This is a genomic window from Nonomuraea sp. 3-1Str (genome assembly GCF_031570565.1).
Lineage (GTDB): Bacteria > Actinomycetota > Actinomycetes > Streptosporangiales > Streptosporangiaceae > Nonomuraea.
The window spans coordinates 225,039-280,409 of the sequence record NZ_JALHBK010000009.1 but is presented as its reverse complement, the minus strand read 5'-3'; the positions used below and the strand labels follow the sequence as shown (position 1 = coordinate 280,409).

At 70.3% G+C, this 55,371-nt stretch carries 51 protein-coding genes and 1 pseudogene (1 of these 52 cut by a window edge); 22 read left to right on the top strand and 30 right to left on the bottom strand.

The window, feature by feature from the left end; all coding sequences use genetic code 11:
* A partial coding sequence (locus MTP10_RS17600; RefSeq protein WP_310710537.1) for a GntR family transcriptional regulator occupies positions 1 to 576 on the bottom strand: 576 nt, incomplete at its 3' end.
* On the opposite strand from MTP10_RS17600, the gene MTP10_RS17595 reads away from it, so the two are divergent.
* From MTP10_RS17595 to MTP10_RS17575, 5 genes are all read left to right on the top strand, one after another.
* A complete protein-coding gene (locus MTP10_RS17595; RefSeq protein WP_310710536.1) occupies positions 575 to 1,498 on the top strand; it encodes a DMT family transporter in 924 nt (307 codons plus the stop codon). The two genes, MTP10_RS17600 and MTP10_RS17595, sit on opposite strands and share 2 nt — an antisense overlap.
* 74 nt (positions 1,499 to 1,572) lie before the next feature.
* Positions 1,573 to 2,595: a hypothetical protein gene (locus tag MTP10_RS17590; RefSeq protein WP_310710535.1), complete on the top strand. Its 1,023-nt coding sequence runs from the start codon at positions 1,573 to 1,575 to the stop codon at positions 2,593 to 2,595.
* A 74-nt stretch (positions 2,596 to 2,669) separates the two neighbouring features.
* Positions 2,670 to 3,002 carry a metalloregulator ArsR/SmtB family transcription factor gene (locus MTP10_RS17585; protein ID WP_310710534.1) on the top strand — a complete coding sequence of 111 codons (333 nt, stop codon included), beginning with the start codon at positions 2,670 to 2,672 and terminating at the stop codon, positions 3,000 to 3,002.
* Between the two features lie 105 nt (positions 3,003 to 3,107).
* On the top strand, positions 3,108 to 3,986 hold the full coding sequence (locus tag MTP10_RS17580; RefSeq protein ID WP_310710533.1) for a TIGR03620 family F420-dependent LLM class oxidoreductase: 879 nt from the start codon (positions 3,108 to 3,110) through the stop codon (positions 3,984 to 3,986).
* 132 nt (positions 3,987 to 4,118) lie between these two features.
* Entirely contained in the window at positions 4,119 to 4,523 is a 405-nt protein-coding gene (locus tag MTP10_RS17575) for a hypothetical protein (RefSeq protein WP_310710532.1), read from the top strand.
* Here the strand turns inward: MTP10_RS17575 and MTP10_RS17570 are convergent.
* The 3 genes from MTP10_RS17570 to MTP10_RS17560 all read right to left on the bottom strand — a co-directional run bounded on the left by MTP10_RS17570 (position 4,520) and on the right by MTP10_RS17560 (position 6,352).
* Complete coding sequence (locus MTP10_RS17570; protein WP_310710531.1) at positions 4,520 to 4,975, bottom strand: GNAT family N-acetyltransferase; 456 nt, start codon at positions 4,973 to 4,975, stop codon at positions 4,520 to 4,522. The genes MTP10_RS17575 and MTP10_RS17570 overlap by 4 nt on opposite strands.
* A gap of 316 nt (positions 4,976 to 5,291) precedes the next feature.
* Complete coding sequence (locus MTP10_RS17565) at positions 5,292 to 5,825, bottom strand: GntR family transcriptional regulator (protein ID WP_310710530.1); 534 nt, start codon at positions 5,823 to 5,825, stop codon at positions 5,292 to 5,294.
* Between the two features lie 38 nt (positions 5,826 to 5,863).
* Positions 5,864 to 6,352, bottom strand: a complete 489-nt coding sequence (locus MTP10_RS17560; RefSeq protein WP_310710529.1) for a GntR family transcriptional regulator — start codon at positions 6,350 to 6,352, stop codon at positions 5,864 to 5,866.
* Between the two features lie 106 nt (positions 6,353 to 6,458).
* Here MTP10_RS17560 and MTP10_RS17555 point away from each other — a divergent pair, with 106 nt between their 5' ends.
* Positions 6,459 to 6,743: a hypothetical protein gene (locus tag MTP10_RS17555; protein WP_310710528.1), complete on the top strand. Its 285-nt coding sequence runs from the start codon at positions 6,459 to 6,461 to the stop codon at positions 6,741 to 6,743.
* Positions 6,744 to 7,906: 1,163 nt separating this feature from the next.
* On the opposite strand, the gene MTP10_RS17550 is transcribed toward MTP10_RS17555, so the two are convergent.
* The 3 genes from MTP10_RS17550 to MTP10_RS17540 form a co-directional block, all read right to left on the bottom strand.
* Positions 7,907 to 8,308 (bottom strand): hypothetical protein, encoded by a 402-nt coding sequence (locus MTP10_RS17550; protein ID WP_310710527.1) that lies wholly within the window; start codon positions 8,306 to 8,308, stop codon positions 7,907 to 7,909.
* Between the two features lie 142 nt (positions 8,309 to 8,450).
* The gene (gene radC, locus MTP10_RS17545; RefSeq protein ID WP_310710526.1) at positions 8,451 to 9,110 is read right to left on the bottom strand and encodes a DNA repair protein RadC; all 660 of its coding nucleotides are present in this window, start codon (positions 9,108 to 9,110) and stop codon (positions 8,451 to 8,453) included.
* Between the two features lie 204 nt (positions 9,111 to 9,314).
* Positions 9,315 to 10,034 carry a GntR family transcriptional regulator gene (locus tag MTP10_RS17540; RefSeq protein WP_310710525.1) on the bottom strand — a complete coding sequence of 240 codons (720 nt, stop codon included), beginning with the start codon at positions 10,032 to 10,034 and terminating at the stop codon, positions 9,315 to 9,317.
* Positions 10,035 to 10,582: 548 nt separating this feature from the next.
* Here MTP10_RS17540 and dapA point away from each other — a divergent pair.
* From dapA to MTP10_RS17515, 5 genes are all read left to right on the top strand, one after another.
* Positions 10,583 to 11,500, top strand: coding sequence for a 4-hydroxy-tetrahydrodipicolinate synthase (gene dapA / locus MTP10_RS17535; protein WP_310710524.1), 918 nt, complete (start codon positions 10,583 to 10,585; stop codon positions 11,498 to 11,500).
* Between the two features lie 53 nt (positions 11,501 to 11,553).
* Entirely contained in the window at positions 11,554 to 13,239 is a 1,686-nt protein-coding gene (locus MTP10_RS17530) for a ribonuclease J (RefSeq protein ID WP_310710523.1), read from the top strand.
* 201 nt (positions 13,240 to 13,440) lie between these two features.
* Positions 13,441 to 13,947, top strand: coding sequence for a GNAT family N-acetyltransferase (locus tag MTP10_RS17525; RefSeq protein ID WP_310710522.1), 507 nt, complete (start codon positions 13,441 to 13,443; stop codon positions 13,945 to 13,947).
* A gap of 443 nt (positions 13,948 to 14,390) precedes the next feature.
* Positions 14,391 to 15,518 (top strand): NADH:flavin oxidoreductase, encoded by a 1,128-nt coding sequence (locus MTP10_RS17520; RefSeq protein ID WP_310710521.1) that lies wholly within the window; start codon positions 14,391 to 14,393, stop codon positions 15,516 to 15,518.
* 28 nt (positions 15,519 to 15,546) lie between these two features.
* Positions 15,547 to 16,413: a polysaccharide deacetylase gene (locus tag MTP10_RS17515; protein WP_310710520.1), complete on the top strand. Its 867-nt coding sequence runs from the start codon at positions 15,547 to 15,549 to the stop codon at positions 16,411 to 16,413.
* A gap of 16 nt (positions 16,414 to 16,429) precedes the next feature.
* Here the strand turns inward: MTP10_RS17515 and MTP10_RS17510 are convergent, their stop codons facing one another.
* Positions 16,430 to 17,983, bottom strand: a complete 1,554-nt coding sequence (locus MTP10_RS17510; protein ID WP_310710519.1) for a PucR family transcriptional regulator ligand-binding domain-containing protein — start codon at positions 17,981 to 17,983, stop codon at positions 16,430 to 16,432.
* A gap of 104 nt (positions 17,984 to 18,087) precedes the next feature.
* Between MTP10_RS17510 and MTP10_RS17505 the strand changes: the two genes are divergently transcribed.
* Positions 18,088 to 19,599: a cytosine permease gene (locus MTP10_RS17505; RefSeq protein ID WP_310710518.1), complete on the top strand. Its 1,512-nt coding sequence runs from the start codon at positions 18,088 to 18,090 to the stop codon at positions 19,597 to 19,599.
* A 170-nt stretch (positions 19,600 to 19,769) separates the two neighbouring features.
* On the opposite strand, the gene MTP10_RS17500 is transcribed toward MTP10_RS17505, so the two are convergent.
* From MTP10_RS17500 to MTP10_RS17485, 4 genes are all read right to left on the bottom strand, one after another.
* Positions 19,770 to 20,453 (bottom strand): IS5 family transposase, encoded by a 684-nt coding sequence (locus MTP10_RS17500; RefSeq protein ID WP_310710545.1) that lies wholly within the window; start codon positions 20,451 to 20,453, stop codon positions 19,770 to 19,772.
* Positions 20,454 to 20,552: 99 nt separating this feature from the next.
* A complete protein-coding gene (locus MTP10_RS17495) occupies positions 20,553 to 21,158 on the bottom strand; it encodes an MBL fold metallo-hydrolase (protein ID WP_310710517.1) in 606 nt (201 codons plus the stop codon).
* Positions 21,155 to 21,304 (bottom strand): hypothetical protein, encoded by a 150-nt coding sequence (locus MTP10_RS17490; protein ID WP_310710516.1) that lies wholly within the window; start codon positions 21,302 to 21,304, stop codon positions 21,155 to 21,157. The genes MTP10_RS17495 and MTP10_RS17490 overlap by 4 nt, the downstream gene beginning before the upstream one ends.
* A gap of 308 nt (positions 21,305 to 21,612) precedes the next feature.
* Positions 21,613 to 22,389, bottom strand: a complete 777-nt coding sequence (locus tag MTP10_RS17485; protein ID WP_310710515.1) for an alpha/beta hydrolase — start codon at positions 22,387 to 22,389, stop codon at positions 21,613 to 21,615.
* A 111-nt stretch (positions 22,390 to 22,500) separates the two neighbouring features.
* On the opposite strand from MTP10_RS17485, the gene MTP10_RS17480 reads away from it, so the two are divergent.
* Entirely contained in the window at positions 22,501 to 23,328 is an 828-nt protein-coding gene (locus tag MTP10_RS17480; RefSeq protein WP_310710514.1) for a helix-turn-helix transcriptional regulator, read from the top strand.
* Positions 23,329 to 23,706: 378 nt separating this feature from the next.
* Here the strand turns inward: MTP10_RS17480 and MTP10_RS17475 are convergent, their stop codons facing one another.
* From MTP10_RS17475 to MTP10_RS17465, 3 genes and pseudogenes are all read right to left on the bottom strand, one after another.
* Positions 23,707 to 24,483, bottom strand: a complete 777-nt coding sequence (locus MTP10_RS17475) for an ABC transporter permease (RefSeq protein WP_310710513.1) — start codon at positions 24,481 to 24,483, stop codon at positions 23,707 to 23,709.
* Between the two features lie 72 nt (positions 24,484 to 24,555).
* Positions 24,556 to 25,320, bottom strand: coding sequence for an ABC transporter permease subunit (locus tag MTP10_RS17470; RefSeq protein ID WP_310710512.1), 765 nt, complete (start codon positions 25,318 to 25,320; stop codon positions 24,556 to 24,558).
* 26 nt (positions 25,321 to 25,346) lie between these two features.
* A pseudogene (locus MTP10_RS17465) lies at positions 25,347 to 26,036 on the bottom strand (ABC transporter ATP-binding protein); the annotation flags it as partial.
* A gap of 112 nt (positions 26,037 to 26,148) precedes the next feature.
* On the opposite strand from MTP10_RS17465, the gene MTP10_RS17460 reads away from it, so the two are divergent.
* Positions 26,149 to 27,684, top strand: coding sequence for a histidine kinase (locus MTP10_RS17460; protein ID WP_310710511.1), 1,536 nt, complete (start codon positions 26,149 to 26,151; stop codon positions 27,682 to 27,684).
* The gene (locus tag MTP10_RS17455; protein ID WP_310710510.1) at positions 27,681 to 28,322 is read left to right on the top strand and encodes a response regulator transcription factor; all 642 of its coding nucleotides are present in this window, start codon (positions 27,681 to 27,683) and stop codon (positions 28,320 to 28,322) included. Before MTP10_RS17460 ends, MTP10_RS17455 begins: the two co-directional genes overlap by 4 nt.
* A gap of 302 nt (positions 28,323 to 28,624) precedes the next feature.
* Here MTP10_RS17455 and MTP10_RS17450 read toward each other — a convergent pair whose 3' ends face one another.
* Complete coding sequence (locus tag MTP10_RS17450) at positions 28,625 to 29,923, bottom strand: hypothetical protein (RefSeq protein ID WP_310710509.1); 1,299 nt, start codon at positions 29,921 to 29,923, stop codon at positions 28,625 to 28,627.
* A 105-nt stretch (positions 29,924 to 30,028) separates the two neighbouring features.
* Positions 30,029 to 31,285: a glucarate dehydratase family protein gene (locus MTP10_RS17445; protein WP_310710508.1), complete on the bottom strand. Its 1,257-nt coding sequence runs from the start codon at positions 31,283 to 31,285 to the stop codon at positions 30,029 to 30,031.
* 104 nt (positions 31,286 to 31,389) lie between these two features.
* Between MTP10_RS17445 and MTP10_RS17440 the strand changes: the two genes are divergently transcribed.
* A complete protein-coding gene (locus MTP10_RS17440) occupies positions 31,390 to 32,862 on the top strand; it encodes an aldehyde dehydrogenase (NADP(+)) (protein ID WP_310710507.1) in 1,473 nt (490 codons plus the stop codon).
* 141 nt (positions 32,863 to 33,003) lie between these two features.
* On the opposite strand, the gene MTP10_RS17435 is transcribed toward MTP10_RS17440, so the two are convergent.
* The 12 genes from MTP10_RS17435 to MTP10_RS17380 all read right to left on the bottom strand — a co-directional run bounded on the left by MTP10_RS17435 (position 33,004) and on the right by MTP10_RS17380 (position 48,075).
* Positions 33,004 to 34,413 (bottom strand): GH1 family beta-glucosidase, encoded by a 1,410-nt coding sequence (locus tag MTP10_RS17435; RefSeq protein WP_310710506.1) that lies wholly within the window; start codon positions 34,411 to 34,413, stop codon positions 33,004 to 33,006.
* A gap of 8 nt (positions 34,414 to 34,421) precedes the next feature.
* Positions 34,422 to 36,719 (bottom strand): alpha-xylosidase, encoded by a 2,298-nt coding sequence (yicI, locus tag MTP10_RS17430; protein WP_310710505.1) that lies wholly within the window; start codon positions 36,717 to 36,719, stop codon positions 34,422 to 34,424.
* Positions 36,720 to 36,770: 51 nt separating this feature from the next.
* Positions 36,771 to 37,646: a carbohydrate ABC transporter permease gene (locus MTP10_RS17425; RefSeq protein WP_310710504.1), complete on the bottom strand. Its 876-nt coding sequence runs from the start codon at positions 37,644 to 37,646 to the stop codon at positions 36,771 to 36,773.
* A complete protein-coding gene (locus MTP10_RS17420) occupies positions 37,643 to 38,581 on the bottom strand; it encodes a sugar ABC transporter permease (RefSeq protein WP_310710503.1) in 939 nt (312 codons plus the stop codon). Before MTP10_RS17420 ends, MTP10_RS17425 begins: the two co-directional genes overlap by 4 nt.
* A gap of 8 nt (positions 38,582 to 38,589) precedes the next feature.
* On the bottom strand, positions 38,590 to 39,918 hold the full coding sequence (locus MTP10_RS17415) for a sugar ABC transporter substrate-binding protein (protein ID WP_310710502.1): 1,329 nt from the start codon (positions 39,916 to 39,918) through the stop codon (positions 38,590 to 38,592).
* A gap of 48 nt (positions 39,919 to 39,966) precedes the next feature.
* Positions 39,967 to 41,976 carry a beta-galactosidase gene (locus tag MTP10_RS17410; RefSeq protein WP_310710501.1) on the bottom strand — a complete coding sequence of 670 codons (2,010 nt, stop codon included), beginning with the start codon at positions 41,974 to 41,976 and terminating at the stop codon, positions 39,967 to 39,969.
* A 2-nt stretch (positions 41,977 to 41,978) separates the two neighbouring features.
* Positions 41,979 to 43,028: a LacI family DNA-binding transcriptional regulator gene (locus MTP10_RS17405; RefSeq protein ID WP_310710500.1), complete on the bottom strand. Its 1,050-nt coding sequence runs from the start codon at positions 43,026 to 43,028 to the stop codon at positions 41,979 to 41,981.
* Positions 43,029 to 43,214: 186 nt separating this feature from the next.
* On the bottom strand, positions 43,215 to 44,120 hold the full coding sequence (locus tag MTP10_RS17400; protein ID WP_310710499.1) for a 5-dehydro-4-deoxyglucarate dehydratase: 906 nt from the start codon (positions 44,118 to 44,120) through the stop codon (positions 43,215 to 43,217).
* A gap of 12 nt (positions 44,121 to 44,132) precedes the next feature.
* Entirely contained in the window at positions 44,133 to 44,894 is a 762-nt protein-coding gene (locus tag MTP10_RS17395; RefSeq protein ID WP_310710498.1) for an IclR family transcriptional regulator, read from the bottom strand.
* 67 nt (positions 44,895 to 44,961) lie between these two features.
* Positions 44,962 to 45,825: a carbohydrate ABC transporter permease gene (locus MTP10_RS17390; RefSeq protein WP_310710497.1), complete on the bottom strand. Its 864-nt coding sequence runs from the start codon at positions 45,823 to 45,825 to the stop codon at positions 44,962 to 44,964.
* The gene (locus MTP10_RS17385) at positions 45,822 to 46,763 is read right to left on the bottom strand and encodes a sugar ABC transporter permease (protein WP_310710496.1); all 942 of its coding nucleotides are present in this window, start codon (positions 46,761 to 46,763) and stop codon (positions 45,822 to 45,824) included. Before MTP10_RS17385 ends, MTP10_RS17390 begins: the two co-directional genes overlap by 4 nt.
* A 1-nt stretch (position 46,764) precedes the next feature.
* The gene (locus MTP10_RS17380) at positions 46,765 to 48,075 is read right to left on the bottom strand and encodes a sugar ABC transporter substrate-binding protein (RefSeq protein ID WP_310710495.1); all 1,311 of its coding nucleotides are present in this window, start codon (positions 48,073 to 48,075) and stop codon (positions 46,765 to 46,767) included.
* A 134-nt stretch (positions 48,076 to 48,209) separates the two neighbouring features.
* Between MTP10_RS17380 and MTP10_RS17375 the strand changes: the two genes are divergently transcribed.
* The 6 genes from MTP10_RS17375 to MTP10_RS17350 all read left to right on the top strand — a co-directional run bounded on the left by MTP10_RS17375 (position 48,210) and on the right by MTP10_RS17350 (position 54,963).
* Positions 48,210 to 49,010: an NAD(P)-dependent oxidoreductase gene (locus MTP10_RS17375; protein ID WP_310710494.1), complete on the top strand. Its 801-nt coding sequence runs from the start codon at positions 48,210 to 48,212 to the stop codon at positions 49,008 to 49,010.
* 305 nt (positions 49,011 to 49,315) lie between these two features.
* Complete coding sequence (locus tag MTP10_RS17370; RefSeq protein WP_310710493.1) at positions 49,316 to 50,290, top strand: sugar ABC transporter permease; 975 nt, start codon at positions 49,316 to 49,318, stop codon at positions 50,288 to 50,290.
* The gene (locus tag MTP10_RS17365) at positions 50,274 to 51,140 is read left to right on the top strand and encodes a carbohydrate ABC transporter permease (protein ID WP_310710492.1); all 867 of its coding nucleotides are present in this window, start codon (positions 50,274 to 50,276) and stop codon (positions 51,138 to 51,140) included. The genes MTP10_RS17370 and MTP10_RS17365 overlap by 17 nt, the downstream gene beginning before the upstream one ends.
* An 81-nt stretch (positions 51,141 to 51,221) precedes the next feature.
* Entirely contained in the window at positions 51,222 to 52,469 is a 1,248-nt protein-coding gene (locus MTP10_RS17360) for an extracellular solute-binding protein (RefSeq protein ID WP_310710491.1), read from the top strand.
* A 99-nt stretch (positions 52,470 to 52,568) separates the two neighbouring features.
* Positions 52,569 to 53,849, top strand: a complete 1,281-nt coding sequence (locus MTP10_RS17355) for a Gfo/Idh/MocA family oxidoreductase (protein WP_310710490.1) — start codon at positions 52,569 to 52,571, stop codon at positions 53,847 to 53,849.
* Complete coding sequence (locus tag MTP10_RS17350) at positions 53,842 to 54,963, top strand: hypothetical protein (protein WP_310710489.1); 1,122 nt, start codon at positions 53,842 to 53,844, stop codon at positions 54,961 to 54,963. The genes MTP10_RS17355 and MTP10_RS17350 overlap by 8 nt, the downstream gene beginning before the upstream one ends.
* Positions 54,964 to 54,987: 24 nt before the next feature.
* Here MTP10_RS17350 and MTP10_RS17345 read toward each other — a convergent pair whose 3' ends face one another.
* Positions 54,988 to 55,371 carry the 3' portion of a DUF6807 family protein gene (locus tag MTP10_RS17345; RefSeq protein ID WP_310710488.1) on the bottom strand. 1,518 nt of this gene lie beyond the right edge of the window, so the window shows 384 of its 1,902 coding nt (coding positions 1,519-1,902); its start codon lies off the right edge, out of view; it ends in the stop codon at positions 54,988 to 54,990.

Below are 55,371 nucleotides of genomic sequence, written 5' to 3'. Positions count from 1 at the left end.
CCGGGGGGGCGCGGGCGGGGAGGGCCGGCGGGCGGCGGGTGCGGCGCCCCCTGGGCCCCCGCCCGGCCCCGCGGCCGGGGCGCCGTCCACCGCGCGCCCCGCCGCGGCCGCGAGCCAGCGGCGCGGCCCGGCCAGCCCGTTCGGCGGCGGCATCGCCCAGGCGTCCGGCCGGCGGACCGCCCGCGCCGCCGCGGCCGCGAGCTGCCGGTCCGGCCGCAGCCCCGGGTGCGGGTAGCCGCCGGTCAGCGGCACCACGCCCTCGGGCGGCCCGCTCAGCAGGGCCACCACGGCCGACTCGTCCACCACCCGATCGCCCAGCGCGACCGTCTGCCATGACAGGTCCGGCGCGGCGGCGGGCCGCTCGGTGCGGTGCGCCACGAACGCGCCGCTGCCCGGCCGCGTGACCACCACACCCTCGGCGGCGAGCCGGCCGAGGGCCCTGGAGACGGTCACCGGGCTGACGTTGTGGCGCCGCATGATCTCCCGGCTGGACGGCAGGCGGTCGCCGGGCCGGAGCCGGCCGGCCTCCTCACGCAGTATCGCGGCGATCTGGGCGATACTGCTATCGTTGTCCATGAAAGAGCAGAATAGCGCTATCGTCGCGGACGAGATAGCGGTCCGCCCGCCCCAGGTCACGAGGCAGGGCGGGACGGGGCTCGCCTTCCTCGGCGTGCTGGCCTTCTCGGGCTCGATGCCGGCCACCGTGTTCGCGATGCGGGGCTTCGACCCGTGGCTCGTCGCCGTCGGCCGGGCCGTCGTGGCCGCCGTCATCGCGCTCGCCTGCCTCCGGGCCGCCCGGCTCCCGCTCCTGCCGCCCCGCCGCCAGTGGGGCTCGTACGCGCTGATCTCGCTCGGCGTCGTGTTCGGGTTCCCGGTCTTCAGCGGCCTGGCGCTGCATCTCGGGGCGACGACCGCCCACTCGGCCGTCGTGATCGGCCTCCTCCCCGCCGCCACCGCCGCCTGCGCCGTGCTGCGCGCCGGCGAGCGCCCCCGGCCGCTGTTCTGGGTCGCCTGCGCGGCCGGCGCCCTCGCGATCACCGCCTTCACGCTCACCCGCTCCGGCGTGACGGGCACATGGGCCGACCTGCTGCTCGTCGGCGCGCTCCTGTCGGCGGCCGTCGGCTACACCGAGGGCGGCCGGCTCGCCCGTGACACACCCGGCTGGCAGGTCATCTCGTACGCGCTCGTCGTGTCCCTCCCGTTCACCGCGCCCGTGACCGCCGTGCTGGCCGTGACGACGCCGGTCCATCCGTCGGCCGAGGCGCTCGCCGGCTTCGCGTACGTGGCGGTGGTGTCGATGTTCGTCGGCTTCATCCCCTGGTACGCCGGCCTGGCCAGGGGCGGGATCGCCCGCGCGGGCCAGACGCAGCTCGCGCAGCCGGTGCTCACGCTGGTGTGGGCGTGGTTCCTGCTGGGGGAGCGGTTCGGGGCGGTGACGGTGGCGGGGGCGCTGGCCGTGCTGGCCTGTGTGGCGATCACCCAGCGCACCCGTACGTGAACCCGCCGCGTCGTGCGGCTCAGACGCTTGCCAGGCATGACGGCTCCGCGCAGGATGGGGGGTGGAGGTGTCACATGGCGGACCTCACGATCCCGGAGGGCGGCTTCTGGCCGGCCCCGGAGATCCCGCAGCCGAACATTTACCCGATGGAGTGGCGGGTCGAGACCGCCAAGCTCGCGGCCATCTACGAGAAGTCCAAGCGCACGGTCTGGAACCCCGCCGACCTGCCCTGGGACGGCCTCGACCCGGCCGACTTCACCCGCGAGCAGCGGCTCGGCATCATGTACTGGTTCGCCGTGCTGGCGAACTTCGACGCCTCGGGGCCGGCGGTCTTCGCCCGGGCCACCATCCAGGCGTTCGAGAAGCACGAGGAGGACCCGGTCCGCAAGTGCTTCTTCTCCATCACCCGCGACGAGATGAACCACGAGGAGTGCTGCCAGCGCGCGATCGCCAAGCTCTGGCCCGGCGGCCCCCTCGACTGGACGCCGTCCGACGACCTGGAGCGGGCGGCGCACAACAACATCGGCTGGCTGTACCACAACGGCGGCCGCTACTGGAACGGCTACAACACCGCCGTCGGCAAGTACAGCCTGCCCGTGCTGTTCACCAGCTTCATGATGGGGGAGATGGCCGCGTCCACCCTGTTCAGGGGGATGGCGTCGGGCACCACGCACCCGGTGTTCGGGGAGATGTTCCACCGCATCGGCCGCGACGAGTCGCGGCACCTCCAGATCTGCATGACCATCTTGGAGAACGAGTGGCCGGGCCTCACCGACGACACCCGCGTCCTCATCACCCGCCAGCTCCGGGCCGGGTTCGTGTTCCTGTCCATGATCCTCTGGGAGCCGCCCGGTGGCTTCTGGGAGCTGCCGCCGTACTTCCTGGCCAACCACCGCGTCCTCATGGACCACGCCCGCGACGCGGGGCTCGGAGTGCTGTCGTACGAGGATCAGGCGGAGAACTGGCGGGTGGCCATGGCCCGCGTCCGCGCCATCGTCGAGCGCTGGGGGATCGACTTCCCCGCCATCCCGGAGCTCGACCTCGAAGGCGTGCCGGTGGACTTCATCGACCCGGAGGACATCATCCCGGTGTTCTGAGGGCGTGGGCCACCCCCATGTCCCTTCATATCGGAATCGTTCGAAACGTTCGTAGTGCCCTATATCCTGGGCCTATGGCGGAGGCTGCGGATTCACCGGATCCCGACGTGGTCCGCGCGTTGCGGGCGCTGTCGAACCCGATGCGCCTGCAACTGCTGTCGTGGCTGCGCGAGCCGGAGCGCCACTTCCCGCCCGAGCAGGCCATCGCCGACCCGGCCGAGGTCGGGGTGTGCGTGAGCCACATCCAGGCCAAGGCGGGGCTGGCCCAGTCGACGGTGTCGGCGTACATGGCCGAACTGGAGCGGGCCGGCCTGGTGCGATCCACCCGCGTGGGCAAGTGGACCCACTACAAGCGCGACGAGCAGCGCATCGCCCAGCTCGTCACCGTCCTCGGAGAGACCCTCTAGGGGTTCGCGGACACTTTCTGTCGCCGCCCGGGTTGCCTGTCATATCGAGATTCTGCGATAGTCCGATATGTTGGCAAATGTGGCACGTGGACAAGGAGGCGTTCGATGGGCAGCCTGGATGGCCTGGAACTGGGGACGTACGGCGTCTGGACCTTCGACTTCGAGGGTCAGCCCGCCGCGCGGATGCGCGACGAGATCCAGGAGCTGGAGGAGCGGGGATGGCCGACGTTCTGGATCCCCGAGCTGATGGGGCGCGAGGCGCTCACCCACGCCGGCTACCTGCTCTCCTGCACCCAGCGGATGCACGTCGTCAACGGCATCGCGCAGATCTGGTCGCGCGATGCCCGGTGGACGCAGGGCGCCGCGCTCCTCCTGGCCGACGCCTACCCTGACCGGCACGTGCTCGGCCTGGGGTTCGGCGGCCTCGCGCGACCGGGGGTCAAGCCCCTGGCGGCCATGGCCGAGTACCTCGACGAGATGGACGCGGTCGACACGCCCAACCCCAGGCCGGCGGCCCCGATGCGCCGCATCCTGGCCGCGTACGGGCCGAAGATGCTCGAACTCGCCCGCGACCGCACCGCCGGCGCCCACGCCTACCACGTCAACGTGGCCCACACCGCGCAGTCGCGGGAGATCCTCGGGCCGGACGCGTTCCTCGGCGTCGAGCACCCGGTGCTGCTGGAGTCCGACCCGGCCAAGGCCCGCGCCGTCGCGCGGGAGCACCTGCACCCCTACCTGACCAGCCCGTACAACATCGCGAAGTTCCGCCGGCTGGGCTACACGGAGGAGGAGCTCGCCGACGGCGGCAGCGACCGCCTCGTCGACGACCTGGTGTTCTGGGGCGACCTGGACGCCGTCGTCGACAAGCTCCACGGCCACGTCGAGGCCGGCGCTGACCACGTCGGCGTCCAGGTGATCGGCATCGAGCCGGGCCGGACCGCGATGCCGCACTGGCGCCTGCTCGGCGACGCCCTCCTGTCGTAGGGCGCCAAGGCGTGTCGCGCATGGCAGGATCGGGACAACGTGCGGCCTCCGGAGGAGTTCGGCTATGTCGATGGAGCCAGTAACCACCTTCGACCATCGCGCCGGCGTGGAACCGTTCTGCGAGGAGGACGCGTGACAGCGGCACGAGTGCTGGTGCTCGGCCTTGATCCCGCCAAGATCCAGGGCTGGGACCCCGAGCCTGTCCAGGCGGCGATAGCACGCGGTCGGGACCGTTTCGACGACTACGGCGTCGAGGCCGACTGGTGCCTGGTGGCACTGGAGGAGAACCCTGAAGGAGCGATCGAGGAGGCGCTGACCCGCGAGGACTACGCCTGCGTGGTGATCGGTGGCGGCATCCGCACGCACGAGCCGTTGCTCGAACTCTTCGAGAAGGTGGTCAACCTGGTCCGCCGGCACGCGCCCGACGCGGCCATCGCCTTCAACAGCAGCCCCGAGAACTGCGCCGACGCGGCTCTGCGATGGCTGCCCCAGCGCATGCCGCGTGACCCCGGCACAGGGTCGCGGGACAGAGCCTAGGAGATCCGGTCCAGGGGGTAGTCGTACCGGACGAACCCGTTGAACCGCGCCACCTTGTCATACAGGGCGCGGGCGGAGGCGTTGTCCTGCTTGGTCGTCCAGTACAGCCGAGCGGCGCCCCGCCTGCGCGACTCCTCGGCCACCCGCTCGATCAGCCCCCGAGCCGCCCCCTGCCCACGCGCCGCCTCGCCGACGAACAGGTCCTGCAGATAGCAGGACTCGGCGGACCAGAAGGTCACGTGGAACAGGTAGTGCGCGATGCCGACCAACCGCCCGTCCAGCCACGCCCCGACCCCGTGCACCTCCCGGCCGTCCATCAGCCGCCGCCAGGTCTCCTCGTACCCCTCGTCGGGGACGTCGGTGCGGTAGAACGACTTGTACCCACGCGCCAGCACTTCCCAGGCGGCACGATCCTCAGCACGCAGCGGGCCTATGTCGATCACGCTGGTCATCCTCGCACACCCCGTACCACTTGCTCGAGGCGAGAACCGCACGGAGCAATCCGTCCCGAAACCCCTGATGATCCTCATGCCCTGATCGAGTCACTCTGCGCCGTCGTAGCCGACCGCCGCATGTCCGCCGGTGTAGCCGTTGGCGAAGAGGCGGAAGTCCACTAGGCCGGCCTCCGCCTCAAGGGCCCTCAGATAAGGCGCGCACGTCGGCGGCCTAGGCGTCGGCGACCTCTCGGTCGGCGGCCCGCCGCTTGAAAGAAGGCGCGCGGGACCGCGGGGTGAGGCCATGTGGCCCTCCCATGTCCGCCTCGCACCCTCAGAGCGGTGTCGAGTGCATGGGCGGCTCCTCCGACTCGGCATCGCCCCCGTCCGCCGCGACGGGCCACGAGTCCTTGGGGCAGACGTAGCTCCCCCGCTGCGGGACCGTGTAGATCCACCCTTGCTCACGAAGCAGCGCCATCGCCCGTCGCACGGTCTCCCGCGCGACACCGTACTGTCCCACCAGCACGCTCTCCGCCGGAATGGGTCGCCTCGGCGGCAGCTCACCGGCCATGATGCGACCGCGGAGCTCCTGCGCTATCTGCTGATAGAGCGGCATCTTCTGAGCATCGCGGGATGTGTCTCTTCGGGGGCCCACGAACGTGCCCTCGCCCTGGACCGTGTGAACGAGGCCTTCGGCGCGGAGAACACCGATCGCGCGCCGCGCGGTCGTGCGGGCCACGCCGAAATCCCGCTGGATCTCCGCCTCGCTGGGCACCGGCCAGCCGGGCCGGAGCTCGTTGACGATCCGGGTGCGAAGGATGGAGCTGATCTGAAGGTAGAGATGAGTGTCACCCTCGGGATCGACCATGGGGCTCAGCGTACGAGGGTTGCCGTGACCTTGGAGGACTACTGCTGGTGTTCGTCCGGCCACTTGTCGGGGGTGCTCACGAACGTGCCCCGGTAGGCGACGGTGAACACCCAGCCGAGGTCCCTCAGGTGAGCCACCGCCTGCCGGGCGGTGACCTTGGCGATGCCGTACTCGCTCATCATGGACTTCTCGCCGGGGATCGCCCGGTTCGGCGGGAACTCACCTTGCCTGATCCGCTCGGCGATCTCTTCCGCGATCTTCTGGTACAGCGGCACCTTCCGCGCCGCCCGCGGTCCACCCGGCTGCCCGACGAACGTGCCCTCGCCCTGGATGGTGTACGCCATCCCCTGCTCGCGCAGCTCGCGCGCGACTCTCCGGGCGGTGGTGCGGGCGATCTCGTAGTCCCGCTCCAGCTTCGCCTCGCTGGGGACGGGGTCGCCCGCTTTCAGTTCTCCGCGTTCGATCTGCTCGCGGATCAGATCGGCGACCTGCTTGTAGATCGGCACGGGACCCTCACGATCAAGCACCCAGGGAGTATAGACCAAACCGTACATCAAAGTACAAAGCAGACGCACGTGCGAACCAGTGGATACGAGCTAGACCTATGAATACGTATGCGGTACGATACTGAGCATGTCCTCGGAACTGGAGTTCTGCCGCAGGTGTCAGGTGGCGTTGCTCGTCGGGGCGGCAATGGATATCGACTGGGAGCCGGAAGTGGATTGGAGTGAACGGGTGCGGGTGTGTGACTACGCCCCGGTCTGCCGGCACGTGCTGTACGAGCTCTGTCAGGCCGGCGGCCTCAGGTTCATCCGGAAGGTCAACAAGCGAGGTAGGCGAAGAATGATGCTGGCATCACCCCGCATGATCGCGGCCAGGGCCAATGCTGTGTGGCGACGGGTGGGGATACCTGCTTGAGCTGGATGACGGTGTGCGAGGACGCTTCGCTGGAGTCATGGGCATCACCTGCGGGTTGTCGCGTAGCCCTTGTGTCGTCTTGGCCTCTGTGGGCTCTGGCTGGTGCCCGGCCCGACCATGTGTTGGGTGACCGTCGGCGTGCAGATCATGCACTCACTCGCAACGGGCGCCACCTGTGGGCTGCCGGCCCTCACGGGCCTGGGCGCGACGGTTCGATCGTGTCGCGTCAGTCATGTGGGGCACCCAGGTGTGATTCCTACGGCTCACCCCCCTCTTTCCGGCGCCCAAGGGTGTGGGGCCTGGGGTAGCCGTCTCCGTGAACGCCTGACGCCATGCTTGCCGATCGCGACTCTCGCGATGACAAGTGCCCGATCATAAGCCGCAGGCCCGCCCGCAGATCATTCGCGGGGACACCGGTCCGGCACCGGCCAGGCTCACCGTGCGCCACTTGTGCACCAAAATCGCGCCGACATCCGCCAAGCGTTCGCCCGGCCGCCTACGGCTCATCTGCCGGCGACGACCTGCCTCATCGCGTTCGGAGTCATGAGTCGTGCCTTGTTCGGCCGTCTGCTGCATGTCGCCGCTTGTACGAGATCGCGTAGCCGCACGGGGAGACCGCACGTCTCCATGCCGGCGGGGATGCCGCCAGCGATCTGTTGGTTCCGATTCTTCGCAGGCCCTGTCACGGCCTGCGACACCAAGCCCTCCATCGGACGCGTGTCGCTCGCATCTGATGGAAGTGGGTCTTGCCGAGTGTGTGAACGCCCACTCACCACGCCCGCAAGGCCCCGGGTATCCCGGCCGCCCAGCTGCCGCAAGAGGTGGCCGGGGCTGTCCCTCTCGCAGGCCCTGGTTCGCTCCCTGGGGCTGCGAGAGGGACACCTTCCTTGGAGGAGGGACGCGGTCCCGCGCTTTCCGGGTGTCGCGGGACCGCGTCGCGGCGGGTACCGGCCTGGAATCTCCGCCACGGCCGTCCCGCGCGAAAAGGATGGCATGCGGTCTCGTGCCGTCACTGGGGTTCCGCGCTATCGGCGGGATCATGGCTTTTGGGCGGCCTGCGGGCTGAGGGCGCGGTATCGAGGCTTCCGGGGCAGTGCTCTGGGTAGCCGGCGCGGCGCGGAGATCGGCCGGGCGGTTCATGGGGTGGTGGGCAGGAGTACGTCTCAGTAGGTGTCGATGACGATGGTGTTGTCGGAGTAGTTCCGCTCAGGCGCCGAGGTGGTGGCGGCGGCTCGCAGGTGAAAAGGGCCGCCTGCGGATTCCTGGCGCTTGACCTTCACCTCGAAGTGCTGCGGGAAGGGGCCGTACCCCAGGTCGCAGGTCGCCCCGAAGTGACCCAACTGGCATAGGGCGGTGCCGTTTCGTACCCCGGTGATGACCTGGCCCTGGGAGACATAAAGGTCGAGCTTCACCCGCCCCGCCTGGTTGTCCGCGCCGACGCTCACGATGTAGGTGGCATAGCCGGGTTCCGTGCCGTTCACCCAGACATTTCCGATCGTCTCGGCATGGGCAGGGGCAGCAAGCATGGTGCCGGCGGCAAGAGCGCCAAGGGCGTATCGCTTCATGAGCATTCCTTGTCAACAGATGTGACAGGACCAACACTTGAAGGTTGCCGCGGCGCAGTCAGGGAGCTCAATTACCCATCGGGTAATGCGATCTTGCTTCGAAGGCCGCGCCGGCAGATCCGGGTTCGGGCGCGTGACACGGTCAGGGGACCGGGACGCGTTTCCAGGCCGTGTCCGTGATGATCAGATGGTCGAGGAGGCGGAGGCCGACCGTGTGCGCGGCCGCCGCCAGTCGAGCCGTGGCCGTGAGGTCGTCGTTGCTGGGGTCGAGCGAGCCGCTGGGATGGTTGTGGGCCACAGCGAAGGCGGCCCCGCCGGAGGTCAGGACCGTCGCGATGATCTCCCGTACCGGCACGGCCGTGTGGTCGGCGCCGCCCTCCGTGAGGACCGTGCGCCGCAGGACCGCCCCTCGTGGGTCGCACACCACCACGACCAGCCGCTCGCGCGAAAGCCCCTGGAGCAGCGGGGCCGCGACCGTGGCCAGGTCGGACGTGCTCGTGATCCTCGGCCGCTCAGGATCGGCCTGCGCTCGGCGTACGAGATGGAAGGCAGCCGCCACCCGCGCCGCCTTGGCCGGACCCACGCCCCGCACGGCCAGCAGGCGGTGCGGCTCGGCGCGGGCCAGGCCGTCGAGATCGCCGCAGTGCTCGATCACCTGGGAGGCCAGGTCCATCGCGCTCGTCCCGCGGAAGCCGGAGCCCAGCAGCACGGCCAGCAGCTCACGGTCGGCGAGCGCGGCCGGCCCGCTCGTCATGAGTCGCTCTCGGGGCCGCTCCCGGGAGGGCAGGTCTTTGACTCGCACAGAATGGTTGTATCAACGAGGACCGACAAGCTTGGGCGGCGAGCTTCTGACTCGGTCACGCCGGTCCTCGGATGGCGAAGGTGCTCCGGCCGGCCCGTGTAGAGGAGGGAGCGGCGGGTCTGTGCGCTCGCGCGGTGGTCCGCCTGCACAGGGGAGGAGGCGTTCTGGGTGAACGGCCTGTGCGGGGCGTCTTCCGTGGGCGGATCAGTTGACGGGCATGCTGTACATGACCCGGAAGCGGTCGCCGGGGAGCACGATGTCGCTGGTCTCGACCGGGCGCTCGCCGGCCCAGTGGGTACGTTCCACGTGCAGGACGTGCGTGCCCGCCGCAAGTTGCAAGGCATCCGCCTCGCCCGGGCGCGGCACCCGCGTGTGCACGGCCTCCCGGATCTCCGTGATCTTGACGCCGTGCGCGTACATCCTGGCCACCACGCTGCGCCGCTCCTCGTCCAGATGGGCCGCGAACTCCACGGACTCGTACGAGGTCGCGAGCTGGAGCGGTCTCCCGTCGCCGCGGTACAGGTAACGCGTTCTCGTCAACTTGGCCGACAGCGGCACCCGCAGCCGTCTTGAGATCTCGGGAGTGGCCTCGGCGGAGTCGCTCTGCCATTCCCACGTCACACGCCGGCCCTGCGTCTGGAGATCGGCGGCGAACGGGGTGGGGTGGTCCGGGAAGCGCCATCTGTGCAGGGGCCACAAAATGGGACGCTCCCTGACGTAATGGCCCGATCCCACGCGGCCGATGATGAGGCCCTCGGCGACCAGCACACGGAGTGCATGACGAGCCGCGGTCTCACCGACCTGGTATTTCCGGGTCAACTGCGCCCGTGAGGGGATGGGCGCGCCCGGGGAAAGGGTGCCGTCGTTGATCTGCCGCCGAATGTCCTCTACGACGCGCAGGTAGACCGGATCTGAGGTGGCCACTAATTCATCCCTGGGGGGTTCGGGTGAGGCGTTGCCCTATGTTGCCGTATTCGGCAGGTAACCGACCGTCATCGACGACCCTTGGAGCCCCAACTTTGCGGCAGCGCAAAATTATCGGAGAAACCTTGTAACGCCGATGTAAGACGGCGCGATTGTCCGGTAGAGGTCGTCGATGTGTGTACCCCCGAGCACATATCGGCGACCTCTACCAATGAGGGGTGGTAGGGGGCCTGTGCCGTAGGCCCCGCCGATCTTCCCCGCCCCGCTCTCCTTCCTGGGCCGCTCATGCAGGAGCCACCCCGCACCGGCCGCCGGCGAACGACCGTCGCTCGCCGCCTGGCGTATGACGGCGCCGGTTCTCGAACGGCGATGCCAGGGGCCGCGATCCGGGGTCCGCCACGCCCCGACCTGGGCGGGGGCGGTGACCGTTGGTGCGAGCCGTGGATGTCCGGGATGTCATGGGAAGTGGTGCCCTGGATGGCCTGTGAGGTGGGCGAAGCGGGGTGGCGGCGTCCAAGCGTTTTGGGAATCCAGGTAGCGTTCGCACTATGGCATCGCCAACTGGAACCACGGAAGCGCCCTTCGGCCGCATGCTGACCGCCATGGTCACGCCGTTCACCGCCGACGGCGCGGTCGACTATCCGGCCGTTCGGCGGCTCGCCGTCTATCTGGTGGACGAGCAGCGCAACGACGGCCTGATCGTGAGCGGTACGACGGGCGAGTCGCCCACCACCTCCGACGAGGAGAAGCAGCGTATCCTCAGTACGGTCCTCGAAGCGGTCGGGGATCGGGCTACCGTGGTTGCAGGGGCGGGTACGAACGATACGCGGCACAGTGTCGAGTTGGCGAGGGCGGCGGCGCGCGCCGGTGCGCACGGCCTGCTCGTGGTCACGCCGTACTACAGCAAGCCCCCGCAGGAGGGCCTCTACCGGCATTTCGCCACGGTGGCCGATTCGACGGACCTGCCGGTGATGCTCTATGACATTCCTGGACGCAGTGGCGTGCCGATCCAGACCGCGACTCTGATCCGGCTGGCGCAGCACGAACGCATCGTCGCCGTGAAGGATGCCAAGGGCGACCTGTTCGCCGGCAGCCAGGTGATGACGATGACCGATCTCGCCTACTACTCCGGCGACGACGTGCTCAACCTGCCGTGGCTGTCGGTCGGCGCGGCCGGTTTCGTGAGCGTCGTGGGTCACGTGGTCGGGGCGCAACTGGCCCGCATGATCGAGCTGTACCGCGACGGAGACGTCGCCGAGGCGCTCGCCGTGCACCGCCAGCTGGCCCCCGTGGTCGAAGGGATCATGATGAGCGCGGGCGGCGCGATCATGGCCAAGGCCGCGCTGGCCATGGTGGGCATGCCTGTGGGTCCCGTACGGTCGCCGCTGGTAGCCGAGACGGAGAGACAGAACGCTGAGCTGCGCGCTTGCCTGGTGGCAGGCGGAGTGAAGTTGACAGATACCTAAAACGGGGAGGAACCGGGAGTTTTGAGAACACGATTCAACAAGGGGACACGAGCATGAGTCATCCACATCCGGAGCTCGGGCCCCCACCGGCGCTGCCTGAGGGTGGTCTGCGCATCGTCGCGTTGGGCGGGCTCGGTGAGATCGGCAGGAACATGGCGGTCTTCGAGTACGAGGGCCGTCTGCTGATCGTCGACTGCGGGGTGCTCTTCCCCGAGCCGGACCAGCCGGGCGTCGACTTGATCCTGCCCGACTTCGAGTACATCAGGGACCGGCTCGACGACGTCGAGGCCGTGGTGCTGACGCACGCCCACGAGGATCACATCGGGGCGGTTCCCTACCTTCTGCGCGAGCGGCGCAACATCCCGCTCATCGGATCGAGGCTGACCCTGGCCCTCATCGAGGCCAAGCTCACCGAGCACCGCATCCAGCCGACCAAGCTCGAGGTGATCGAGGGCGAGCGGCACAGGTTCGGGCCGTTCGAATGTGAGTTCCTCGCGGTCAACCACTCGATTCCCGACGCCCTGGCCGTCGCCATCCGGACGCCCGCGGGCATCGTCCTGCACACCGGCGACTTCCGGATGGACCAGTTGCCGAGCGACGGCCGGCTCACCGACCTGGGCGGGTTCGCCCGGCTCGGATCCGAGGGCGTCGACCTGCTGATGTCCGACTCGACCAACGCCGAGGTGCCGGGGTTCGTCACCAGCGAGCGGGAGATCGGGCCGGTCATCGACGAGGTCATCCGCACCTCCGAGCAGCGGGTCATCGTCGCCAGCTTCGCCTCCCACGTGCACCGCATCCAGCAGGTCATGGACGCGGCCGCCCGGCACGGTCGCAAGGTGGCGCTCGTCGGCCGCTCCATGGTGCGCAACATGGGGGTGGCCCGTGATCTCGGCTACCTCAAGGTGCCGCCGGAGCTGATCGTCGACTCCCGCGACATCGAGGCGTACCCGCCGGAGGACGTGGTGCTCGTCTGCACCGGCTCCCAGGGCGAGCCCATGGCCGCGCTGTCGCGGATGGCCAACCGCGACCACCCGATCCGGGTCACCGAGGGCGACACCGTGCTGCTCGCCTCGTCGCTGGTACCCGGCAACGAGACCGCGGTCAACAAGGTGATCAACGGGCTGACCCGGTGGGGGGCTCGCGTCGTCCACAAGGGCAACGCCAAGGTGCACGTCTCGGGGCACGCCGCCGCCGGCGAGCTGCTGTACGTCCTCAACCTGACGCGTCCGTCCAACTTCATGCCCGTCCATGGAGAGTGGCGGCATCTGCGCGCGCACGCGAGACTCGCGGAGCTCACCGGGGTGCCGGAGGACCACATCGTGATCGCCGAGGACGGCGTCGTGGTGGACCTGGTCGACGGCCGAGCGAAGATCGTCGGCGCGGTCCACGCGGGTTATGTGTACGTCGACGGCTCCTCGGTCGGTGAGATCACCGACACCTCGTTGAAGGATCGCAGGATCCTCGGCGACGAGGGGTTCATCTCGGTGGTGATCGTGGTCGACTCGAACACCGGGAAGCTCACGGCGGGGCCGGAGATCCACGCCCGAGGCTCGGGCATCGATCCCGCGCAGTTCGACCAGTTCATCCCGCAGATCGAGAAGGCCCTGGAGGCCAAGGCCGCCGACGGGGTGGTCGACATGCAGGAGATTCGGCGCGTGGTCCGGCGTACGGTCGGCCGCTGGGTGAGCGACACCTACCGTCGCCGCCCGATGATCATCCCTGTGGTGGTCGAGGTCTGACGCCTGCCTCAGCGAGGCTCGCGGTCCGGCGCAGTGCTTTCGCGCTGCGCCGGATGCGCACGCGCACGCCGGCCGGTGGCGCATGACCGCTCGGCCTCCGTGGCCGGGCGCGGGCGTCGAGTGGTGAGGTGCGAAGTCGCCTTCCCACGCCCCCGAAAGTCGCTTGCCCGGACGAACGGGCCGTGAGTAGCGTCGTCGGCTGTGACGCCGACTCTGTACACGAAACGGCTGGTTCTGGAGCCGTACGTCCCGGAGGACGAGGAAAGCTTCGTCGCTCTGTTCCAGGACGAGAGGGTGTCGCGGTGGATGGGGGACGGTCCTTCTCCTGAGGAGGAGGACCGGGCGCTGTTCGGACGCGTCTTCACGAAGGTCTACGCGCGAGACCTGTTCGACGTCTGGGCGGTCCGGCGGGACGGGGTGCATGTCGGGCATGCCGAGATCAAGCCGACCGATGCCGTCGGAGGGCACGAGATCATCTACGCGCTGGCGCCGGCGGCCTGGGGGTCCGGCCTGGGAACCGAGCTGGCGGAGGCGATCGTCGCGTACGGCTTCGAGACCCTCGGGCTGACGGAGGTCTTCGCCACCGTGGCCGCCGAGAACCTGGTGTCTCTGGCCGTCCTGGAGAAGATCGGTTTCCGGCACGTCCGGGACATCGAGGAGGACGACGGCGGCACGACCCGCGTGCTGATCCGGACCCCCGCCCTCTAGGGGGCTTGGAGGAGACGGTCGCCGATCGGCAGAGGCGCCAACACGGGAGGCGTGTCCCGTGCGGCCGGGAAGACGAGAGGCCCGTCATCGGGTGCAGCGAGAGCGCGGCGCGCAGCGCGCCGGGATCGACGCGGTCGCCGCTCCTGCGCGAGCGGTCTCAGAGGTGAGCGAGGCGGAGTCTCTCGCGATGGCGTCGCATGCGGACCGGGTGAAGACGCCGATTCCCATGCCTTCCGTGGAGATTCCTCCAGCTACTGCGCTGATTGCTGTGCGAGTGTCCATGGCGTGGCCCTGTCGGTGGATGGTTGTCTTGTCGGCGTGGAAACCATGACCTCCGAAGGGCGGACCATCGTGCCGCCCCCACGGGGCGTGCGGTGCGGGTGGCCGCCGGTCAGCGTGACCGATCTTGACGGCGGCCAAGCCACCTCAGAAGGGAATCTGACATGACCATCGAACATCCTGCGTCCCTGCCCGTACGGCTCGGCGGCCTCGACCTGGCCAACCGGTTCGCGGTCGCCCCGATGACCAGGGTCTCCGCCGCTCCCGACGGCACGCCGACCGCCGAGATGGCCGACTACTACGCCGCGTACGCCGAGGGCGGCTTCGGCCTGGTGATCACCGAGGGAACCTACACCGACACCGTCTACAGCCAGGGCTACCTCAACCAGCCCGGCATAGCGTCGGACGTCCACGCCGGGGCCTGGCGTGCCGTCACCGAGCGCGTGCACGCCGCCGGGTCACGTGCCGTGCTGCAGCTCATGCACGCCGGCGCGCTGTCCCAGGGCAACCGGCACCGCGACGACACCGCGGGCCCCTCCGAGGTGCCGCCCCTGGGCGAGAAGATGCCCGAGTACGGCGGGCACGGGCCGTGGCCGACGCCCAAGGCGATGACCCAGGACGACATCGACGTGGCGGTACGCGGCTTCGCCGACTCCGCCGTACGGGCCCTCGACGCCGGATTCGACGGCGTCGAGGTCCACGGGGCCAACGGCTACCTGCTGGACCAGTTCCTCACCGCGTACACCAACACCCGCGACGACTCCTACGGCGGTCCGGTCGCCAACCGGGTGCGGCTGGCCGCGGAGGTGGTCGCCGCCATCCGCGCCGAGGTCGGCCCGGAGTTCTGCGTGGGGGTGCGCCTGTCGCAGACCAAGGTCAACGACTTCGTCTACCGCTGGCCCGGTGGCGCGTACGACGCTCGGATCATCTTCACGGCGCTCGCCGAGGCCGGTGCGACGTACCTGCACATCGCCAGCGAGGGACGCGACTGGATCGAGACGGCGCGGCTGGACGGCGACACGACGATCACCGGGCTCGCCCGCCTGGCGACGGGACTGCCCGTCATCGCCAACGGCGGCATGCACGAGCTGTCACAGGCCGCGCAGGTGTTGCGGGACGGTCACGCCGACCTGGTGTCCATCGGCCGGGGCGCGCTGGCCAACTCCGACCTGCCGCGACGCGTGACCGGGGATCGGCCGCTGGAGGCGTTCGACCATATGATGCTGCAGCCGATGGCCACGCTGGCCAACGCCGCCCAATGGCGGCAGGCCGCCGCACGCGTCGCCGTCTGACACCCACCGGAACACCTGGAACGGCATCATGAGCGAGAACTGGCACGGCGGCGCCGCGGCCGTCGTCACGCTGACCTTCGACGTCGACGCGGAGACGCCGATCCTCGCCGGGGGACGCGACTATGCCCGGCATGCCAGCACCATGTCACACCAGGCGTACGGTCCGGATGTCGGGCTGCCGCGCATCCTCGGCATGCTGGACGAGCTGGGAGTGCCGGCCACCTTCTTCGTGCCGGGATGGGTGGCCGAGCACCGTCCGGCGCTGGCACAGTCGATCGCCGAACGCGGGCACGAGGTGGCGCACCACTCCTACAGCCACCGGCCGCCCACCTCGATGACGCCGGAGGAGGAACGCGCCGACTTCGAACGCGGCCTGGAGGTCTTCGCCGACCAGGGCATCGAGATCGCCGGGCACCGGGCCGCGCTGTGGGAGGCCACCTGGCAGACCGCCGAGCTGGTCGCCGAGTACGGCCTGCGCTACGACTCCTCGCTCATGGGCGACGACCGTCCCTACCGCGTCCCCACGATGTCGGGTGACGTCGTGGAGCTGCCCGTCCACTGGTCGCTCGACGACTGGGAGCAGTACGCGTTCCTGCCCGCGCCGCACGTCGGCTCGGTCATCGAGTCGCCGCAGAAGGTGCTGGAGCTGTGGCGGGCGGAGCTCGACGGGATGCGCCACTACCGGTGCCTGTTCAACCTCTGCGTGCACCCGTTCCTGTCGGGCCGCCCGGGCCGGGCGATGGCTCTGCGCCGGCTCATCGAGTACGCGCTGGAATGCGGCGACGTGCGCTTCGCCCGATGCCGTGACGTGGCCGCCGCCGCGCTGACCGACCCGGACCTGCCCACCCGCCGGTCACAGGCCCCCGTCGTGGACCCCGACGTCTATCCCCTCTGAGGCTGTCACGCGCCACTCATTCCATCGCGTCGATGGTCAGGGCGAGGAACAGGTCCACGAGGTCCTCGATGCGTCCGACGTCCCTGCCGGTCAGCTCGGTGACGCGGGCCAGCCGGTTGCGCAAGGTGTTGACGTGGACGTGGAGGGCGGCGGCCGTGGCCGCCCACTGCCCGTCATGGTCGAGGAACGCCCGCAGCGTCGGCTCCAGGTCGCTGCGGCGCTGCGCGTCGTACGCGCGGACCGGTGCGAGCAGGTCGTGCGCGGAGGCGCTCAGCGTGGCCGGATCGACCAGGCCGAGCAGCAGCCGGTGTGTGCCCAGCTCGCTGAATCTCCGCACGGCCGGGCCGCCGGACGTGCGGCGCAGCACCCGGCAGGCCTCGCGCGACTGGAGCAGCGTCCGCCGCAGGTCGCCCGCATACGCGGCGACGCTGCCGAGACCGGCCACGGGACGCCGCCCGGGAAATCGCTGCGCCGTGCTCTCGACCAGGCGTTCTGCCAGGACGGGCAGCTCGTCTTCGGGCTGCCGCCAGGTGAGCAGGGCCACCACGTCGTTCGTGCCGCCGGCGACGACGGCGGGAACGCCCTGGGCCGCGAAGAACTCGCCGACCACTTCGGCCAGGCCGTGCTCGGTGGCGGCGTCGTCGGCGAAGGCCAGCGTGCAGACCGCCAGCGCTCCTGTGGGGTCCACCCCGAAGGCTCGCAACCGGCTCGCCACCTCCGGCGCCCGGTGCCCCCCGGACAGCACCATCTCCAGCAACTCGCCGGCGAAGCGCATCTCGATCGCCTGTACCGCCTGCTGTCTGGCCACCTCCAGACTGAGGAACCTGGCGGCCTGCTCCAGCGCGTCGCGCTCGGCGGCGGACAGCTCGGCCAGCGGCCGCAGGCAGATGAGCGCCGCATCGGCATCGCCGAGCGCGCCTACGGGAAACAGCGCGGCGTGCCCGCCGCCCAGGTCCAGCTCCAGCGCGGGCGGGCGGCGGGCGAGCCCCGCCGCCACGATCTGCAACTGCGCGGTGTCCAGCTCGGTGCCGGACGCCGCCAGCGGCCGGCCCATCCGGTCCACCACCGCCAGCGGCAGATCATGGTCGCGAGTGAGCACGCGCAGCACTCCCGACGCGCCCGCGCCGCGGGAGATGGCCGTGGCCAGCGCGTCGCCCCGGCGCACCATGCCGATCACTTCCTGCTGACGCTGGTCGGCGTACGTCGCGGAGACCGCCTGGGAGATCGCGGTGAACGGAACCGCCTGCGAGATCTCCAGCAGAGGCAGGTCCGCTGCCCGGCACGCGGCTATGAGCTCAGGCGGGGTGTGCGGCTGCTGGGCACGCAGCCCGAACACGATCCCGGCCGCCTTGGCGCGCTTGACGTTCGCCACGAACTCACCCGGGCTCACCTGTCCGTCCCACAGGCCGTTGGTCAGCACCAGCTCCTTTTCCCGGATGTACGGGGACGGGTCGGGCAGTTCGGTGTTGTGCACCCACGTCACCGGATTCTGCAGGGCGCCGGGCGGGCCGGGCTCCAAGATCCGCAGCTCCAGCGCCGCATTGCTGACGAGTGCTTCCAGGGTGAGCATCCTGTGAATATAGACAGTGATCTTGGATATTGCTAGAGATTCGTCCACTACTCCTCTGTGTTGAGTGAGTGGTTGTGTGGGGCCAGTCACACAAGGAGAAGCCCATGACGACCATCGATCAATCAGAGGCGGTCCGCTTCGACGCCCACGGCATCGAGCCGATCCCCGCGGCGGCACGCGACTCGACCCCGTGGCAACAGTTCTGGATCTGGTCGGGGGCCAACATCGCCCCGATCAACTGGGTGCTCGGCGCCCTCGGGATCAGTCTGGGCCTCACCCTGCTGGAGACCGTGGCCGTGATCGCCCTCGGCAACCTCGTCGGCTGCGCCGTGTTCGGCCTGTTCAACGTGATGGGGCACCGTACCGGCGTGAACCAGATGGTGTTGGGGCGAGCGGTCTTCGGCCGGCGCGGAGCGATCATCCCGGGGCTGGTCCAGGGCCTGCTGGCGATGGGCTGGGTCGGGGTCAACACCTGGGTCGTGCTCGACCTGGTGATGGCGATCCTGGCTCAGATGGGTGTGCACGGCGGGACCACGTTGAAGTACCTGGTGGCCGGTCTCATCATGGTGGTGCAGCTCGGCCTGGCGCTCTTCGGCTTCTACGCCATCCGCACCTTCGAGAAGTACACCGTTCCCGCGACCGTGCTGCTCATGGCGGTCATGACCGTGCTCGCGGTGGCGCAGGTCCATCCCCAGTGGGGGGCCGGCACCGCGGCGGCGGGCGGCTCCAAGCTCACCGCCGTGACTCAACTCCTCACCGCGATCGGCATCGGCTGGGGGATCAGCTGGCTGCCCTACTCCGCCGACTACAGCAGGTTCATCCGGGTCGGTGTGTCCGACCGTAAGGTGTTCTGGTCCACGGCCCTCGGCATGTACGTGCCGACCGTGTGGCTGGCAGCCCTCGGCGCCTACCGGGCCGGCGGAGGTGGCGGCGCCGACCCGTCCAGCCTGGTGACGAGCGCCTTCGGGGTGATGGCCGTCCCTGTACTTCTGCTGATCATGCATGGCCCGGTGGCCACCAACATCCTCAATCTCTACTCGTGCTCGCTGGCGGCGCTGTCGGTCGGCATCAGGATCGCCCGGTGGAAGATCACTCTCATCGCGGGGCTCGTCGCATCGGTGGTGTTGGCCGTGTTCGTCCAGGCCGACAGCTTCGCCCACGCCTTCGACCAGTGGATGGCGTCGATCCTGGTCTGGATCAGCCCGTGGGCCAGCATCGTGCTCATCGACTTCTTCGTGCTGCGCAGGGGCCGGGTGGACGTGCCCGCGCTCTACGACGGCGAGTCGTCTGATTCCTCGCTCCGCGGCTCCTCACCGTCGTTGTACGGGTTGGTCAACCGGAACGCTCTGATCAGCCTGGGCATCGGTCTGGTCGCGGCGTGGAGCTGGCAGTACGGCCTGACCCCTGCTACGCAGGGCCCCATAGCACTGGCCACGAACGGCACGGACTTCTCATGGCTGTCGGGCAGCCTGGTGGCGGGTGGGCTCTACTGGCTCCTGAGCACCCGGACGGCCCGTGCTTCCGCCGCCGGCCAGGCCACCGGCCAGGCCACCGGGCGCGCCGCCGGCCGGGCCACCGGGCGGACGCCGCAGAGGGCCCGCAAGCGAATCGGCTGACCCACCACGCAGGTTGGGCCGGTCACCGGCCTGGCCCTACAGGTGCCTACCTGGTCCTGCACCTTCCTCGCCCTGCCCGGCATCCGCGCTTCACGCTGACCGGGCAGTTGGCATGGTGCGGAGATGGGTGCGTGGGTTCGAGTAAGAACTCGCGCAGATAGGGCGTCTGCTCATGGGCACAGGTGAGGGCGTGCCTTCCAGCGGTGAGTCCTCCATGCTTGACGGATTAGACTACGTACCGTGATGACGGCGTCGGCGAGGTCGAAGAAGGCGTCAATCACGGTGAGCCGACGCTCGTAACATAGCGCGAGGCGGTGAAAGGCGTTTTGCCAGGCGTGGGTGCGCTCCACGTGCCACCGTCGACTCGCCTGAATCGGCCCTTTCTCTCCTTTGCGTGCAATCCGGCCGCGCAAGTTGCGGTCGTCGAGCAGGGCACGGGTTGTGTCGGAGTCGTAGCCAGCGTCCAGATGGATAGTGATGTCGTCGGGTAACGGCCCAAGTTCGTTCAGGCGATCCAGGGTCGGGGCGAGCAACGGAGAGTCGCGGCGGTTGGCTCCAGCCAGGACACGACCCAGTGGGATTCCGTAACCGTCTGTCATGCCGGAGCGTTTCATGCCTTGTTTGCCGCGGTCGACCGGGGGGCGCCCGGCCGCCTCGCCGCCGCCGGGAGCTTTGATGATCGATCCATCGACGGCGATCTGGTCGAGAAGCAGGCCAACGATTCGGTCGTAGGACCCCAGCGCAATCTGCTTCAATCGAGCGAAGACTCCGAGACGGATCCACTCGTTGCGACGTAGCGGTTCGGTCAGCCACGCAGGCAGCACGGGCACAGGTTCCCCATGAGTGGTGAGCATCGTGAAATTGCTGGTCATGGCTCAGGTATGTGAGACAGGAGGACTACTCGCACGGATCGTCGTCCGGTGCCCACGACGACCGGATCAAAGTTCCCGTGGTTATGCCCCGGGTTCGCTCTTGGTCCGCAGACGCCCCCGGACTGCGAGGCGATCGAGCCGTCGTTGCTCCGCGGAAGCCCAGCGACTTACCTGCTCGGGGTTGAGGGGTGCGCCATGGCCGACGTGGAGCTTGGTGGGGCCCAGGGCCAGCATCTCGCGCAGGATGGCGAGGTTGCCGAGCCGGTCGTCGTGGAAGGGCGGATTGGCGGGTCGCTTGCCGAGACCCAGGAACGGGGAGGCCACGAGGTCTCCGGCCACCAGGTCGCCGTGGTTGGTGAGGACGGAGGCGGAGCCGGCGGTGTGACCCGGGGTCGGCATGATGCGGGCCTCGACACCAAGATCCGACAGGTGGGTCTCACCCCTGATGAGGAGGTCCGGCTCGAATGGCTCGGTGGTCTCGCGCACTCTCGCGGAGCGGATGAAGAGGCGTCCGAACAGCCCGATCGGCAGGTACGGGTCACTGACTCCGCCTGCTCGGTAGATGCTGAGATCGGCGATGTGGCCGGCGATTGGTGCGCCGGTGAGCCGGCTGAGTTCCGCGGCGGAGTCGAAGTGGTCGACGTGCCCGTGGGTGACAACGATCAGGCGGACGTCTTGGGGGTTCACGCCGTGGGAGGCGATCTGGTGTGGATCAGCTGGGCGCTGCCGGGTGTTCCGGCGTCGACGTCGATCGGTTGTCTGCCCAGCAGCAGGTAGGCATTGACGGAATGCCTGCCGAGCACAGGAATGGCGATGACCTTGGTCTGGGGCATTGAGGTGGGGGCTTCCTTCGATGGGGCATTGAGGTGAGGGCTTCCTTCGAGAAGTCACGAGGGGGCATCGCTGGGCCCGTCGGGGGAGAGAAGGAAAGGCAACTGGTTTGTGACGGGCGCCGCTCACCGCGTTGTCCCGGAACCCCGGGCGGCCGGCTCGGGGAACAAGTCGTCCACGATGCGGTGCCGGCCGCTGTGCGGCCGGCGTACAAGCAGATCTGTCGGGTGCGGTGCAACGCGGCTGCGCCTGTCTTGGCCTCGTGGTCGGCTGCTCAGGGGCGCAGCCCGTCGTCGGGCCGCGGGGATGGTCAGGCTGCCGGCGCGAATGCGGTGATGGTGTCGACGAGGTCGGCCGGGGCTTCCAGCGGGATCAGGTGACCGGTGTGGGGCACCACCACGAAGTCGGCTTGGGAGAGGTAGGGCACCAGGTTGTCGCGGAGCACGTCGATGGGTTCCACCTGGTCGTGTTCTCCGGCGACGACGAGAGCGGGAACGCTGACCATGCGCGTGTGCTCGGTGATGTCCTGTGCGATGCCGCGCAGCGGCCACTCAGTGCGGGCGGCGTCGGTGACGGTCCGCGAATCGGTCACGATCTGCGCCTTGACTGGAGCGGGCAGCTCGGTCGCGGTGAGGATGTGATCCCGTGCCCCGGCCACGGACTCGGCGGAGTCGTAGGCATGCGACAGGGCTTCCTGGTACTCGGGGGTGATCTGTGCGGCGGGCTTTGCCGGGCCGGAGCCGACGAGGACGATGCCGCGCAGGCCGGCGGGCCGGGTGGCCGCGACCAGCTGTGCGACCTTGCCCCCCATCGAATGCCCTACCAGGACGTAGTCGGTGACCCCCGCATCGGCGAGCACGGCGAGCGTGTCGTCGGCGAGCTGACCGAGCGTGTAGGGACCGGGCAGAGCGCTCGACCGGCTCCACCCGCGGAAGTCGACCGTGAGCACGTCACGGCCCGCCAGGCGGTCGACGACGAGGTCCCAGGTGCGGGCGGAACCACCCCAGTAGTGCAGGAACACCAGGGTCGGACCGGTCCCCGGCCGATGGTCGTAAGCGGGCAGATGCGCATGCTGCGTCGTGTTCATGATGGCTCTTCCGGACGGTGCTCTGGGCGATTGCCCTGTGTATTCATTGAAACTTCTGCACCCGGACGGGGCATCGGCGTGACTGGTCGCCCGATGGTGAAAACTGGACACGTGAGCGTGATCCGGCAGATGACCTACCGGCCCGCGGGGCGCCGCGCCGCCTCGGTCGAGACGATGACGTTCGGCCGCCTTCGCGAGCTGAACGACGGCGGCACGCAGCGCGCCGACTTCCACGTCCTTGCCGTCATCGACGCCGGACCCGGCTCAGTCACGGTCGATTTCCACCTCCACCCGCTCAAGGAGCGGTCCGCGGTGTGGATTCCACCCGGTGCGGTGCACCGGTGGGACGACATCGCCGAAGTGGTAGGGCACCTCGTGCTGTTCGTGCCGACCGCGCCGGTCACCCACGCCACCCGAGAACTCGTCGCCTCCCCGGACCTGGCCGCGCACTGGAGCATCCCCGACGCCAACTGGCCCTTCGTCGACACGGCGCGCAGCCATCTCCTCCTCGAAGCATCCGCCCCACCCAGTGACTCCCGGCCGGAGCTGCCCGAAATCCTGCTCTCCGCGCTCATTACCCGGCTGCACCCACCACACGCCGAAACACGGCTCACACATCCGGTGTTCCAGTTGTTTCGCTCCAGCGTCGAAGCGCACTTCCGGCAACACCACGACGCCGGCTACTACGCCCGTGCGCTGGGATACGCGCCCCGCACCCTCTCACGAGCGGTGCAGCAGGCCACCGGCCGCACCGCGAAGGCGTACATCGTCGAACGGATCACCCTGGAAGCCAAACGCCTCCTCGCACACGACCGGCTCACCGCCGCCCGCTGCGCCGACACACTCGGATTCCCCGACGCATCCAACTTCTCGGTGTTCTTCCACAAGGCCACAGGCAAACGCCCGGGCGCGTGGCAGGCGACGATGGCCGCCGAGTGAGGAGGTGCCCACAAGAAGACACTCACATCTATGATCACCTGGCGTCACAACCCCATGATCGCCGGAACTCCGTGCTCGGCTCTCTGTATCGGTGCGCCACCGTGCCTACCTGCGCGACCTCTAAGCCGAGACTGTCACCGGCCAGGGGGTGGTCCTCGGCGAGTGGGAGCGGGCGGCACGGTCACGCAAGCGGGTGGCGGGGCTGGCCAGAACGGGGGCGGATGTCCTGGCCCGATCGGGAGCAGGCGTCCTGGCCCGGGTGGGAGCAGGTGTTCCGGCCCGGACGGGAGCAGGTGTTCTGGCCCGGGTGGGAGCAGGTGTTCCAGCCCGGACAGGAACAGGCCGGCTCGGGAACAGGTGTCCTGGCCGGGGTGGCGGTCAGATGTCTCGGTGGCGTAGGAGCCAAGTGCCCGCGAGTACGGGTAAGAGTGCATATGCCGCGAGAACGGCGACCGCCGCGGCGGGAGAAAGACTCGCGCCGTACACGGAGCTCTTGAAGGGCACCCCGCTGATCTCCCGAGGCAGGGCGCTGATCATCACGGAGCCAAGCCAGTCCTTCCACGGGGAGGGAAGCTTGCCGACGATGATCGGGACGACGTACACGAGTCCCACGAGGACGGCCACGGCCCCAGCCGTTGACCGCGTCAACGCCCCCAGACCGAGACCGAGCAGGGCGAACACGCAGACGGTGAGGCCCGTCGCGAACAGCGTCGGAAGTCTGTCGACGAATGGTGTCAGGTAGGCGCCGGAGAAGCGGTCGCCGATCAGCCTGCGCGCCAGGAAGTACGTGGTGAATATCGTCACGCTGCCGGTCAGCAGGCCGAGGGCACCCACGACGGCGGCCTTCGCCGCGAGCACGGGCCAGCGCTTCGGTACGACAGTGAGACTGGTCCTGATCATGTCGGTCGCGTACTCGGAAGTGATGGCCAGCACGCCGAGGATGCCCATGCAGAGCTGCGGCACGATGATCGTGACCTCCTCAAGCTCCGCGATCGAGGCCGTCGCGCGCTTGGCGGGAGCGGCGTCGTCGTACATGCCGGCCGCCATCCAGGCGATCGCGACGCCTAGCAGGATGGAGCCGAGGCTGAGCACCAGCAGGAGTCCGGTGGAGCGGACCGAGCGGAGCTTCAGCCATTCGGAGGTGAGCACGTTCATGGGACATGTCTCCGGGAGCGTTCGCGTGGTGATGGTTGAGGGGACCGGTGCCAGCCGAGGCGTGACGGCTCGTCATGCATCCCGTCTGCCGAGCATGTGCAGGCCCGCCCCGAGCGCCACCGCGGCATAGGCGAGCAGAGCCAGCAGGGCGGCCCAGGGCGGCAGGATCCCGTCGCCCAGCCGGCTGGAGAGCCGCTCGCCGGTGAGCTGCGGCGTCAGGTTGGGCAGCATGAAGGCGGCGATCCTGGTGTTCCAGGGGGCGGGTAGGTAATTGGCGATGCCTGGCAGCACGAACAGCAGCGAGACCACTGACACGAGCGCCCCGGCGGTGGAGCGGACGGCGGCGCCGAGACCGAGCCCCACGATCGCCAGCACAGTCACCGACAGCACGGAGGCCAGCAGCGTCGGCACGTCCGCGGCGAGCGAGGACTCGTTGAAGCCCAGCCGCCGGTCGCCCGCTATCACCCTGCTCGCCGCGTACGTGGTCATGATGATCGCGCTCGCCGCCGCGGTCGTCACGACCGTGACGACCGCCGCCTTGGCGAACAGCAGGGCACCTCGCCTGGGTACGACTGTGAGGCTCGTACGGATCATGCCGGTGGCGTGCTCCGCCGTGATGGCGAGCACCCCGATGACGGCGAGGCTGATCTGCACCAGGGGAAGGAAGCCCTCCTCCGGGGCCGCCGCCCGAAGGGAGCCGCGCTCGTCCGCCAGGCCGCTCACGTAGACGCTCCACACCACGCCGAGCAGCACCATGAGGCCGGCCACCCCGAGCGCGTAGTACGTGGAGGCGACGGAGCGGAGCTTCAGCCACTCCGAGGAGACGACGGATCTCATCGCGCGGCTCCGAACTGCACACTGCCGGCCGTGAGCGCGAGGTAGGCGTCTTCGAGCGTGGGATAGCGGGTGGTGAGCTCCTGCACCGTGGCCTCGGCGATCAGCTTGCCGCGGCCCACGATGACGATGCGGTCCGCCGTCAACGCCATCTCACTCATCAGATGGCTGGACAGCAGGACGGTGCGGCCCTCAGCGGCAAGCGAGCGCATGAGATCGCGGATCCAGCGCACACCGTCGGGGTCGAGACCGTTGACCGGTTCGTCGAACATGAGGACGCGTGGGTCGCCCAGGAGCGCCGTCGCGATCCCGAGCCGCTGTTTCATGCCGAGGGAGAACCCGCGCACACGTTGGCGGGCCACACCGGCCAGGCCGACGAGATCGAGGACCTCGGCCACCCGCCGTTCACCTATGTCGTTGGTGCGGGCCAGGCAGAGCAGATGATGGTAGGCGGTGCGGCCGCCGTGCACCGCACCGGCGTCCAGCAGCGCGCCCACCTGCGCCATCGGCCTGTGCAAGGTCGCGTAGGGCCGGCCGTTGACCAGGGCCTCGCCCGAGGTGGGGGTGTCCAGGCCGAGGATCAGACGCATCGTCGTCGACTTCCCGGCTCCGTTGGGCCCGAGAAAGCCGGTCACATGGCCGGGCTCGACGGTGAAGGACAGGTCGTCCACCGCGAGCGTGCCACCGTAGCGCTTGGTCAGGTGGTTGAGTTGGATCACGTCGTCGAGGATGGGGTACGGCGGGTCGCCGGCACATCGGACCACGGTCCGAACCTTGATGTCAGACCCTGGGTTGACGTGCGGACCCCGCCACGTTGGCTACCTTCTAGGCGTGCACGAGCCGAACCCCCTCTTCGCCAGGCGCCTCAGCCGAGGCCAGCTGGTCATGCTCGACCTGCTGGCCGGGGTCTGCTTCTCGCTCCTGTTCCTGACGGCGCCGCCGCCGGTCTTCGACGTGCCCTGGTGGGGCTGGCTCAGCGTCTCGTTCGGCCTCGGGCTGCCGCTCGCGCTGCGGCGCGTGTGGCCCGTGCCGGTCTTCTGCCTCGTGCTGGCGGTGTCCGTGGCCGCCGTGGTGCTGGGATTGGTGAGCATCGCCTACGTCGCCCCCGCTTACGCGCTGTACATCGTGGCGCTCACCGACGACCGGGGAGCGCCGGCGCCCACCATGGCGATCGCCGTGCTGACCTTGATCACGCTGGTGGGGCTGGTCGCGATGGGGGGAGCTCCACATCCCAGCGGGCCCCTCTGGGCGACGCGTCTCGACGTGCCGCTGCTCGGCATCGCGGCCCTGGGAGGCTCCTGGACGGTCGGGCGTGCCGTACGGGAGCGCAGAATCTACGCGGCGCGCGACGCCGAGCGCCTTGCCGAACAGAAGGTGACGGAGGAACGGCTGCGGATCGCACGAGAGCTGCACGACGTGGTCACGCACAGCGTGGGACTGATCGCGGTGAAGGCGGGCGTGGCCAACCATGTCATGCGCACGAAGCCGGAAGAGGCACACGACGCCTTGCGGGTGATCGAGACGGTCAGCCGCAGTGCGATGGTCGAGATGCGGCATCTCCTGGGGATTCTCCGTTCCAACGATGATGTGGACATGGGGCCCCTCCCCGGGCTTGCCGGGATCCGGGGGCTGGCGGAACGCGCCCGCCTCGCGGGGGTGGAGGTCGAGCTGGACATGCGCATCACGCCCTCGCAGGAGTCCGATGTCCCGTCGGGGAGAGGCCCTTGGGGATCCACGGTGGAGCACCCGGCCCCGGGAGGCGTGCATCCGGCGTCAGGGGGACGAGATCCGGCGCCAGGGGAAGGGCGCCCGGCGTCTCGGCTGGTACACGTAGAAGAGGATCCGGTACACGCGGGGGCGGAAGAGAGCCGGGCAAGCGCAGAAGAGAAGAGGCCGGACCGGGGTCGGAAGGACGCGGCTGAGGTGCCTGGCGGGCCGAGGGTCAGGGGTTCCGCACCGGACGGGCGGCAGGAGGCGTGGGAGGAGGCCGGCCGCCGTGGCCGGGGTTCGGTGGAGAGGTGGCTGCCCGAAGGGGTGGAGTTGTCGGCGTATCGCATCGTGCAGGAGGCGCTCACCAATGTCGCCAAGCACTCGGGGCCGGCACGCTGCTGGGTGTCCGTGGTGGCCGACTCCAGCAAGGTACGGATCGAGGTGACGAACGACGGGGCCGCAGGACGTGGGCCCACCGGGAGCAGACCTGGCGGCTGGGGGCTGGTCCGCGGTGAGGTGGCGATGGAAGGTGCCGGGCATGGACTGATCGGGATGCGGGAGCGCGTGATGATGTTCGGCGGGGCCTTCGAAGCCGGGGCGCTTCCCGGTGGAGGATTCCGCGTGCTGGCGACATTGCCCTACGGGAGTGCTGCGTGATCCGAGTCGTCGTGGCCGATGATCAGGCGTTGCTCAGGGGGAGTTTCCGGGTGCTGGTCGATTCGGAGCCGGATCTGACCGTGGTCGGGGAGGCCGCCACGGGGGCCGAGGCGGTGGCTGTCACGCTGGAGCAGCGTCCCGACGTGGTGCTGATGGATGTTCGCATGCCGGAGATGGACGGCATCGAGGCCACCAGGCGCATCGGTGACGTCTCCCGCATCTTGATCGTGACCATGTTCGATCTCGACGCGTACGTGTACGACGCGCTTCGAGCAGGCGCCAGCGGGTTCCTGCTCAAGGACACGCCGCCGGCGGACCTGGTGGCGGCCATCCGGGTGGTGGCCGGGGGCGAGGCGTTGCTGGCGCCGTCCGTGACGCGCCGCCTGATCGATGAGTTCACCCGGACTCCGGTCTCGGCGCGGCCCAAGGGGCTGGACGGCCTGACCGAGCGGGAGCGGGACGTCCTCGTGCTCATCGCCCGGGGGCTTTCCAATGCCGAGATCGCCGGTCATCTGCACGTGACCCTGGCGACGGTCAAGACCCACATCACGCGCCTCCTGGCCAAACTGAGGGCCCGGGACCGTGCTCAGCTCGTCATCGCGGCGTACGAGAGCGGGCTGGTGGGGTCGGCGGGCTGACAGCCAAGGGTCGCTCTGACACAACATCAGGCCGGTGCAGCGAGGCCATGCGGGCATTCTCGCGTGGGTCGTGGGTCGTGGGTCGTGGAGGCGGGACGGCACCAGGAGGCAGCCCTGCGACCTGGCGGCCGCACCGGCGTTGAAGCCAAGGCCTCTGCCCATGCGGAAACTCTCCCGCGGATCGCGGATCGCGGGTCGTGGAGGCGGGACGGCACCAGGAGGCGGCCCTGCGACCTGGCGGCCGCGCCGGCCCTGTGGACCGGGTCGGAACGCTCGCCTACGGGCAAGGGCCTGTTGGGGAGTCAGCTGATCAGGCGGAGGGCTTGCTGTATGGCCGACAGGCGGTGGGGGGAGGCCAGGCCCGCGTGGTACAGGTGGAACTCCGATGCTCCCGCCTTGGCGTAGGCCCGGAGGAGGTCAGCCTGGGCCTCCGGGTCCGCCGGGCGTGGGGGGAGGCCGAGGACGTAGGCCCCGACGCGCTGGCCGGGGCGGCACAGTTCGACGAGACGGGCGAGGCGGGCCGTGTCCGTGGCCGGGTCGCCCCAGCAGTTGGCCACCAGCACGTCCGCTCCCGGCTCGCCCTCGGGAAGGGCGGCGAAGGCGGCCGTGGCCCACGGGTCCGGGCTGGCGTGGATGGTGATCGGGACGTCCGGGGCCGTGTCCCGGGCCGCGGCGACGAGAGCGCGCCGGAGTGAGGCCGACAGGTCGACGCGCACGGCCCGCACCTCGTCCGCCAGGGTCCCGAGGGCCTCCTCCACGGAGGTGAAGGTGGGGGTGCTCGCGGTCGACGTCTGGTGGGCACGCGTTCCGGGGGCGGGGGAGCGGTCGATGGCGGCCACATGGCCGCGTGTGCCTGCCGGGGAGCGGTCGATGGCGGCCACGTGGTCGCGTGTGCCTGCCGGGGAGCGGTCGATGGCGGCCTTCACGTGGTCGCGTGTGCCCGCCGGGTAGCGGTCGGCGCAGGCGCGGCAGAAGCAGAGCGACAGCAGGTCGCTGTCCACCGGGTCCCAGTCGGCCCCCGCGGTCTTCTCGTGGATGCTCTGGTGGCCGAACCCCATCGGCCCGCACGACTCCAGGATCAGCGCGTCCGGTCGTCCCACCGTGAGGATCTCCCGGACCAGCCGCTCGCAGTAGTCCACGACGTCGTCGAAGGCCGGGCAGAGCGCGTGCGGATACGGGTCGCCGAAGGCGTTGCGCACCACCAGGTCGGGGTGCTCCCGGCCGAGGACGGAGTTGTGCGTGAGGACGGTCCAGGCGTGGACCTTCAGACCCGCGGCGCGTAGGGCGTCGCCGGCCTGGAGGTACGCGTCGGGCGTCGTCCACGACGGTGACTTCGGCACCAGGCGGCCCCACGCGGAGGGCCGTACGGGCAGGTAGAACGCGGCGTGCGGCACGTCGAGGACGCGGTGGGCCGGGTGGTACGGCGTGGCGGCGCGGGTGGCGTGGTAGCTGGCGGCCAGCGCGACGGCCTCGACGCCCAGGGCGGCCAGCCGCTCCGGCGCCGCCGGGTCACCGACGATGTCCCAGGGGTAGGCGTAGGCGACGTTCATCAGGAGCTGCTCCTGGTGGCCGAGGTGGTGGCCGAGGTGGGCTTCCGGCAAGGGGAGTCTGCGGGGTGGGTGTTCGGGGGGACGTCGTCCAAGTGGCGGGGGCGGGCGTTCATGGGGCGACCCCACCGGGCGGGAGGGGCTTGCCGGCAAAGGCGTTCACCAGGATGCTTTCCTCGTGGTGAAGGCAGGCTCGAAGCGCCTCATGTACCCCTGGTCGTCGCGGAAGGTGATCCCGCACTTCAGGTACTGCTCGTGCATCACGGCCAGGGCGTCGCGGTCGAGCTCGACGCCCAGGCCGGGGCCGGACGGCACGGGGACCGCCCCGTCGGTGAAGCGCAGGCTGCCGGGCGCGACCACGTCCTGGCCGTCCTGCCACGGCGTGTGCGTGTCGCAGGCGTAGGTGAGGTTCGGGGTGGCGGCGGCCAGGTGGGTCATGGCGGCCAGGCTGATGCCGAGGTGGGAGTTGGAGTGCATGGACAGCTCCAGCCCGAACGTGCCGCACAGCGCGGCGATCTGCGAGGAGCGCACCAGCCCGCCCCAGTAGTGGTGGTCGAGGAGGAGCACCTTGACGGCGCCTTGCGCGATGGCGGGCGGCAGGTGCTCCGGGGTGACGACGCACATGTTGGTGGCCAGCGGCATGGGCACCTCGGGAGCGACCGCCGCCATGCCGGAGATGTCCGGAGTGGGGTCCTCCAGGTACTGGAGCTTGCCCTCCAGGGCGCGGCCGACGCGGATGGAGGTCTCCACGGTCCAGGCGGTGTTCGGGTCGAGGCGGAGCGGCAGGTCGGGGAAGGCCGCATGCAGCGCCTCGATGGCCGCCACCTCCTCCTCGGGCGGCATGACGCCGCCCTTGAGCTTGATGGAGGTGAAGCCGTACTCCTTGATGAGCAGCGCCGCCTGCGCGACGATCCCGGCCGGGTCGAGCGCCTCGCCGAAGCGGTCGGGCTCGGCGCCGGGGTGGCCGGCCCACTTGTAGAACAGGTAGGCGCTGTACGGCACGGCGTCGCGCACGCGCCCGCCGAGCAGGTCCACGACGGGCACTCCGGCGGCCTTGCCGCGGATGTCCAGGCAGGCCACCTCGAACGCCGCGAACACCCGGTCGACGCTCTTCTCCTTGGTGGAGACCCCGGTCAGCCCGTGCAGGTCGCTGACCACGTCGCCGACGACGGAGGCGATCCGGGCGTACATCTCGTGGGCGGCGTGCACGTCCAGCCCCACGATCGCCTCGGCGCACTCACGTACCTTGGTGAGGTGAGCGAGGTCCCCGTACGTCTCTCCCAGCCCGCTCAGGCCCTCGTCGGTGACGACCTCGACGACGGTCCGCAGGGCCCACGGCTCGTGGACGCCGGCGGCGTTGAGGAGGGGCGGGTCGCGGAACGCGACGGGTGTGACCTGGACATCCCGGATGAGCATAAATGCCGCCGTCCATATATGTGAACAACTGCCAGATTTGTGGACAGGTGCCGCAACTGTAAGAATCGACCTCAGAGAGTGTCAAGACTGCGAAGGGCCAATCCATGATTCACGGATACGATCCCAGGACCGGTGAGACCGTGGGCGCCGCGCTGCCGGAGACCGACGCCGCCGGAGTCGACATGATCGTCTCCGCCGCGGCGGCCGCCGGCCAGGCGTGGCGCGCCACTCCGGCGGAGGAGCGGGCGCTCGTGCTGGAGGCCGTCGCCGACGCGCTGGCCGCCCACGTGGACGAGCTGTGGCGGATCGCCGACCAGGAGACCGCCCTCGGCGAGGTACGGCTGCGCGGCGAGGTGGCCCGCACGGCCGGCCAGTTCCGGCTGTTCGCCCAGGTCGTCAGGGACGGCGGCCATCTCGACGCGATCATCGACCACGCCGACCCGTCGGCCGCCCCGCCCCGGCCGGACGTGCGCCGCGTCAAGCGCGCGCTGCCCGGGGTCGTCGCCGTGTTCTCGGCCAGCAACTTCCCCTTCGCCTTCTCCGTCGCGGGCGGCGACACCGCCTCGGCGCTGGCCGCCGGCTGCCCGGTCGTGGTCAAGGCCCACCCCGGCCACCCCGGCACCTCCGAGCGCGTCGCCGCCATCGTGCGCGACGCCCTGCCGAACCCCGGCCTGCTCGGCCTGGTGCAGGGCATGCAGGCCGGCAAGGACCTCGTCCAGCACCCCCTCGTCGTGGCGGCCGGGTTCACCGGCTCCGTCGCGGGCGGCAAGGCCATCCAGGCGCTCATCGACGAGCGCGAGGTCCCGATCCCGTTCTTCGGCGAGTTGGGCAGCGTCAACCCCGTCGTCGTGCTGCCCTCGGCCCCCGCCGCCGAGGTCGCGACCGGCTTCGCCGCCTCCCTCACGCTCGGCGTGGGACAGTTCTGCACCAACCCCGGCCTGATGTTCGTCCCGGACGACGACGAGCTGCGCAAGGCGCTGGCCGCCGCCGTCGAGGGCACCACCGGCGGGCCGATGCTGGCCGAGCGCATCCGTGACGGCTACCTGGGCGGCCTGGAGCGGCTCGGCGCGCTGACCCTGCTGGCCGAGGGCAAGCCGGGGGAGGGCAGCTGGGCGGTCACGCCGAAGGTGTTCACCACGGATCTGGAGTCGTTCGCCGATGGCCTGCCGCACATCGCGGACGAGTGCTTCGGCCCCGCCTCGATCGTCATCACCTACCGGGACGCCGCGGACCTGCGGCCGGTGCTGGAGCGGCTGGAGGGCTCGCTGACGGCCACCATCCACTCCACCCGCCCGGGCGAGGCCGGAGAGGTGGCCGAGGTGCTGTCGCGCAAGGCCGGCCGGCTCATCTGGAACGGCTGGCCCACCGGGGTGGCCGTGTGCTGGGCGATGCATCACGGCGGCCCCTGGCCCTCCACCACCGTGTCCGCGCACACCTCGGTCGGCGCGACGGCCATCGACCGGTGGCTCGCCCCCACCGCGTACCAGGACTGGCCGGCGGAGCTGCTGCCCGACGAGCTGAAGGACGGCAACCCGCTCGGCATCCCGCGCCGCGTCGACGGCACTCTCACCGTCTGACCTGCTCCGAAGGCACCGTCTGACCTGCTCCGAAGGCGCCGTCTGACCTGCTCCGAGGGTGCCGTCTGACCTCTTCCGAACGGCTCCCGCCGTGGCCGGCCTCCTGGGCGCGGCCACGGCGGGCGTCCGTGTCACCAGGCGTCAGGAGGCGGGTACGGCCCCGGTGGCGACGGCCTCGCGGAACCAGTGGGCGCTGTCCTTCCACGTCCGCTCCAGCGTCTCCCGGTCCACGTACACGATGCCGAACCGCTTGGCGTACCCCCGGGCCCACTCGAAGTTGTCCATCAGCGACCACACGAAGTAGCCCCGCACGTCCGCCCCGGCGTCGATGGCGTCGGCGACGGCCGTCAGGTGACGACGCAGGTAGTCGACGCGCCGCTCGTCCCGGACACGGCCGTCGGCGTCGAGGACGTCGGCGAACGCCGCCCCGTTCTCGGTGATCATCAACGGCAGCGCCGGGTACTCGTCGCGCAGCCGCAGCAGCAGCTCGGTCAGGCCCGTCTCGTCGATGTTCCAGCCCATCTCGGTGTACGGTCCCGGCTGCTGGACGAACTCGACGTCCTCGCAGGCGATCCACGGCGAGGCGGAGCCGTCGGCGTGCCCGTCGGCCGTCTCCCTGGGCGTGGCCCCGTCCCACTGGCGTACCAGCACGGGGTTGTAGTAGTTGACCCCCAGCAGGTCCAGCGGCTGGCAGGCGGTGGCCTCGTCGCCGTCGCGGACGAACGCCCAGTCGGTGACGGAGGACGTGGCCTCGATGAGGTCGCGCGGGTAGGCGCCGTCGAGCATCGGCCCGAGGAAGGCGCCGTTGGCCAGCGCGTCGGCGCGCCGCACCGCGCCGGCGTCGCGCTCGGAGACTCCTCGTACGTGGTGCAGGTTGAGCGTGACGGCGACCTGCGCCGCCGGGTCGGCGGTGGCGCGCAGGGCCTGGACGGCGAGCCCGTGCCCGAGGTTGAGGTGGTGGACGGCGGCCAGCGCCGCCGCCGGGTCGGTACGGCCCGGCGCGTGCACGCCGGAGGCGTAGCCGAGGTAGGCCGAGCACCACGGCTCGTTGAGCGTGATCCAGGTGTGGACCCGGTCGCCGAGGGTCTCGCCCATCCGGCGGGCGTACTCGGCGAACCGCAGCGCGGTGTCGCGGTGCGGCCAGCCGCCGGCGTCCTCCAGCTCCTGCGGCAGGTCCCAGTGGTAGAGGGTGGCGACCGGGGCGATGTCGTGCGCCAGCAGCCCGTCCACGAGCCTGGAGTAGAAGTCGAGTCCGGGCTGGTTGAGCCGGTCGCCGCCGCCGGGCAGCACCCGGGGCCAGGAGATGGAGAACCGGTAGGCGCCGACGCCCAGCTCGGCGAGGATGTCGAGGTCCTCCTCCAGCCGGTGGTAGTGGTCGCAGGCCACGTCGCCGGTGTCGCCGCCGTCCACGAGGCCGGGGGTGTGGGAGAAGGTGTCCCAGATCGACGGTCCGCGGCCGTCCTCGGCGGCGGCGCCCTCCACCTGGTAGGCGGCGGTGGCCGTGCCCCACAAGAAGCTCTCGGGGAAGGCCCGGGCGGGGGTGGTCGTCATGGAGGGGTTCACTCCTTGGAGTCGGGGGAGTCGAGGACGATCTGGAGCTCGCCGGTCGCGGCGTCGGTGGAGGCGCGGGCGCCGGAGGGGACGGACAGGTGCCAGGGGGCCGGGGCGCCCTCCAGGCGGGCCGCGTGGAGGCGGTCACCGCTGCGCGACACCTCGAACACCGCCCCGACGCCGCCCTCCGTGGTCGGGACCGTGACCGTGCGGCGCTCGCCGTCGGCCAGCCCGTGGACGTTCAGCGTGACGCCGTCGGCGTAGTCGTAGTCGGGCCGGTCCGAGCGGGCGCCCGTCGGCACGACGGCCCCGGGACGCACCAGCAGCGGCAGGCTGTCGAACCCGTGCCGCTCGGTCCGCCAGCCGGGCCCTTCCACGGTGGTGCCGTCCAGCAGCCTGGTCCAGGTGCCGGCCGGGACGTAGTAGGACACCTCGCCCTCGGTGGAGAACACCGGGGCGACGAGCAGGTCGGGACCGAGCATGTACTGGGCGTCGAGGTAGTCGCATGCCCGGTCGTCCGGGAACTCCAGCTGCATGGCCCGCATCACCGGCATGCCCTCGCGGGAGGCCTGGACCGCCGCGCCGTACAGGTAGGGCATGAGGCGGTGCTTCAGCTCGGTGAAGGAGCGCAGCACGTCGACCGACTCCTCGTCGAACAGCCACGGCACCCGGTAGGAGCCGCTGCCGTGCAGCCGGCTGTGCGAGGACAGCAGGCCGAAGGCGATCCACCGCTTGAAGACCGCGGGGTCGGGCCGTCCCTCGAAGCCGCCGATGTCGTGGCTCCAGAAGCCGAACCCGGCCATGCCCAGCGACAGGCCGCCGCGCAGGCTCTCGGCCATCGCCTCGAACGTCGATTCGCAGTCGCCGCCCCAGTGGACGGGCAGCCGCTGCCCGCCGACGGTCGCCGAGCGGGCGAACAGCACGGCTTCGGCCGCCCCGTTGCGCTCGGCCAGCACGTCGTGGACGGTCTGGTTGTAGATGAGGCTGTAGTAGTTGTGCATCCGCTCGGGGTCGGAGCCGTCGGCCCAGGCCACGTCCGTGGGCACGCGCTCGCCGAAGTCGGTCTTGAACGCGTCCGCCCCCATGTCGAGCAGCGCGCGCAGCTTGCCGGCGAACCACTCGCGGGCACCGGGGGCGGTGAAGTCCACCAGCGCCCGTCCCGCCTGCCAGTGGTCGTCCTGCCACACCCGGCCGTCGGGGCGGCGCAGCAGGTAACCGCCCTTCCTCCCCTCCTCGAACAGCGCCGACGCCTGCCCGATGTACGGGTTGAGCCACAGGCTGATCTTCAGGCCGCGCTCCTTGAGCCGGCGCAGCATGCCCTCCGGGTCGGGGAAGACGTCCGGGTCCCAGACGAAGTCGCACCAGCGGTACTGCCGCATCCAGAAGCAGTCGAAGTGGAACACGCTCAGCGGCAGGTTCCGCTCGGCCATGCCGTCGACGAACGACGAGACGGTGGCCTCGTCGTAGTCGGTGGTGAACGAGGTGGACAGCCACAGGCCGAACGACCAGGCCGGGGGGAGCGCCGGGCGGCCGGTGAGCGCGGTGTAGCGGCGCAGGATGTCGGCCGGGGTGGGGCCGTGGATGACGAGGTACTCCAGGTCGTGACCCTCGACGCTGAACTGCACGCGGGAGACGGTCTCGGAGCCGACCTCGAAGGAGACCCGGCCGGGATGGTTGACGAAGACGCCGTAGCCGCGGTTGCTCAGGTAGAACGGGATGTTCTTGTAGGCGATCTCGCTGCTGGTGCCGCCGTCCTCGTTCCAGACGTCGACGGTCTGCCCGTTGCGCGTGAGCGCCCCGAACCGCTCGCCGAGCCCGTAGACCAGCTCGCCGGCGCTGAGGCGGAGCTGCTCGACCATGAAGTGCCGGTCGTCCGGGTCGGTCATGACGCCGAGGCACTTGGCGCCGCTGCGGGTCAGCTCGCGCCCGCCGGCGGTGAAGGTCATGTCCCACGGGGTGTCGCGGCGCAGCCGGACCTCCAGGGAGCCGCTGGCCAGGCTCGCCTCGTCGCCGTCGACGCTGACGCGCACCGGAGGGGCGCCCGGGTCCTCGCGTACGTCGAAGGCGGGCGCGTCCGGGACCGAGCCGGCGAAGTGCACCACGCGGACGCGGATCACCTCCGCCATCGGCGACGACACGTCCACGGTCAGGACGGGGCCGTCGATGGTGTTGCCGCGGCGGGTGATGGGCCGCGTGGGGGCCAGCACCCGCAGCGCGGCGGCGTCCGCCGTCACGTCGTGGGCCGCGGTGGCGTACTCGCCCCGCACCCCGGGACGCATCCGCCAGTAGCCGTCTTTGAACTTCATGCCCTTCCGTTCCGTGAGGGAGGCTTGGGTGAGGGTGGGGTCGGGCCGGCGTCAGCCCTTCAGGCCGCCGGCCACGAGGTCGAGGCGCCAGAAGCGCTGGAGGAAGAGGAACAGCGCGATGATCGGCACGATGGACAGCAGCGAGCCGGTGATCACCAGGCTGTACAGGGCGGGCTGCGAGGCGCCGCGGTTGAGCAGCGAGTAGAGCCCGACGGTGAGCGGGAACCGGTTGTCGTCGGCCAGCATGATGTACGGCAGCAGGAAGTTGTTCCAGATGCCGATGAACTGGAGCAGGAAGACGGTGACCAGCCCCGGCGTCATGATCGGCATCGCGACCGACCACAGCAGCCGGAACTCGCTGGACCCGTCGACCCGGCCCGCCTCCAGGATCTCGTCGGGCACCGCGGTGGCCGCGTAGATCCGGCACAGGTAGATGCTGTACGGGCTGATCACGCTGGGCAGGATGACCGACCAGTACGAGCCGACCATGTTGACCTCCGACAGCAGCAGGTACTGCGGGATGGCCAGGGTGATCTGGGGGACCAGCACGCCCGCCAGCAGGGCGCCGAAGATGAGCCGCTGCCCGGCGAAGCGGTACTTGGCCAGCGCGTAGCCGGCCGCGGCGGACACCACGACCGTCAGGAACGCCCCGCCGCCGGCGTAGATGAGGCTGTTGAGCATCCACAGCCAGAACCGGCCGTCGCCGTAGTCGCTGAGGGCGGACACGTTGCCGGTGAAGCCGCCGTTGAAGCTGGGCCAGCCGGAGAAGGTGGTGAACAGCTCCTCGGGACCCTTGGTGGCCGCGAACAGCACCCACAGCAGCGGCAGGACGGCGTACAGCCCGCCGAGCAGCAGCAGGAACGTGGGCAGGATCTTCGCGCGGGCGCCCCGCCCCCCGGGCGCGGTGGCGCTCCCTCGCCCGCTCATCGGCCGCTCCCCGCGCCACGGAGCCGGAAGACGGCGAGCGCGGCCAGCGACAGCAGCACGGTCGCCCCGGCCAGCAGCACCGAGCTGGCGGCTCCCAGGTAGATGTCGTTGTCGACGAACGCCTGCTGGTAGATGCGCATCAGCGGCACCCAGTCCTGTGTGATGGTGTTGGTCATGGGCCGCAGCGTGGCGGGCTCGCTGAAGACCTGGAGCATGCCGATCAGGGTGAAGACCGAGGTCATGATCAGCGAGGGGCGCAGCAGCGGCACCTTGATCCGCAGGGCGATCTGCCACTCGGCGGCGCCGTCGAGGCGGGCGGCCTCGTACAGCTCCTTGGGGATGGCCCGCAGGGTGGTGTAGAGGACCACCATGTTGAAGCCGACCGAGCCCCAGACGGCGATGTTGGCGATCGAGAAGAAGATCGACACGTCGCCGAAGAAGTCCGGGACCGGCAGGCCGGCGGCCTTCAGCGCGGCGTGGATCGGGCTGACCGCCGGGAGGTACATGAACCCCCACAGCAGGCTGGCGATGACGCCCGGCACCGCGTACGGCAGGAAGATCGTGATCCGCGAGGCGCGCTTGCCCCCGACCCTCGGGGCGTCGAGCAGCAGGGCGAACAGCAGGGCCAGGCCCATCGTGGCCGGCACCATGATCAGGCCGTAGCCGAGCATGTGCTGCAGCGCCGAGCCCAGCGCGGAGTCCCGGACCGCGTCCAGGTAGTTCTCCAGGCCGGTGAACACCTCGGCGCGGATGCCGAGGCCGGCGCCCCGCACCCGCATGGCGTGCAGGCTCAGCCAGACCGCGTACCCGATCGGCACCAGGATGAAGACGACGAACAGGAGGACGGCGGGGGCCGTCATCAGGTAGGGGGCGGCGAGCGCCCCGCGCCGGCGGCCGGCGCGGGGGCGTGGGGTGGTGTCGTTGACTGTGCTCATGGGTCGTCTCAGCCGCCGACGACCTGGTAGCCCTGCTTCTTCAGGTCCGCGACGCTCTGCTGCTGCACCTGCGCGGCCACGGCCGCGAAGTCGGACTTGCCGCGCACCGCCTTGGGCATGAGGTTCTCGAAGGCGCCGTAGGTGACGTTGGTGTTCGGGCCCCAGCTGCTGAACCCGCGCGCGGTCTTCGCGATCTCGGCGGCCGACTTGTAGTAGTCCGCCTGCTCGCTCATGAAGTCGGGGGCGACGTCGAGCATGCTCTGCCCGGCGAGGGCCGAGGGGTAGAGGCCGATCTCGATGAGCACCTTCAGCGCCTCGGGGTCGCTGCTGATCCACCGGGCGAACTTCGCGGCCTGCGGCTTCTGCTTGGAGGTGGCGCTGATCGCGGTGGACGAGCCGCCCCAGAACCCGGTGACCTGCTCACCCGCGCTCCACTGCGGCAGCGGCGCCATCCGCCACTTGCCCTTGCTGGAGGGGGCGACGCCGGCGAGGACACCCGCGCCCCACACCGCGCTCGGCCAGGCGATGATGGTGCCGTCGTTCATCTGGCTGTTCCACTGCGGGGTGTACATCGGGTCGCCGAGGATCGCGCCGGAGTTGACGAGCTGCCCCCAGAAGCCGAGCATCTTCTGGGTCGCGGGGTCGTTCACGGCGACCTTCCAGGAGCCGTTCTCGTTGGCCCACCAGTTGGCGCCGGCCTGCTGGGCGAAACCGGCCAGCCAGCCGGCGTCGCCGGGCGAGAACGTGGTGAGGTAGCGCTTGGGGTCCTTCGAGCGGACCGTCTCGGCGAGCGCGCCGAACTCCTCCCACGTCGTGGGCACCTTCAGGCCCATCTTCTCGAAGATGTCGGCCCGGTAGAACAGCATCATGGGGCCGACGTCCTGGGGCACGGCGTAGGTGGCGCCGCCGAAGGAGGTCAGGTCCCAGGTGCCCTGCGGGAAGGAGGACTTGATGGGCGCGATCGCGCTGGTCAGGTCCTGCAGGGCGTTGTTGGTGATGAGCGTCGGCAGCGACTGGTACTCCGCCTGCAGGACGTCGGGGGCGTTGCCGGCCTTGACCGCGGTGAGGAACTTGGCGATCAGCTCGTCGCTGGCGGCCTGGCCGCTGAGCTTGACCTGCTGGGTGGGGTTCTTGCGGTTCCAGAGGTCGACGACCTTCTGGATGTTCTCGGCCCAGCTCCAGAAGACGATCGTGGCCGGGGCGTTCTCGTCGCCGGCGATCCGGGACGGGGCGGCCTGGTCACCTTCCCCGGACGTCGAGTCGTCGGCGCCGCAGGCGGACAGGAGCAGGGCCGCGGCGGAGGCGGCGGACGCTGTGAGGAAGGTTCTTCTGCGCATGGGGTTCTCCTAGGTGGGGATTCGAGGGCCGCGAGAAAGTCGGAGGAGTCAGGCGAGGGGGCGCAGCGCGACGACGGCGCGCGGGGCGAGCGTCACCGTGCCGTCGGCGCGGGACCCGGTCAGCAGGTCCTCGGCGGGCTCGGTGACGGGCACGCGGGCCTCCGTCGTGCCGTGGTTGAGCAGGAACAGGACGGGCCCCCGGCGGACCGCCTCGACGCCGGGGGGCGGCGGCCCGGCCAGCGCGCCGGACACGCCCGCGTCGGCCAGCGCCCGGCCGGTCAGCTCGGCCAGGGCGTCGTGCTCGGGCAGGGTGGCCACGTACCAGGCGGCGCCGGCGCCGGTGCGGTGCCGCAGCACCGCGGGGCGGCCGGCGAGGTCGCCCTCGGTGAAGACGGCGACCGGCTCGGCACCCTCGGCCCGCAGCAGCTCGGTCCAGGTGCGGGCGTCGAACGGGGTGCCGTCCGCCCACGCGCAGCGCACGGGCCGGTCCTCGGGGGCGGGCAGCCACTCCTCGCCGGAGGCGCCGAGCACGTCCCGCAGCGGCGCGGGGAACCGGCCGGTGCGGATGTGCCCGTTCGGGTCGGCGACGCCGGAGAAGGGGCCGACGACGAGCACGCCGCCGTCGCGGACGTACGCGGTCAGCGCCGCGGCGTCCTCGTCGCTCACCAGGTAGAGGTTCGGCACCACGGTGAGGGCGTAGCCGGACAGGTCGGCCGACGGCGGCACCAGGTCCACCGCCACCCCGCGCTCCCACAGCGGCCGGTAGAAGCTCAGGAGCTGGTCCGGCACGGTGAGCCGGTCGCTGGGCCGGCCGGCCTCCTCCAGCGCCCACCAGCTCGGCCAGTCGTGCACGACGGCGACCCGCGCCGGCACCGGCTGCCCCGCCACCTCGGAGAGCCGGCGCAGCTCCGCGCCGTGCGCCCGCACCTCGGCGTGCAGCCGGGTGTCGGGGCCGGCGTGGGGCAGCATCGCGGCGTGGAAGCGCTCGGCGCCGAAGCGGGAGGCCCGCCACTGGAAGTAGCAGGACCCGTCCGAGCCGCGGGCCACGGCCTGCAGCGACTCCAGCCTGAGCTGGCCGGCGGGCTTGGGCAGGTTGTGCGGGCGCCAGTTGACCGCCGTGGTGGCCTGCTCCAGCAGCAGCCAGGGCCGGCCGCCGCCGAGCGAGCGGGTCAGGTCGTGGGTGAGCGCGGAGCGCACCGGGAACAGCGGGTCGGCCGGGTCCGGGTACCAGTCGTTGGAGACGATGTCCTCCTCGGGCGCCCACTGCCAGTAGTCCACCGGCTTGAACAGGCCCATGAAGTTCGTCGTGACCGGCACGCCGGGGGTGCGCTCGCGCAGGACGTCGCGCTCGGCGCGGTAGTGCTCCAGCAGCGCGTCGGAGCAGAACCTCGCCCAGTCGAGCTTCTGCGTGGGGTTGATCAGGTACGGCGCGCGGCGCGGCGGGATGACCTCGGCCCAGTCGCTGTAGCGCTGGCTCCAGAACGTGGTGCCCCACGCCTCGTTGAGGCCGTCGAGGTCGCCGTGGCGCTCGCGCAGCCAGGCCCGGAAGGCCGCGGCGGAGTCGTCGCAGTGGCAGATCTGGCCGTACTCGTTGCCGACGTGCCACAGGGCGAGCGCCGGGTGACCGGCGTAGCGGTCGGCCAGGTCGGTGACGAGGGCCAGGGCCCGCTCGCGGTAGACGGGGGAGGAGGGGCAGAACTGGTTGCGGGCGCCGTACCAGAGCCGGTGCCCCGACTCGTCGACCGGCAGCGTCCCGGGCCAGCGGTGGCCCAGCCACGGCGGCGGCGAGGCGGTGGGGGTGGCCAGGTCCACGGCGATGCCGGCGTCGGCGAGCAGGCCGAGCACCCGGTCCAGCCAGCCGAAGTCCCGCGCGCCGGGCTCGGGCTCGATGCGCGCCCAGCTGAACACGCCGACGGTGACCAGGTTGACCCCGGCCGCCCGCATCAGCTCGACGTCCTCCTCCCAGACGTGCTCGGGCCACTGCTCGGGGTTGTAGTCGCCGCCGAAGAGCAGGCCGCGCCCGGCGGTGAGGGTGTGCGTGCCCAGCGGTCCCGCCATCCTCATGCTCCCTTCTCGCTGGTGGTACGGCTCGCGGACAGGGGCCGGGGCGGCCCCGAGCTGTCGCCGGCCATCAGGCGGCAGGGCACGAGGTGATGCTGGGGAGTGTCGTCGCCGCGCAGCCGGTCGATGAGCATGCGGGCGCCCAGCCGGCCCAGCTCGGAGCTGGGCGGCTCCAGCGTGGTGAGGCGGGGGTGGTACATCTCCGCGACCCGGGCCGAGGAGAGCACCAGCATCAGGGTCAGGTCGCGCGGGATCGACCAGCCGCGGGCCGCGACGGCGGCGATCACTCCGACCGCCGCGTGGTCGCTCATCACGGCCAGCGCGGTGACCTCGGGGTGCCGGTCGAGCAGCCGCTCGAACGCCTCGCGCCCTTCGTCGGCGGTGCCGGCGCGGAACGCGTCGACGTAGCCCAGACCGGCCCGCCCGGCGGCGGCGGCGAACTCCTCGCCGGTGCGGATGGTGGGGCCGTACTGGGTGGAGTAGGCGCCGGGCGAGTGGTTGAAGAAGGCGAACGAGCGGTGCCCGAGCTCCGCCAGGTGCGCCACGGCCTCCTCGGCGGTGCGGGCGAAGTCGATGTCGGCGTAGCTGATCGCCTCGGGGTCGCGGGTGCGGCCTATCATGCTGAACGGGATACCGGCCTGCGCGAGGAAGTCGGGCCGCTCGTCGTCCAGCCGCACCTCCATGAGCAGCGCGCCGTCGATGAGGCCGAGCCCGGTGAAGTGCCGCAGCTCCTGGACGGGGTCACTGTTCTCGGGCGAGAGCAGCAGGTGGTAGCCCTGCTCGGCGGCGGCCTCGGCGGCGCCGGTGGCGAACTGCATCTCGGTCAGCCCGAAACCGCTGTGCGGGGCGGGGAACAGCAGCGCCAGGATCTGGGTGCGCTTGCTCACCAGGCCGCGGGCCAGCAGGTTGGGCCGGTAGCCGAGCTCGGCCGCGGCCCGCTCGATCCGGCGCCTGGTCTCGGCCGCGACCGGCCGGGTGCCGTTGAGCGCGGCGGAGACGGTACTGATGGCGACCTGCGCCCGTTCCGCCACGTCACGTAGGGAAGTCATGCTGCTCCGGCCCTTGGCTGCGGTTGTCGAAACGTTTCGCGCGAAACGTTTCGCAAAACCTAGAGTCGGTTTTATGGATATGTCAATAGTGTTACGTTAGATGTCCGAAACCCGGCCGGGGACGCGAGCGAGCGCCCCCCGGGTCACCGGGAGGCGCTCGACGAGGCGGGGACGATCAGGGGACGGTCAGGCTCCGGCGACCTCCAGGCCGGCCGCCAGGATCTTCTCCAGCCGCTCCACATGCTCGGGCAGCGGGTCCACCAGCGGCGCCCGCACCCCGCCCACGTCCAGCCCGCGCAGCCGCACCCCGGCCTTGACCAGCGACACGGCGTAGCCGGGCACCAGGTCGCGCAGCTCCACCAGCGGCAGGTAGAAGTCGGTCAGCAGCAGCCGCGCCCGCTCCTCGTCCCCGCCCGTCACGGCGTCGTGGAAGGCCAGCGCGATCTCCGGGGCGAACGCGAACACGGCGCTGGAGTACAGCGTGACCCCGAGCCCCCGGTAGGCCGGCACGGTGAGCTCCGCCGTGGGCAGCCCGTTGAAGAAGGTGAACTCCCGGTCCGTGGTGCGGCGCACGGTCAGGATGATGCGCTGGAGCAGGTCGAAGTCGCCCAGCCCGTCCTTGAAGCCGATCACCTGCGGCAGCTCCGCCAGCTCGGCGACCGCGGCCGGGGTGAAGCGGGCGGTGCCGCGCTGGTAGACCACGGCCGGCAGCCCGGCGGCCTCCGTCACCTCGCGCACGTAGCGGACCAGGCCGCCGGGCGGCGCGGTGACGAGGTAGGGCGGCATGACCAGCAGCCCGTCGGCGCCGCTGTCGGCCGCGGCGCGGGCGATGGCCCTCGCGGTGGGCGGCACGCCGCCCGCGCCCGCGAAGACGGGCACCCGCCCGGCGGTGGCGGCGACGGCGGTGGCCACCGCGGCGGTGTACTCGGGCAGGTCCGGGGCGTTGACCCCGCCCGTGCCGCCCGCGGCGAACACTCCTCCCGCCCCGGCCGCGACCCCGCCGGCGACGTGCTCGGCCAGGACGTCCTCAGCGACGCCGCCGCCGGCGCCGAAGGGGGTCACGGGGAAGAAGAGAACACCATCGAGCCGCATGAACGGTCCTTTCTAGCGGATGCCCTCCCGCCGGAGGGTGGCAGCCAGCTTGCGGGTGTGCGTGATCACCGCTTCGGTGACCTCCTCGACCCCGGCGGGCGGCAGGCCCGCCGGCATCGAGCAGCTGATCGCGTCGGTCGCGGGGATCCGGTAGTCCACCGCCACCGCCACGCAGGCCACGCCGGGCGTGCCCTGCTCGCGCTCGTAGGCGTAGCCACGGGTGCGGACCTGGTCCAGCTCGCCGGTCAGCTTTTCCAGGTCGATGATCGTGTGATGCGTCATCGACGGCAGCGGTTGCGGCAGCAGCGCCGCCACCTCGTCGTCGGTGAGCTGCGCCAGCAGCGCCTGTCCGAGCGCCGTGACGTGGGCGGGCAGCCGCCGGCCGACCCGCGGGATCACGTGGTGCGCGTCGCGCGACTCGCGGGTCGCGAGGTAGATCACGTGGGACTCGTCGCGGCGCGCGAAGTGGGCCGTCTGGCCGATCTCCGCGCGCAGGTCCTCCAGCGTCTGCTGCGCGAACGGCAGCGCCGGGTCCTTGTCGAGGTAGGCGGTCCCGGTCAGCAGGGCGTGCGGCCCGATGCCGAACGCGCCCCTGCCCGAGTCGTTCTCCACCCATTTGAGCTCCACCAGCGTGCGCATGAGCGCGTGCAGGCTGCTGCGGGGGAAGCCGGTGCGTTGCTGGAGCTCCGACAGGGTCAGGGTCTCCTGGGAGCCGGCCAGGGCCTCCAGGATGCGGACGGTCCGTTCGGCGGACTTGACCAACTGCGGCTCCATGATCATCCCATCCCTGTGACGGCTCCTCGGTGTCAGCATATTGGATGGCGTCCATGTACATGGACGCCTAACCTTTGATGGCGCCGCTTGTCAGACCGCGCATGAACTGCCGCTGGAAGGCGAGGAAGGCGATGATCGACGGCAGCAGCGCCAGCAGCGAGGCCGCGAGCAGCACGCCGATGCCCACCTCCTCGTCCGAGCGGAGCGAGCGCAGCGCGATCGGCAGCGTCCACATGCCCGGCTCCGGCGCGACGATCAGCGGCAGCAGGTACTGGTCCCAGATCATGGTGAAGCCGAAGACGCCGATCACGCCGAGGGCCGGCCGGCACAGCGGCAGGATGATCGTGAAGAACGTGCGCAGCTCGCCCGCCCCGTCGATCCGCGCGGCCTCCTCCAGCTCCACCGGCACCTCCTTCATGAACTCGGTCATGACGAGGATGGAGAAGCCCCAGGCGCCGAGCGGCAGGATCATGCCCGCGTACGTGCCGATGAGGTCGGTGTGGAAGAGCGGCAGGTCGGCGAGCACCAGCGACAGCGGGATCGCGATGATCTCCTCCGGCAGCATCATCGTCGCCAGCATGATCAGCATGACGATCGCCATGCCTCTGAACTTCTTGCGCGACAGGGAGTAGGCGGCGAAGACGCTCACCAGCATCTGCAGCAGCAGGCCGAAGCCGACGACCACGAACGAGTTGAGCAGGTAGTCGTAGACGTTCTTGTCGGCCGCCTGGACGAAGTTCTGGAAGGTGAACCCGTCGGGCCACAGCGAGAAGCTGGTCGGGTCGAGCGTCTTGCTGAACGCGCTGACCAGCAGGCCGATGAGCGGCCCGGTGAAGACCAGCACCATCAGGGTGTAGACGACGACCTTCAGCGCGGTCGCGACCGGCCCCCGGCGTGACTCCAGCCCGAGGGCGCTGTCGAATCTCATCATGCCGCCTGCCTCCTGCGCATGACCTGGACCAGGACGGTGAGCAGCAGCGTGGCCAGGAACAGCAGGATGCCGCCCGCCGAGGCCACGCCCAGCTCGCCCTTCTGGAAGCCGAGCTTGTACACGAGTGTCATGAGCACCTCGGAGGAGCCGTTCGGGCCGCCGTTGGTGAGGACGTACACCTCGACGAAGACCCGCAGGCCGCGGATGGCCGCCAGGGTGAACAGGATCCAGAACACCGGCCGCAGCGCCGGCAGCGTGATGTGCCGCAGCCGCTCCCAGGTGGACGCGCCGTCCACGGCGGCGGCCTCGTACAGCGTGCGGTCCACGCCCACGAGCCCCGCCAGGAAGATCATCATGTCGTACGGCGTGCCGCGCCAGATGCTCATGCCCATGATGGACAGCAGCGAGGAGTGCTCGCTGGCCAGGAACGGCTGCACGCCCCCGCCGAACCAGCCGAGGATGCTGTTGATCATGCCGGTGTCGGCGGGGTGGTACATGATCCGCCACACCTCCGCCACGACCGCCATCGTGGTCACGACAGGCAGGAACGCCGCGGTCCTGACGAACCACAGGTAGCGGGAAGGGCCCTCGATGAGCAGGGCCAGGCCCAGTCCGAGCACCAGCGAGCCGGCCGTGGTGCCGAGGGCCAGCACCGTGCTGTGCCAGATGGCCGAGATGAACGCGTCGTCGGTCAGGATCGTCCGGTAGTTGTCGAGACCCACCCACGAGCTGTCGATGTAGCGGATCTCCTGGAAGCTCATCACCAGGCCCTTGGCCATCGGGATGAACTTGAAGTAGAGGAACAGCAGCAGTGCGGGTGACAGGAACGCCCACGCGACGAGCGTCCCCCGCCGCCGCGCCCGCTTGGGGCGGCGGCGGGGGGCCGCCACGGGCGGCGGCGCCTGCGCGACGGCGGGCGGGCTCACGCTCCGGCTCATGTCAGGAGGCCTTCTGGGACTGCAGTTCCTGGTTGAGCTTGGTGTTCAGGCCCTCCATCGCGGTCTTGACATCGGCGGAGCAGTCGGCCCACACCGTGTTGATCGCGTCGGCCGAGGTCTGCCGGATGGGCGCCCAGTTCGGCACCGGAGGCGCGTAGACGGCGTTGGCGTAGGACTCCTGGAACACCTTCCAGCGCGGGTCCTGCCGCTCGGCGGCCATGTCGATCTGGGTGTTGACCGGCAGGCGGACGATGACACCGTCGGCGTCCTTGTTCATGCCGATCCGCTGGCCGTCGGCGGAGGAGGCGTACTCGGCGAACTTCCGCTGCCCCTCCTCGTTGTCCGAGCCCGCCATGAGGTAGACGTTCTCGCCCTCGCCGAGGGTGCCGGGGCCGCCGGACGGGCCCTTGGGCACGGGGACGACCTCGACCTTGTCGGTGCCGATGTTCTTGACGAAGCGGGCGAGCACGTACGGGCCGACCAGGTAGATGCCGGCCTGGCCCTTCTCGAACACCTCGTGGGAGACGGTCGTGTCGTTGCTGACCGCGCCGGGGTTCACGGTCTTGGTCTTGCAGAACTGGTCCTGGAGGTACTGCACCGCCTCGACCGTCTTCGGGTCGTTGACCACGGAGGTGAACTTGCCGGGGGCCGTCGCCTTCACGAAGTCGCCGCCGTTGGCGTAGATGAGGGAGGAGGCGTACCAGGAGGCGTAGCCGCGCTTGGTGCCTCCCGGGATGACGAAGCCGGCCGTGTCCTTCTGGCCGTTGCCGTCGGGGTCCTTGTCCGTGAACGCCTGGGCGAGCTTGGTGAGGTCCTCCCACGTCCTGGGCGTGTCGAGGCCGACCTTCTCCCGCCAGTCCTTGCGGACGATGAGGGCGAACGCCTGGGCGGAGAACGGCACGCCGTAGTACTTGCCGTCGCCGCCCTGTGCGGCCTTCCACGCCAGCTCCGACAGCTTGTCGGCGCCGGCGAGCTTGGCCTTGTCCACCTCGCGCACCCAGCCCTGGGTGTGCATGTTGCCGAGTTGTGCGGTGTCGTTGATGACGATGTCGGGCAGCTTGCGCTGCGCCGCCTGCTGCTGCAGTTTCGTCTCGAAGTCGTCGAAGATCGCGACCACCTTGGTCTTGATCCCGCTGGACTTCGTGAAAGCGTCGGCCAGCTTGACGGCCGTCTTCGCGGAGAGGGACTCAGGCGCCTGCCTGATCCAGATCTCCAACGCGTCGTCGCCTGAGCCGGACCCCCCGGAGCCGCAGCCTGTCATCGTTACGGCCAGGGTCGCCGCGAGCGCGACCCCGAGCAGATGGCGTGACATCAGACCGCCTCCTGTTCACATATATGGACATGTGCCGCCCATGTGGACCTCGTCAGGTGAACGTAACGAGTGACCTACATCACGGTCAATATTCAAGAATGTGAATTTAAGTCACCGTTGTGTACAAGGGGACCATGCGCATTCTCATGACCGGCGCGGCCGGGAAGGTCGGCACGCTCCTCCGCCCACGCCTGGCCCGCGAGGGCCGCGTCCTCCGTCTGTCCGACATCCGCCCGGTCGACACCGGCCTGGGACCGGGGGAGGAGGAGGTCACCGCCGACCTGACCGACCCCGCCGCGATGGCCGAGGCGATGAAGGGCGTCGACGCCGTGCTCCATCTCGGCGGGCAGAGCCGCGAGCACCCGTGGGCCGACGTCGTGCGGGCCAACATGGACGGCACCCACGCGCTCCTGGAGGCCGCCCGCGAGGAGGGGGTGCGGCACGTGGTGATGATGGGCAGCCACCACGCCGCCGGCTTCCACACCCGGCCGCCCTCCGGTGAGGACCTGCCCGACTACGCCTTCCCGCGCCCAGACACCTTCTACGGCGTCAGCAAGGTCGTCATGGAGGCGCTGGGCAGCCTGTACCACGACCGCTTCGGCATGAACGTGACCGTGATCCGGCTCGGCACCTGCAATGAGGCGTCCGGCGACACGCGCGGCCTGGCCACCTGGATCTCGCCCGACGACCTGACCCGCCTGGTGGAGGCCGCGTTCACCGCCCCCGGCTACCACGTCGTCTGGGGCGTCTCCGACAACGCCCGGCGCTGGTGGTCGCTGGAGGAGGCCCGCGCGATCGGCTACGTCTCCCAGGACGACTCGGAGGCCCACGCCGGCCCCGTCCTGGCCGAGCAGGGCGAGCCGGACCTGTCCGAGCCGCTCCACGACCGCGCCGGCGGCGTGTTCACGCTCAGGGAGCTAGGCGGCAAGTGGTGACCCGGGCGGCCTGACCGGCGGGGAGCGCGCCTCCCCGCCGGACACGTTCCGTAACCGCCTCCGGCGGCCCTTCGGTGCTCCTAAACATGCAACCGGTTGTAGTCCCACGACGCCAAGGCCAAAACGTTAACTGACCTCATCTTCCCTGTTCGCCCGCGTGAGCTGGGGTTTCCGAGTTGACGATATATCGGTAACGGGTTTGTAACGTCTGCAAAGGGTTGACGAAACTTTTCGCATCCCTATAGGAAGGCGCTATCCGATCCCGCCGTGCCGGGGAGGCCCTGGAATGAGGGATGCATGAATCCATGTCTGATTCGCTGTCCGTAACCCCGGAACGTGTGCTCACGCCCGTGCCGCCACGGCCGGGCCGCCGGCAGAAACCGGCGGTGAACGCTCACCGGAAGCGTGAGGCCCTGACGGCCTACGTCTTCCTCGCCCCCTGGTTCGTGGGGCTGTTCGTCATCACCGTGGGGCCCATCCTGGCCTCGCTGTACCTGTCGTTCACCGACTACAGCCTCCTGGAGGAGGGCTCGTGGGTCGGGGCCGACAACTACGTCAAGATGTTCACCCAGGACGACCGGTTCCTCACCTCGCTGAAGGTGACCACGATCTACGTCGTCGTGTCGGTGCCCCTGCAGCTCGCCTTCGCGCTCCTCCTGGCCCTCGCCCTGGACCGGGGCCTGCGCGGGCTGCCGTTCTACCGCTCGGTCTACTACCTGCCCTCGCTGCTGGGCGGCAGCGTCGCCATCGCCATCCTGTGGCGCAAGCTGTTCGGCGTCGACGGCCTGTTCAACGCGGTGCTCGCGATCTTCGGGATCGAGGGGCCCGGCTGGGTGTCCAGCCCCGACACGGCGCTCGGCACGCTGATCCTCCTGCACGTGTGGACGTTCGGCGCGCCGATGGTCATCTTCCTGGCCGGCCTGCGGCAGATCCCGCAGAGCTACTACGAGGCCGCCTCGGTGGACGGGGCGAGCCGGCTGCGCCAGTTCCGGTCGATCACGCTGCCGCTGCTGACGCCGATCATCTTCTTCAACCTCGTGCTGGAGGTCATCAAGTCGTTCCAGTCGTTCACCCAGTCGTTCATCGTGAGCGGCGGAAACGGCGGGCCGGTCGACTCCACGCTCTTCTACACCCTCTATCTCTACCTCAAGGGCTTCAAGAGCTACGAGATGGGCTACGCGGCCGCCATGGCCTGGGTGCTCCTGCTCATCATCGCCGGCCTGACCGGCGTGAATTTCCTCGCGTCGAAGTATTGGGTCTTCTATGGCGACACGAAGTAACGCGGTCCCGTTCCTCTTCCGCCCGATGAGGGGCGGCCGCCTGCTCAAGCACCTCATGCTCGCGGGCTTCGGCCTGGTGATGCTGTACCCGCTGCTGTGGATGATCTCCAGCTCGCTCAAGCCCGAGGAGCTGATCTTCCGGGAGCCGGGGCTGCTGCCGAGCACCGTCACGCTGGACAACTACAGCGAGGGCTGGAACGCGCTCAAGCACTCGTTCGGCTACTACCTGTGGAACTCCGCCGTCATCACCGGTCTGAGCGTCCTGGCGAACCTGGTCGCCTGCTCGCTGGCCGCCTACGCGTTCGCCCGGCTGAACTTCCCCCTGAAGAAGCTGTGGTTCGCGGTCATGCTGGGCTCGATCATGCTGCCGCACCACGTCACGGTCGTGCCGCAGTACATCGTGTTCTCGAAGCTGGACTGGATCAACACGATCTGGCCGCTGATCGTGCCGAAGTTCCTGGCGACGGACGCGTTCTTCATCTTCCTGATGGTGCAGTTCATCCGGACCCTTCCACGAGAGCTCGACGAGGCCGCCGCGATCGACGGCGCGGGCTACTGGCGCGTGTTCCTGCAGGTGATCCTTCCGCTGTGCGTACCCGCGCTCGCCACGACCGGCATTTTCACCTTTATCTGGACGTGGAATGACTTCTTTAGCCAGAACCTGTATCTGACGAACAGCGATAACCTCACGGTGGCCGTCGCCCTCCGCCAGTTCCTGGACTCGAGCGGGGAGTCGTCGTGGGGACCGATGTTCGCGATGTCGATCGTGTCACTCGGGCCCATTTTCGGGTTCTTCCTGGCTGGACAGAAGTACCTGATCCGCGGTGTGGCTACCACCGGCCTCAAGTAGCCGATTCACCCCCCGCATTCTCCTAGAGGAGGTAGAGCTGTGAGTCTCGGCTCTCGTAAGAAGATGTGGACGGTTGCCGTCATGACGGCGGCCGTGATGACGGCGGCGAGCGCGTGTGGCGGTGGCAGCGGCGGCGACAGCGGCGGCTCCGGCGACAAGACGAAGATCGTCTTCTCCTACTGGGGCAGCGACGCCCGCCAGAAGCTCACCGAGCAGGCCCTGAAGAAGTTCGAGGAGAAGAACCCGACGATCGACGTCGAGGGCGACTTCTCCAACTGGGACAGCTACTACGAGAAGCTGGCGACCAAGGTGGCGGCCAACGACGCCCCCGACGTCATGAGCATCGAGATCCGCGGGCTCAGCGAGTACGCCGGGCGCGGCGCGCTGGCGGACCTGGCCGGCAAGGTGCCCTCCGCCGACCTCGACCAGCAGGTGCTCAGCAGTGGCCAGGTGGACGGCAAGCAGTACGCCATCCCCACCGGCGTCAACGCCTTCTCCATGCTGGCCAACCCCTCCGTGCTGGAGAAGGCCAAGCAGAAGCTGCCCGACGACAAGAGCTGGACCTGGGACGACTGGATCAACCTGGCCAAGCAGGTGTCGGGCTCGGGCGGCAACGTGATGGGCGCCGAGTACAACCCCAACCCGGCGTGGCTGCAGATCTTCGCCGCCCAGCGCGGTGAGAAGTTCTACGACGGCAACAAGATCGGCGTCTCCGTCGACACCATCAAGGCGTGGTGGAACATCAGCCAGCAGCTCATCCAGGCCAAGGCGGCTCCCGAGCCCGCCAAGAGCGCCGAGCTGCTCACCGCCGGCCCCGAGCAGTCGCTGCTGGCCACCAACACCGGCGCGATGGGCATGTGGTGGAGCAACCAGCTCAACGCCCTGTCCAAGGCGTCCGGCCAGGAGCTCTCGCTGCTGCGCATGCCCAAGGAAAAGGGCGCCACCAGCGCCGGCATGTTCCTCCAGCCGGCCATGTACTACACCGGCTCCGCCAAGTCCGAGCACCCGGCCGAGGCCGCCAAGCTGATCGACTTCCTGGTCAACGACCCGGACGCCGCCTCCATCCTGCTGAGCGACCGCGGCCTGCCCACCAACGCCAAGGTGCTGGCCGCCGTCAAGGACAAGCTGCCCCCGGTCGACCAGCGGACACTCGCCTTCATCGACGAGATCAAGGGCGAGCTGAGCCCGATCAGCGCCCCGCCGAAGGGCGCCCTCCAGATGGAGGACATCCTCAAGCGCAACACCGACGAGGTCCTCTTCGGCAAGACCACGCCGGACGCGGGCGCCCAGAAGTTCCTGTCCGAGGCGAACGCCGCCATCGCCGGCTGACGCCGGTTTCCTGACCGTCCCACGAGGGGGCGGTCACAGCACCGCGGGCTGGGGGACGAGCGCCCCCAGCCCCTCATCTCGAATCTCGGGGAGAGCACGTTGAGCACCAGGTACGCTTTCGTCGGCCTCGGCCACCGCGCCCAGATGTACGTGGACGCGCTGCTGGGCGACTGGAGCGACGCGGGGACCATCGCCGGTCTCTGCGACACCAACCGGACCCGCATGGCCTACTACGTCGAGCGCATCGGCCGCGAGGTGCCCTGCTTCGCCCCCGACGAGTTCGGCAAGCTGCTCGACCTGGCCGACACGGTCATCGTCGCCACGGTCGACGCCACCCACGCCCGCTACGTCTGCGCCGCCCTGGACGCCGGCAAGGACGTCATCGTGGAGAAGCCGCTCACCGTCGACGCCGAGAGCGCCGCCGCGATCGCGGAGGCGGCCGGGCGGGCCACGGGCCGGCTGGTGGTCACCTTCAACTACCGCTACTCCCCGCGCAACTCCGCGGTGAAGCGCCTCATCAGCGAGGGCGCCATCGGCGAGGTCACCTCGGTCCACTTCGACTGGGCCCTCGACACCATCCACGGCGCCGACTACTTCCGCCGCTGGCACCGCGACCGCGCCAACTCGGGCGGCCTGCTCGTCCACAAGTCCACCCACCACTTCGACCTGGTCAACTGGTGGCTCGCCGCCGCGCCCCGCCTCGTGTTCGCCCAGGCCGACCTGCGCTTCTACGGCACGGCCCTGCCTCGGGGCGAGCGCCCCGAGCGCTCGCACGGCGCGCCGGGCCTCGGCACCGACCCGTTCCTGCTCGACATCTCGGCCGACCCCCGGCTCAAGCGCCTCTACCTCGACGCCGAGCACGAGGACGGCTACATCCGCGACCAGGACGTCTTCGCCGACGGCGTGACCATCGACGACACCATGTCGGTGCTGGTCCGCTACGCCAACCGCGCGATCCTCACCTACTCGCTCACCGCGCACGCCCCCTACGAGGGCTACCGCGTGGTCTTCAACGGCACCGAAGGCCGCATCGAGCTGGAGGTGTGCGAGCGGTCGTGGACCCCGCCGCAGGCCGCCATCGACCCGAGCGCCGCGAGCAAGGAGCACGCCGCGGGCTCCTGGGAGCGGCTCGTCCTGCACCGCCACTGGCAGCAGGCGGAGGAGGTCCCGATCGAGCGGGGCGCGGGCGGCCACGGCGGCGGCGACCGGCTGCTGCTGAACGACGTCTTCCGCGGCCCCGGGGACGACCCGCTCGGCCGCCCGGCCGGCTATCGCGACGGCATCCGCAGCGTGCTGGTCGGCGTCGCCGCCAACCGCTCGGCCGCGACCGGCCTGCCCGTCGCCCTCAGCGAGGACGGCACCAGCCTGGCCGATGCCTGAGCGGGGATCGGGGCAGGCGCCGGCGCTGCGCCACCTCGGGGAGTTCTCCGGGCTGGCCGAGGTGGCCGCGCGCGGGCGCGGCCTGTTCCCCGAGGCCGCCCCGGGTCCCGCGCTGCGGCGCGCCGCCCGCGACGCGATCGGCGTGCTCGACCTGGCCGCGGACGACGTGCGCGTGGAACGGTCCTGGACCGCGGGCGACCTCGACGGCGAGGAGCTGTCCTGGTCGCTCGGCTACGGCCCGCGCACCCGGGCGTACCTGCTCAGGCCGCGCGGCGCGACCGGCCCGCTGCCGGGCGTCGTCGCGCTGCACTGCCACGCGGGCATGAAGTTCGCCGGTAAGGAGAAGATCGCCGACGGCCCCGAGCCGGCGTCGCCCGAGGTCGCGCGGCTGCGCGGCCGGATCTACGACGGCCGGGCCTACGCCGACGACCTGGCCCGGCAGGGGTTCGCCGTGCTCGTCCACGACGTCCTCGGCTGGGGCAGCCGCCGCTTCCCGCTGGAAGCCATGCCCGAGCCCGTGGCGGCGCTGGCCGCCGGGGGCGGCCCTGAGGGGCTGTCCGAGGCCGACCGCTACGACCGGGCGGCGGCGCAGCACGAGCACCTGCTGGAGAAGTACTGCACGCTGCTCGGCACGTCGCTGGCGGGCGCGGTGGCGGGGGAGGACCTGGCCGCCGCGGCCTACCTGCGGGCACGCTCGGACGTCGGCCCGGTGGGGTGCGTAGGGCTGTCGGGCGGCGGCCTGCGCGCCGCGCTGCTCGGCGCGTTCGACCCCGGCATTCGGGCGGTCGCCGTCGCGGCCATGATGGCGTCCTACCGCGACCTGCTCGACCGCCACGTCGCGTCGCACACGTGGATGCTCTACCCGCCCGGCCTGTCGCGGGTGTGCGACTGGCCGTCACTGGCGGCCGCACGCGCTCCGGAGCCGCTCCTGGTCCTGTACGGCGAGCGGGACGAGCTGTTCCCGCCCGCCGGGATGCGCCGGGCCCACGAGATCATCTCCCGCGCGTACCCGGAGGGCGGCTACGAGGGCGTCTTCTTCGACGCCCCGCACGCCTTCACCCTGCCCATGCAGGAGCACGCCTTCGCCTGGCTGTCGCGGCACCTGGCGGCCTGAGCCCGCGGTCGCCGCCAACGACGCTCAGGCCGTCGCCTCGGTCACCAGATCCGGGACCTCGCCGGGCGCCAGGCGGCCGTCGGCGACGACCACGGTGACCCGGCGGGCCAGCACGTCGCCGAAGACCAGCGGCGTGTCCCAGGCCAGCGCCGTGCCCACCCCGGGGTACTCCGCGACCCGCACGAACCACGGGTCGTCCTCCTGGGCGAACACCAGTGTCCAGTCCTCCGACGACAGCGCCAGCCACGGCGCCCGCGACCCGTGCACGGCCTGCTCGCCCTCGGCCTCCCCGGTGAAGACCCCCAGCCCCGGCGAGCCGGCGGGAGCCCGCCAGAAGAACCCGCCGTACCCTGCTCCGGCCCGGCCCTTGGTGGCCGAGCTCTGGATCGTCAGCGGCGAGCCGGTGAG

Coding starts and splice junctions, on each gene's coding strand:
- MTP10_RS17595 (WP_310710536.1), top strand. CDS start 575: ATGAAAGAGCAGAATAGCGCTATCGTCGCGGACGAGATAGCGGTCCGC.
- MTP10_RS17590 (WP_310710535.1), top strand. CDS start 1,573: ATGGCGGACCTCACGATCCCGGAGGGCGGCTTCTGGCCGGCCCCGGAG.
- MTP10_RS17585 (WP_310710534.1), top strand. CDS start 2,670: ATGGCGGAGGCTGCGGATTCACCGGATCCCGACGTGGTCCGCGCGTTG.
- MTP10_RS17580 (WP_310710533.1), top strand. CDS start 3,108: ATGGGCAGCCTGGATGGCCTGGAACTGGGGACGTACGGCGTCTGGACC.
- MTP10_RS17570 (WP_310710531.1), bottom strand. CDS start 4,975: ATGACCAGCGTGATCGACATAGGCCCGCTGCGTGCTGAGGATCGTGCC.
- MTP10_RS17565 (WP_310710530.1), bottom strand. CDS start 5,825: ATGGTCGATCCCGAGGGTGACACTCATCTCTACCTTCAGATCAGCTCC.
- MTP10_RS17555 (WP_310710528.1), top strand. CDS start 6,459: ATGTCCTCGGAACTGGAGTTCTGCCGCAGGTGTCAGGTGGCGTTGCTC.
- MTP10_RS17550 (WP_310710527.1), bottom strand. CDS start 8,308: ATGAAGCGATACGCCCTTGGCGCTCTTGCCGCCGGCACCATGCTTGCT.
- dapA (WP_310710524.1), top strand. CDS start 10,583: ATGGCATCGCCAACTGGAACCACGGAAGCGCCCTTCGGCCGCATGCTG.
- MTP10_RS17530 (WP_310710523.1), top strand. CDS start 11,554: ATGAGTCATCCACATCCGGAGCTCGGGCCCCCACCGGCGCTGCCTGAG.
- MTP10_RS17520 (WP_310710521.1), top strand. CDS start 14,391: ATGACCATCGAACATCCTGCGTCCCTGCCCGTACGGCTCGGCGGCCTC.
- MTP10_RS17515 (WP_310710520.1), top strand. CDS start 15,547: ATGAGCGAGAACTGGCACGGCGGCGCCGCGGCCGTCGTCACGCTGACC.
- MTP10_RS17510 (WP_310710519.1), bottom strand. CDS start 17,983: ATGCTCACCCTGGAAGCACTCGTCAGCAATGCGGCGCTGGAGCTGCGG.
- MTP10_RS17505 (WP_310710518.1), top strand. CDS start 18,088: ATGACGACCATCGATCAATCAGAGGCGGTCCGCTTCGACGCCCACGGC.
- MTP10_RS17500 (WP_310710545.1), bottom strand. CDS start 20,453: ATGCTCACCACTCATGGGGAACCTGTGCCCGTGCTGCCTGCGTGGCTG.
- MTP10_RS17490 (WP_310710516.1), bottom strand. CDS start 21,304: ATGCCCCAGACCAAGGTCATCGCCATTCCTGTGCTCGGCAGGCATTCC.
- MTP10_RS17485 (WP_310710515.1), bottom strand. CDS start 22,389: ATGAACACGACGCAGCATGCGCATCTGCCCGCTTACGACCATCGGCCG.
- MTP10_RS17475 (WP_310710513.1), bottom strand. CDS start 24,483: ATGAACGTGCTCACCTCCGAATGGCTGAAGCTCCGCTCGGTCCGCTCC.
- MTP10_RS17470 (WP_310710512.1), bottom strand. CDS start 25,320: ATGAGATCCGTCGTCTCCTCGGAGTGGCTGAAGCTCCGCTCCGTCGCC.
- MTP10_RS17445 (WP_310710508.1), bottom strand. CDS start 31,285: ATGCTCATCCGGGATGTCCAGGTCACACCCGTCGCGTTCCGCGACCCG.
- MTP10_RS17440 (WP_310710507.1), top strand. CDS start 31,390: ATGATTCACGGATACGATCCCAGGACCGGTGAGACCGTGGGCGCCGCG.
- MTP10_RS17435 (WP_310710506.1), bottom strand. CDS start 34,413: ATGACGACCACCCCCGCCCGGGCCTTCCCCGAGAGCTTCTTGTGGGGC.
- yicI (WP_310710505.1), bottom strand. CDS start 36,719: ATGAAGTTCAAAGACGGCTACTGGCGGATGCGTCCCGGGGTGCGGGGC.
- MTP10_RS17425 (WP_310710504.1), bottom strand. CDS start 37,646: ATGAGCGGGCGAGGGAGCGCCACCGCGCCCGGGGGGCGGGGCGCCCGC.
- MTP10_RS17420 (WP_310710503.1), bottom strand. CDS start 38,581: ATGAGCACAGTCAACGACACCACCCCACGCCCCCGCGCCGGCCGCCGG.
- MTP10_RS17415 (WP_310710502.1), bottom strand. CDS start 39,918: ATGCGCAGAAGAACCTTCCTCACAGCGTCCGCCGCCTCCGCCGCGGCC.
- MTP10_RS17410 (WP_310710501.1), bottom strand. CDS start 41,976: ATGGCGGGACCGCTGGGCACGCACACCCTCACCGCCGGGCGCGGCCTG.
- MTP10_RS17405 (WP_310710500.1), bottom strand. CDS start 43,028: ATGACTTCCCTACGTGACGTGGCGGAACGGGCGCAGGTCGCCATCAGT.
- MTP10_RS17400 (WP_310710499.1), bottom strand. CDS start 44,120: ATGCGGCTCGATGGTGTTCTCTTCTTCCCCGTGACCCCCTTCGGCGCC.
- MTP10_RS17395 (WP_310710498.1), bottom strand. CDS start 44,894: ATGGAGCCGCAGTTGGTCAAGTCCGCCGAACGGACCGTCCGCATCCTG.
- MTP10_RS17390 (WP_310710497.1), bottom strand. CDS start 45,825: ATGATGAGATTCGACAGCGCCCTCGGGCTGGAGTCACGCCGGGGGCCG.
- MTP10_RS17385 (WP_310710496.1), bottom strand. CDS start 46,763: ATGAGCCGGAGCGTGAGCCCGCCCGCCGTCGCGCAGGCGCCGCCGCCC.
- MTP10_RS17380 (WP_310710495.1), bottom strand. CDS start 48,075: ATGTCACGCCATCTGCTCGGGGTCGCGCTCGCGGCGACCCTGGCCGTA.
- MTP10_RS17375 (WP_310710494.1), top strand. CDS start 48,210: ATGCGCATTCTCATGACCGGCGCGGCCGGGAAGGTCGGCACGCTCCTC.
- MTP10_RS17370 (WP_310710493.1), top strand. CDS start 49,316: ATGTCTGATTCGCTGTCCGTAACCCCGGAACGTGTGCTCACGCCCGTG.
- MTP10_RS17365 (WP_310710492.1), top strand. CDS start 50,274: ATGGCGACACGAAGTAACGCGGTCCCGTTCCTCTTCCGCCCGATGAGG.
- MTP10_RS17360 (WP_310710491.1), top strand. CDS start 51,222: ATGACGGCGGCCGTGATGACGGCGGCGAGCGCGTGTGGCGGTGGCAGC.
- MTP10_RS17350 (WP_310710489.1), top strand. CDS start 53,842: ATGCCTGAGCGGGGATCGGGGCAGGCGCCGGCGCTGCGCCACCTCGGG.